Below are 57,671 nucleotides of genomic sequence, written 5' to 3'. Positions count from 1 at the left end.
AAATACAAAGTGCAGATACGTTATACAACATCGGAAAAGAACGTTTTGAAATTGCTGCCATTCGCCAATCTGACCTGATGACGCTACGTTTGGATAAAATCAATGCTGAAAATGCTCTACAAACTGCTGAAATTAGTGTAAAAAGAGCAATGTTTGCGTTGGTTTCTTACTTAAACTTGGAAAAAGATACTAAAATTCTATTGGATATACCCCAAAAGGTAAAAAACATCACCATAAACCCTGAAGAAGCACTCAGTTATGCCAAGAAAAACAATCCTAACTTCTTAAAACAAAAAATACAGATATTGGAACTGCAACAAACGGTGGATAAAACCAAACGAGAAGCGAGATTTAATATGGGTGTTTCGGCAAGTGTAGGTTTTAATCAAGTAGCTCCGAGCTTTGACAAGGTCTATAACTCCCCCTTACAGCAGGATGTGTTTGCCATCACGCTTTCTGTCCCGATTTTGGATTGGGGTGTGAATAAGGGCAAATACAATATAGCAAAAAGTAATCTTTCAGTGGCAGAACTCTCTACCAAACAAGAAGAAATCAAAATCGAAGAGGAAATACTGATGACTTTGGGAGATTTTCAAGTACAACAGCAAATCATCATCAGCGCACAAGAAGCCTTGGAGTTGGCATCGCAGGCATACCAACAAACCCAAGAACGATTTATCATTGGTAAGGCAGACATTAATAGTCTTACCCTTGCTAATGACCGACACCAACAAGCACAACGCAATTATATTTCAGCTCTTCGAAACTATTGGCTAAATTATTACAAAATACGAAAATATACCTTATTTGATTTTGAAGCGGGAGTACCTATAACAACCTCTTTTAACGAAATTCGTTAATTTTCCAAAATATTATGAACGCAAAAAGTATTTTATTCGGAATAGGACTACTGTTTTTGGGAGCTTGTGGAGACAATAAAACGGCACAAAAACAAGAAGAAAAGGAAAAAATACAACTTTTTCAAAAAGAAGAATTTGTTACAGAATTAGCTCGACTTGAAGCGGGTGAACTATTTTTCAAAAATAAAAATCCGTTTGGAGATGATATTTTATTGAAAGGAAAACAGATTGTGGGTGATACAGCTATCTTTTCAGTTAGGGAAAGTCAGCTGCTAATCAAAAATAATTATTTGATAATGAAGAGTCTAACAAATCCTGTTTTTTATATTTTCAATCTTCCTGATCTAAGACTTCAAAAGTCATTGGGTAAAAGAGGGCAAGCTCCTGATGACTTTTTGCTTCCCACAATAATTTCTTCCGTTAGTAATGATTGGCTCTGCTACTTGTTTGAAAATTCGCAGAATAAACTCTATGGTTTAGATGAAAAAGGTGATATCCAAATTATTAATAAGCCATTTGAAGAATTTAAAAAGCAAGAACTTGGTGCGACCTTACAACTTGCCAATGTAAGTGATGATGACTTTATGTACGTGACGGATAGTAAAACAGGTAAAAGTATTTTTCGCATTACACAGAAGGGAGATTCCACCAACAAAAAAGAAGTTTTTAACCTTGGATTAAATCCCACCCGAAAATCTCCTTTTGCTTACATTGGTGATTTTGCTGTAAATCCTCAAAAAAACCGAATGGCATATGCTTATAAATATTTCAAAATCATCAAATTTATGGATTTGGAAGCTCAAACCGTTCGTACAATTAATTTTGAACGAGATAGATTTAATGAAGAAAGTCCTTATAAAATAAACGGATTAGACCAAAATATAACTCACTATTGGGGAGCTTGTGCACAAGATAATTATGTTTATTTTCTCTATAGTGGACGTACTCCTGAGGATGTATGGAAAGAATCTCAGAAAGAAAATTATTATATTTTTGTTGAACAATACGATTGGAATGGCAATCCTATTTGCCGATACAAGTTAGACCAATGGGGATATTTCACTGTTGACGAGAAAAACAAAAAACTATATTTGGCTTCAACAAATCACGATGACCCTTTTTTTGAGTTTCAATTGCCTTAATATAATTAAAAAATGTCTTTTAATCGGCCTAAAATATCCTCATTCAGCATTATTTTAGTGTTTTTGTGCATTTCTTTAACGGGGATAGCACTTGTTCCTTTATTGCCTGTAAAGTTAGCACCCTCCCAAAATCTCCCTGCTCTGACAGTGTCTTTTTCGATGCCCGGAAGTGCATCGCGTGTGGTGGAAATGGAAGCTACTTCAAAGATAGAAGCGATGCTTGCTCGTATCAAAGGTATTAAAAAAATTACTTCGCGTTCGGGAAATGGTTGGGGAAGTGTTTCCTTGGAAATGGATAAACACACTTCCATTGATGTTGCTCGTTTTGAGGCATCCACCGTTATAAGGCAGTTATGGAGTGATTTACCAAGAGGTGTTTCTTACCCACAATTGCAAGTGCGTCGCCCTGATGAAAATGCCAATCGCCCTTTTCTGAATTATACGCTCAATGCATCAGCACCGCCTATTACTATTCAAAACTATTGTGAAAACAGCATCAAACCCCGACTTAGTGAGATTGAAGGTATCTATAAAGTGGATGTAAACGGAGCAACTCCTATGGAATGGCAACTTCAATACGACAACGACCAACTGAACCGAATGGGAGTAAGTGTGGACGAAATCCAACGAGCCATACAGTTGCATTATAATACACAATTTTTGGGTATTGGAGAAATTGAAGATAATGGAAATGTTCGAAAATTTGCACGAGTTGTCTTAGGAGATGCTTCTGAAAAAGAAACTTTTGACGCTTCCAAAATTTCTGTCACCAATAAAGACGGAAAGATACTCTATTTGAATCAATTAGTAAATGTCAGTAGGGTGGAACAAGCTCCCCGAAGCTATTACCGTATCAACGGACTCAATTCCATCTATATTTCCATTTCGGCAGAAGAAAACGCCAATCAATTGCAGTTGAGTAGCGAGATCAAAAAATTGATGGAAGATATTAGAAAAAATCTTCCGCAAGGGTATGAATTACATCAGAGTTACGACGCTACCGAATACATCAAAGATGAACTCAACAAAATTTACTTCCGAAGTGGGCTTACTATCCTGATTTTATTGGCTTTTGTATTGCTCATCTCACGAAATTTTAAATATCTGTTCCTTATCGTTAGCAGTTTGTTCATCAATCTGGCAATAGCTGTTGTGCTGTATTATTTTTTACGTTTGGAAGTACAACTCTATTCACTGGCAGGGATTACCATTTCCCTCAATTTGATGATAGACAATACTATCATAATGACCGATCATTTGCAAACCAAAAATAATCGAAAGGTCTTCTTACCGATTTTGGCAGCTACGCTAACTACCATCGGAGCTCTTTGTATGATTTTCTTTTTAGACGAGCGATTGCGACTCAATCTACAAGATTTTGCGATGGTGATCGCCATCAATTTAGCAGTTTCGTTGCTGGTAGCTCTATTTTTCGTGCCTGCAATGATGGAAAGAATCAAAATAACCAAGAAAACACGAAAATCACGACGGAAATTCCGTATATCGAAGTGTTTTATTGTAAAAACAAGCCTATTTTATCAAAAAATCATTTTGCTTTTAAAGAAAGGGAAATGGGCGGTGTACGTGTTTTTTATTCTTCTGTTTGGGCTACCTGTTTTTTTGCTTCCTGATAAAATTGATAAGGAAACCCAATGGGCAGAGCTATACAATAGCGTTTTCAATACGACAACCTACAAAGAAAAAATAAAACCCATAACCGATAAAGTTTTGGGAGGAACACTGCGTTTGTTTGTTCAGAATGTGTATGAGCGGGGATATTTTGACCGAAATCAGGAAATGGTCTTAACTATCACTTCCTCAATGCCCAACGGAACTACGCTCTCACAGATGAATACTTTGGTACAACGAATGGAAAGTTATCTTTCTACTTTTTCTGAGATAAAACAGTTTCAAACCTCTATAAATAGCCCTAACAGAGCTTCCATTTCTGTGTATTTTACCAAGGAAGCGGAACGCTCGGGATTTCCGTACAGACTGAAAAATAGTGTGATTACCAAAGCCTTGGAATTGGGTGGTGGTAGTTGGGGCGTTTTCGGACTGGAAGACAGAGGATTTAGCAATGACGTGAAAGAAACTGCTGGAAGTTTTTCGGTAAAATTGTTGGGATATAACTACGATGAGTTGAACACTTGGGCAGACTCTCTCAAAAACAATTTACTAAAACATCGCCGTATTCAGGAGGTGACCATTGGTTCGGATATATCTTATTACAAAGATGATTATCAGGAATTTATATTTAACTTAGATAAAAAACAACTTGCTATCCAGAATATGTCTCCTTCTCGATTGTTTAATTCGCTTTCGAGTATGTTTGGGAGAGATATTTGGGTAGGAAGATTATTTGTTGACGGACAAAATGAAGATATCGTACTTCACAGTAAGCAATCCAAAACATACGATATTTGGGCATTGCAACACGCTGGAAATCATTTTGACGAACAATTTCATAAACTGAATCAATTTGCTCAAATTACCAAAGGACAAGCTCCGAAAGAAATCGCCAAAGAAAATCAACAATACCGATTGATAGTGCAGTTTAATTACATAGGTTCTTCCCAACAGGGAAATAAGGTACTTGATAATGAAATAGAAAAGCTCAACAGTAGCTTGCCTTCGGGATATAAAGCCGAAAAACAAGGTTGGAATTGGAATTGGGGAAAAGATAAAAAACAATATTGGCTATTGGGTTTGCTTATTGCGATTATCTTTTTTACTACTTCCATTTTGTTTAATTCGCTCAAACAACCTTTTATTGTTATTTTGATTATCCCTATATCATTTATTGGGGTTTTTCTTACGTTTTATAGTTTCGACTTGAATTTTGACCAAGGCGGATTTGCTTCGTTCGTATTGCTTTCAGGGATTACGGTAAATGCTAATATTTACATTTTAAATGAGTATAACGGTCTTCGTAAAAAATACCCTAATCTTTCCTCAGTAAGAGCTTATTTGAAAGCGTGGAACAGTAAAATCATTCCGATATTACTTACCATAATTTCTACTATTTTAGGATTTATCCCTTTTGTAATCGGACTTAAAAGAGAGGCTTTTTGGTTTCCACTTGCTGCAGGAACCATGGGAGGATTGCTCTTTTCGCTGGTAGGAATTTTTATATTGTTACCGATGTTGGTTGTCAAAAGAAAATAATCTTTATGTTTAAAAATTGAAAAGTTCACACTTTAAGGACTATTTAGTATTTCAAAAAATAAAAGATGGTAGATAAAACAAAAGACCAACAAATAACGCTGTGGATTGAAATGTATTCAGAGTCATTGCTCAATAGGGCTTTATACTTGGTTTCGGATAAGGAAGATGCGGCCGATATCGTGCAAGAAGTTTTTCTTGTAGCTTACACTTCATTTGAATCTTTTCAAGAGAAAAGTAGTCCACTTACGTGGTTGTACAATATTCTTCGCAATAAAACAGCCGATTTTTATCGGAATAAGTATAAAAATCCTGTCAGTACGAGTCTTTCTGATTTTTTTGATGAAGATGGAATCTGGACAGATCAGAGCGTCTTAAACTTTTGGCAAGAAATATCAGAAAATTCCTCAGAAAAGGAAGATTTTTCACGAGCTTTGGACGAATGTATCGAAAAACTGCCTCAACGATGGAGGTTTCTCGTTAAACTTTATTATTTAGAAGAGAAAAAGACGGAAGTAGTCTGTCAGGAAATGGAAATTTCAACGACTAATATGTGGAAAATATTGCAAAGGAGTCGTTTGCAGCTCAGAAAATGTTTGGAAATTAATTGGTTTGGAGATGTTTAGCAGAATTATTCATTATTTTATATTGCCTTGTAGTGAAATTTCATTGCTTATTGAAAAGAAAACAGCAAGGAAAATTTCTTTCTTTGAAAAAATACGTCTTTTTTTACATCTGCGGTTGTGTCGTTTGTGTAAAATGTATCACAAAAAAGTAATGTTTTTGGATAAATCACTTCAAAATACAGAAATCACTGAAAAAAAAGTTGTTTTTAATCATTCTGAAATTCAGTTATTTAAGCGTAAAATGAAAGAAAATTTAAAAAAATAGTTCTTTTTTTGTCAGGTTTTTTAAAAGTTAACGACTATAAGGATGTACGATTAATCATACATTTTTAATAGATAACCTTTTAATAATTAAACCAGATGGAAAAACAAATTTCAAATTGTCCGTTGTCGGATGAAAAAATCTACAAAATAGGCTATTACGTATCTCTTTTCGGGACAGCTTTAATTTTATTTTGGATAGGAATTTTCAAATTCACAACTGCTGAAGCCAATGCGATAAAACCTTTGGTCGAAAATCATTTCTTAACATTTTGGGCATACGATTTGATGAGTGTACAAGCCGTTTCAAATCTTGTCGGTATCGTTGAAATTACATTGGCTTTATTGCTTTTACTCAGTCCGTTTTTTCCAAAATTGAGAAAATATGCTGCCTACGGAATGATAGTAACTTTTTTATTAACAATTAGTTATTTGTTTACTACTCCAAATATGTGGCGAAAAGTAGAATGGCTACCAATTACAGATTTTTTTATACTGAAAGACCTTGTATTGTTGGGTTTCAGCCTAATGTTGATAGGAAAACAAGAAAAAAAATAATTTTAAATTAGATGTCAAAATGAAAAATATAATTACTTTTATGGCGGTATTGCCTATCATGATTTTGCTTACAAGTCAATGCAAAATCTCAAAGGAATCAGTGAAAATTCAAGAGTCAGTTATGAAAAAGCAGAATATGGATATCAAAACAAAGAATAACAAAAAGGATATGAAAGAAATTTATTTTGCGGGAGGTTGTTTTTGGGGAACAGAACACTTCTTTAAGCAAATTCGTGGTGTTATTGCCACTCAAGTTGGGTATGCCAACGGAAATACCCAAAGGCCAAGTTATGAAGAAGTATATACCGATAAAACGGGATTTACGGAAGCTGTGAAAGTTGTTTATGACCCGAAAGAGGTTGATTTACAATTGCTTTTGGATTTATTCTACAAAACTATCGACCCAACCAGTTTAAACAAACAAGGAAACGATATAGGAACTCGTTATCGCACAGGGATTTACACTACGGATGATGTCGATAGAAAAATCATTGAAAAATCGCTTAACGAATTAGCTTCCAAGTACAATCAGCCGATTGTGGTAGAGAATTTACCATTGAAAAATTTCTATGATGCAGAAGATTTTCATCAGGATTATTTGGATAAAAATCCAGAAGGATATTGCCATATCAGTCCTAAATTGTTTCAGATGGCAAAAAAAGCCAATCCATTGCCTAAGAACAACAAAAAGGTGTACAAAAAGCCCAATGATGAGGTTTTAAAAAAGCAATTAACTGAAATTCAGTATAATGTAACCCAGAAAAACGCTACGGAACGTCCTTTTCACAATGAATATTGGAATGAATTTCGCGAAGGAATTTATGTGGATATTACCACAGGTGAGCCTCTTTTCATTTCAACAGATAAATTTGAATCGGGATGCGGTTGGCCAAGTTTTTCCAAACCGATTGATAAAAAACTCATTGCGGAGAAAATAGATAAATCGCACGGAATGACCCGTGTAGAAGTTCGAAGCAAAACAGGTGACGCTCATTTAGGACACGTATTTACAGATGGACCTTTGGACAAGGGAGGATTGCGTTACTGTATCAATAGTGCTTCTCTGCGTTTCATTCCAAAGGAAGAAATGAAAAAGGAAGGGTATGGTGATTATTTGAAACTGCTGAAGAAATAAATTCTTCTTATTAGATTTGGACTTCTAATAAAAATGTTCACAAAACAACAAGAGACCATATTCAAACGGTCTCTTGTTGTCTTATAATGTAACTTCGAAGAAGCAGGTATTTATTTCGAATTTTTGTACTGTGTCATTAGTTTTCTATGAAAATCTCTTTCTGCATTTTTCAATAATACTAATTTTCGTGCAGAGATAACTTTTAAAAGTTCTTTATCTTTATCCTTGCTTATTTTTGAAATTTTATCTCCTAATTCAGTGTCTTTTTTCAAAATTTCCAAAGCCTCTTTTTCGGTCAGATTCTCTTTCTTAGAAAAACCATGTCTACGACACGTTTTGGCTTCGGTATGTAAATCGTGTAAAATTTTATTATATTTTTCGTATATAGGCCAAAACTTTTTTGCCTCTTCAGCAGTTAAACTCACTTCTTCGGTGATATATCCTATTTTTAGAGTTTTTATACGCTCATAGTTATCCTCTTTTTGAGCAAAAATAGAAAAAGTAAATAAATTAAATAACAAGAAAGTATAAATCAATTTCATAATTACCTATTTTTTTTAATATTCATCTAATCTATAATCGTATTCTGACAAGTAACTGTCAATATTTCCAAAGGATTGTATGTCCCCAACCAAAAAATTATCTAAGTGAACATCTTCAGATTCTTCAACTATCAGGTAAGATTTATCTTCGATATATATATCGCTGAAATAACCCTGAATCTCTGCCGAAGTTAAATCCGAAAAATGAACGTTATTATTTTGATTGTGAGATGTATACATCCAAACAGAAGAGAGTATGAGAGCTGTAAAAACCGATGCTACGGCATATCTGACAAATGAGAACATCCGTGTTTTCGTTTTTTTCGTTGTAGCTTTCAAAATAGCTTGTTTTGACTTCTCAAAATACCTCTCTGGAACAATAAATGTTTCTTTATTAGGTGCATACTCTTCCAATTCAACCCTATTCATCAATTTCTTTTTGAACTGGTCAAAATAATTTTCGGGCAGTTGCATTCCCGATTGAATATGTAAATTATCTTCGTTCATTTCCTCTAAGACGATAAAAAAGTAAAAAAGTTTAATGACTTTCTAAATAATTTTTAATTTTCTGTACAGCATGATGATATGAAGATTTCAACGCTCCCACTGAAGTACCCAAAATTTCAGAAATTTCCTCATATTTCAATTCTTCAAAATATTTCATATTGAATACAATTTGCTGTTTTTCAGGTAACGAAGATATGGCTTGTTGGAATTTTCGCTCAATTTCGTCGCCTTCAAAATAAGTATCAGCTTCTAAGTGCGAACTTCGGTCGTATTGCAAATCTTCGATAGTACAATTTTTCTCATTAGCTTTCTTTTTCAAAAAATCAAGAGCTTGATTGGTCGCTATGCGGTAAATCCATGAAAATAAAGAGCTATCTCCTCTGAAATTTTCAATACTTCGGAAAATTTTGATAAATGTTTCTTGTAATACATCATCAGCATCATCGTGTGAAATTACAATACGACGGATATGCCAATAAAGTCGCTTTTGGTACAAATCGACCAAAATTTCAAAAGCCTTTCCTCTTTTTTTCTCATTTTGAAGTTGTGATATGAGCTCTTTTTCGTCCAAATTTTATGTTTCAAAAGATTGCATTTCTACCAGTTTTCGATATACGCCATCTTTGGCAAGTAACTCTCCATGAGTACCTTGTTCTACGATGCGCCCCTTTTGCATTACCACGATTAAATCCGCATTTTGGATGGTTGAAAGTCGATGAGCAATGACAATTGAAGTTCGATTTTTCATCATATTTTCCAAAGCACTTTGTACCAAACGCTCACTTTCCGTATCTAATGCTGAGGTGGCTTCATCTAAAATCATAATGGGTGGATTTTTTAAAACAGCACGGGCGATACTCAACCGTTGTTTTTGCCCACCACTGAGTTTACTGCCGGAATCACCTATGTTTGTGTCAAACCCCTCGGGTAGGTCTTTGATAAATTCGTAAGCATTTGCCACTTTGGATGCGTCCAAAATAGCCTCATCGTTAGCAGTCGGATTTCCTATCAGTAAATTGTTCTTTATGCTGTCATTAAATAAGATTGAATCTTGTGAGACCACGCCGATAAGTCTGCGTAAATGACTTATTTTTAGTTGTTTGATGTCTATTCCATCGATTTCGATAGTTCCTTCATTAACATCGTAAAAGCGAGTTATAAGATTGGCGATCGTACTTTTTCCACTTCCCGATTGCCCCACCAAAGCAATGGTTTTTCCTTTGGGAATTTCTAGTGAAAAATCAGTTAAAACGTTTTGTTCTCCGTATCGGAATGTGATGTTTTTCAGTGAAATAGCTGATGAAAAATCAAAAATTTCGGTTGCATTCTCTTTTTCCTTAATTGGATTGTCATATTCCAAAATCTCGAATACGCGTTCGGCTGCGGCATTTCCTCTACGGAAATCGTACGAGGCTTTGCTAATTGCTTTGGCAGGGGTTAAAATGTTGTAAGCCAATCCCATAAAAGCGATAAACGCAGCTCCATCTAAACTTTTTTCCACCAAAACCATTGTTCCACCAAACCATAAAAGCGTAGCAATCATCAATATTCCTAAAAATTCGCTCATGGGCGAGGCTAAGTTTTGTCGGTTACCTAAATTATTTGCCAATTTAAAAAAACGATGCGTTGACTCCTCAAATCTTTTTTGGAAAGTTTTTTCGGCATTGAATGCTTTTACAACTCGCAATCCGCCGACGGTTTCTTCAATGAGTGATAAAAATTTGCCTTGTTCTTGCTGTACTTTTGTGGATTGCTTTTTTAGTGATTTTCCTATTTTGGAAATAATCCACCCTGAAAGTGGAATAAATACAAAAGTGAAAATGGTTAATTTTATACTGATACCGAGCATCATTACAATTGAAAATATAATTGTAAGAGGCTCACGTACAATGAGTTCTAATATAGATAAAAAGGAATGCTGAACTTCTCCTACATCACCAGCCACACGAGCTATGATGTCTCCTTTTCGTTGTTCTGAAAAGTAGGAAAGCGGTAGATTGGTAATTTTTTTATAGAGTTTGTTACGTAAATCTTTCAAAACGCCATTTCGCAAATGGGTAATGAAAAATACTGCTATATAGTTAAATAAATTTTTCAGTAAGAACAACAAAATTACCAAACAGATGACAATAGTGAGTGCTGATACAGAATCCTCACCTACCATATTCGAAATTTTGTAGTTTAGCCATTTTTTTCCGTAGTCCACTAAATCGGAGACGTTTCCAGAGAAAGTGGGCACTTCGTAAACCCTGCTCTCTTTCTTTCCAAACAAAATGTCCAACATGGGAATCAATGATACAAACGACAAAGCACTGAATAATGCATATAATACATTAAAAAGCACATTTAAGAAAGCGTATTTCTTATATGGGTATATATATGGTATGAATTTTTTTAAATTAGGATTCATTTTTTTTGGATTCTGAATTTTATTTTACAGGAGTATGTTTTTTAAAAAACTTTCTCATATTATATTCATCAGCTACATTTGTCAATTTTTGGTGTAGTTACGATGATTAATAACGCAATTTGAATTTAGGAAAACATTATTTACTTTTATGTGAAAGACTCAAATTTCATAAAAAAAACTCAAAAAACGCACATAAAAACACGAATTTTGAGTTTTTTATCTATCTGAAAAACATACTTATTTGTTGTGTTTTTTCACAGTTTCGTCTCTTCGAACCTTCCCGTTATCTGTGTATTCAAATTTTGGAACAAAATAAATAGCTCGTGGCACTTCCAATTTTAACATATCTTTATCAACAAACAAATCATGCGATAAAGTTGGATAATCTTTTTCATTACCTTCTATGTATAAAACCGCTTTCTCCCCAAGTTTTTCGTCAGGTTCGCTGGTTAAAAAGTACTGGTTTTTGATATATTTTTTCATTTTACGCTCCACACTTTCAGGAAATACTTTGAATCCGCCCGAATTGATTACATTATCGTAACGTCCCACCCAAATAAACTCAGTTTGAGATATTAGTTCCACAATATCATTCGTAACCACCAAATGATCCGCGATTTGAGGTGCGTTGATTACCAAACATTTTCGGTCATCTTGTGAAAAGGTAACACCCGGTAGTGCTTTGTAACTTTCTTCGTGGGTAGCGGTGTGATTCACTCTACGCATTGCAATATGTGAGATAGTTTCCGTCATTCCATATGAAGAGTAAACATGTGTAGAAACATTTTGCAATTTGTTTTCCAAATCTTCATCGATGGAAGCTCCTCCCAAAATCAATTTTTTCACCCGATGTAAATCGTACAACGACTTTGAAGCTTGTAAAGGAATCATCGCTGAGAAATCATAGTCACGGTTAGTTAATGCTAAAGGCATTGACGAGGGCTGGATGATATCTAAATGCAATCCTAAAATGATAGAACGGATAATCATCATTTTTCCAGCAATGAAATCAGCTGGTAAGCAGAAAAGAGCCGTATTTTTAGGTGATAAATTTAGATATTTACCTGTAGCCAATGCTGAGTTGACCATAAACTGCTTTTTCAAATGTATTACCTTAGGAACACCTGTTGAACCAGAAGTAGTTGCTTCAATAAAGTCACGATTATCCAACCAATTTAACAAGAAATCTCCGACAGATTTCAGATGATTCTCTCCGTTTTTTACATAGTCGGTAGCCAAGATAAGCAACCGTTCTCTGTCCATTGGAAAATTGTCAATTTTGAAATCTCTATGTATGAATGTATAATCTATTTCGTTCATTATGTTTATTTTTTTATGCTATGTATTAATTAATTATCTAAAAATGTATGTAAATCTTGTAACACAAATATCTTGGAAATAAAGTGTTTATTTCCTTATGTTTTATGAAAAAATAGAGGTGCAAATATACGAAAAGGATAGGGAAGTTAAAAATAATCGTAAAAATATTTTTATCGGGTAGATTTAACCTTTAAGGCTATGTCTGTTTTTGAGCTTTTCTAGTTGATTTACAAATCAAAAACAGAACTTCGTTTGGTGTAGAATAGGTCTTTTATCCTTAATAAAGATGCTAATAACAGATAGATTCCGAACCAAGCTCCGAGTGTAGCAAACGTGCTGTATATGAAAAATATACGTACATCTTTAGCTCGTACACCTAGCTTTTCTGCTATTCGAGAGGAAACTGCAAATCCGTGTTTTTCCAAAAAAAAACGAAAATCGAACAATTTTTGTTTCATATCTGATTAATTACCTTGCAAATATAGTAAAAAATAGGTACATGATTCACTTTGTTTTTAAAATCTTTATTGATGTTGCACCTGTAATTTGTAATCTAAATGATATTATTCGATGAATAATTTTGAAAGTACTCATAAAAAAACCGCTTGATTCTCAATAATCAAGCGGAATATTACAAGTTTTTTTGTAAGAAAGAGTATCTTACTGTTTGGTAGTGAATAAGGTTGGTTTTATGTTCAATTGCACCCAGAACCAATTTTGCATATCGTGAGTTATGGGCGTTTTTATGGCATCAGAAGGCAAATGATGTGAGTATCCAATGTTTAAGCCAACATCTTTGCGGAATTGCTGTGTGAACATAAAGTCTAACTCGGTTCCGAGATAGCTTTTGTTATCAGCACGTTTTGCATTGCTCATAAAAATATGCGGCATGAATAGCAAATTTGATTTCTCATTGAATTTAACAATGGCTTTAGCATAGATATCGTTGAGTCCTGTGGTTCCCTGTAAATTTTGACCTAAGTAGTAAAAATCCATATGCCCGTTGAACTTGTGAGCCGTTCCGTACAGAGGATTGAAACTTTTGATTTTAGCAGAAGTGTCATCATAGTCTCTACCGCTAAGCATTTCCATTCCCAATCCTGCGGTAAACTCCTGTGTCTTATAAATTAACTCAGCCCGAAGTTGATATGCCGAAACGCTTGTTTTTTGAAATTTTCCAAATTGGTAATAAGCACTTGCTTCCAGCATTAGGCTTGATATCGGGAAAATACCGTAAAAACCAGTGGTTTGCATGTTCGACACACCATCTTGTTTTCCTGATGAGTCAAAGTCTTGAAATCCATTGTTGATAAACAAAAAGCTAAGTGAATTGTCCTGCCATTTTTTGTTGGCTCTTAAAAACTGCATCGTTTTGTATGTGTTTTTTGAAGTGTTTCCAATGGCATAAGCGTTTCCTACGTTAAGTTGTCCTTCTTGGTTGAATGCCAACCCAACGTTTAGAAAATTTTTATACGAAACGACTGCTGCATCATGAAAACGACCATATTGAGACCAATCCAATCCTCCTAAGATCCGCTCATCATCATACGAAATGACTTGTCGTCCTAATTTTACATTCCAATTTTCATCAATTTGCATTTTTGCCCAAGCTTCAAAAAAACCTAAATGATTTTTTAATTCTGCTTGAGGTTGTTGTGCATCGCCCCAAGTAAAAATTTGCTGTGCTGTCAAGCGAAGTTCTAACCACTCGTTTTGATAGGAAGTTCCCAATCGAGCTCGTTGGTTTACAAAAAAAGCAGGTTTCTCTTCTTTTTGAAAAAGCCTTCCCTGACCGTGCCGATATTCAGATCGAGTTCTGAAATTAGCGTCAACAGAGAAATCTTGTGCGACCAAAGTACTAAATCCCACAAGGAATAATAACGTTGTTAAGAAATGTTTTTTCATTTGCAATGGTATTAGTTTGTTTAAATAACTTTCATATCTCTATAAGAGATTTTTTAATCTCTTATACAAGATAGCACAAATATACACACTATTTTTTATAAAATGAAAAAATAAATCTTAAAAATTACGTTTATCACAATAAATTGTTTGTTTTTTGCGTATAAATATGATATTTATCATTTCTGAGGATATAAAATAATTTTTTGATAGATTATTCCTGTCTTTCCACTTTTTTGTAGAAGTATTCAATTCCCGCTGTATTTTTCACCGTAAATGATTTTTCCGATAGCGACTCCAAGGTTTCTACCCATTTATTGTCTTTGGAGGTATAATTCATCTCCCAAGTATTACCTTTTTTGACGATTGAGAAAAATTCGGCATCCTCACTCGTTTGGTACTTACCAAAAAGTTGTGGATAAACCTTTTTACGAAATCCGCTGTTATCCTTCAAGTCGATATAATCGTAGGTTGTATTTATTTCGTATATTTTTACAGATTTGTCAGCTAAGATAACCTTTTCAATTTCCCAATACCCATTGAGTAGCACCAATTCCTTCTCAGTGATTTTATTTTTGCAAGATGTTGATAGTAAGATTAATAATACAATTATAGTATACTGAATTGTTTTCATAAGTATGTCAAATTATTACAACTTTATCTTTATTTAAAAAACGTTTACGTACGAATATCGGAGGTCAAATTTACAAAAAATATGCGAGAAAGTTTTGTTATTTCCTTTTTTCGTTGTTACTTTGCATTTCAAAGGACTTTAAAAATGGAAGATAAAAGCTATTTAGAAGATTTACAGCATATTAAACAAATGATGCGAAAATCTACTCAATTTCTGTCATTGAGTGGACTTTCTGGAGTGTTAGCTGGAGTGTATGCACTCATTGGAGCCTATGTTGTTCATCTTTTGCTTGAAAAACATTATGCTTATAATCAATTTGTTATCTTAGAAAGTAAAACGTTTAAGGCTATTTTAGGAGTTGCAGCAACTGTATTGATACTCTCATTAGTAACGGCTTATATATTATCACAACGCAAAGCAAGACGTAGGGGAGAAACTTTAATCAACGCCACTTCGAAACGTGCTTTTTGGAATTTTGCCATTCCAATGCTTACAGGGGGGATACTGATTTTCTTGCTGCTAAAGAATGAATATTATGGATTATTAGCACCTATGACTTTGATCTTCTATGGTTTAGCTTGTGTGAATGTCAGTAGATATACCTTTGGGGATGTTCGTTATTTGGGAATAACTGAAGTTATTTTGGGCTTGTTGGCTGTACAATTTTCAGGCTATGGATTGCTCTTTTGGGAGATTGGTTTTGGAGTATGTCATATTTTTTACGGTTTGTTAATGTATTTTAAATATGATAGGGGTAGGGTGGAGTAGTTTTCTCTTTCTTAAAACCTGTACCAAAATCACCATTTTATACTGATGAACATCTGTTTTAAAGGAAATAAAAATTAAAAATTGAAGGAACTTTTACAACATATAAATAAAGCATTCGATAATCGCACACGATTGGGGATTATGTCAATACTTATGGTCAATGAAAGTGCTGATTTCAATACCTTAAAGGAATTACTTGACGTCACAGATGGAAATTTAGCAAGTCATACAAAATCCCTTGAAAACGAGGAGTATATCGTTGTAGAGAAACGTTTTATCGGTCGTAAAACCAATACTACCTACAAAGCAACAGAAAAAGGACGAAAGGCTTTCCAAAGCCATATACTAGCCTTGGAAAAAATTATAAAAGGGACTGAAAATTAGTGAGTTCTATTTTTTTAATTTTAAACTTTGAAATTCAAAGAACTTTTAAATTTATTATTAATATAAAAATAAACGTTATGGAATCAAATCAAAAATCATTTATCGCAACATTGTTGCAATCAAGTACCGCTCGAATGGTCATGGTCGGAATTTTAATTTTGGTATTGCTAATTCCGTTAGAATTAGTAAAAAGTTTAGTTAGAGAACGCAAATACCGACAGGAGGAAGTCATAGGTGAAATCAATTCAAAATGGGGGGAGAAAGTGTTTTTCTATGGGCCTATTTTAAAGGTTCCTTACACTTCCTACGAGAAAAATACCGTTTATGACAAAAAATTAGGGACAACTGTTATAGAGCGAAAAGCCCAACAAAATGTAGCGTACTTTTTTCCTGAGACATTAAAAAATATTTCGAACGTGATGACCGAAACTAAAAAGCGTAATAATTATGAGTCGGTGGTGTTCACAGCTGAAATGGAATTCGAAGGGAAGTATGTAAAACCAGATTTCTCGTCAAAAAATATCCCTGAAGAAGATATTCACTGGGATAAAGCTACTATTTTGATTCGAACAACCAATTTATCAAGCATAAAAAATGGTGTTTCCATCAATTTATCAGGGAAATCGTATCCTTTCGAGCCTATTTATGAAGAAAGTTCTTCGAATTATGCTGAATATGATGAGTATAACGGTCATACAGGAACCTATTTCGTAGTATCTTCATTAGAAACATCTTTTTTTAACCTAAAAGAGCATTTTGATAATGGTAATTTTAATTTTTCGATAAAATATGATGGAAGTTCAAGCATTAGTATCGTCCCGATTGGAAAAATTACAGAAAGTACAGTTAAATCGAATTGGAAAGATCCGAGTTTTAAAGGCAATTTCTTGCCGTATCAAAAAGAAATTACAAATAGCGGATTTTCAGCTGATTGGAAAGTGTTACATATCAATCGTCCTTTTGCTCAACAATCTTTTGGTGTGTTACCAAGTATTGAAAAATACACTTTCGATGTAGATTTTGTAATCCCTGTGGATGAATATCAGCAAAATGAAAGGGCTAGTAAGTATGGATTTTTGGTTATAGGACTTACATTTTTAATTTTCTTTTTGATACAAACCATTAGTAAAGTAAAAATTCATATTTTTCAATATACGATGATAGGCTTAGCTTTAATCATGTTTTATACACTTTTGATTTCGATTACAGAGCATAGTAGCTTTTCAAAAGCGTATCTTATTGCATCATTAATGGTTATTTTACTCATTAGCTTATACTCGGTATCCATATTGAAAAACAGAAAGTTTCCATTTTTTATAGGATGCTCACTATCAGCTGTATATGGATTTATTTATGTGATTATTCAATTGGAGAACTACGCACTTTTAGTGGGAAGCATTGGCTTGTTTGCAATTCTCGCTATCGTGATGTACGTTTCGAGGAAAATAGAATGGTAAGAGAGTTATAATGCAATGAAGAAAGTCGGGGTGACTGGACTCGAACCAGCGACCACACGCACCCCATACGTGTACGCTACCAACTGCGCCACACCCCGATTTTTCGGTTGCAAATATACTATTTTTTATTTAAATTCCTAATCTTTCCTATAACCTGTTTACTTTATCAATACCTTTGATATGTTTCAAATCTAACATCAATTGCTTTAGAGTAGCGTTATTGTTCACTGTAATTGATAGCTTTCCGTTGAACATATTTCCCTCTGTGTCTATGTTTATGTTTGTCATTTTTACAAATTTATTACTTCCAATGGTTTGTGAAATATCAGCTACCAACCCATCACGATCTAAACCGCTAATTCGGATAGCGACTTTAAATTCTTGTTCGGCTGATTTTACCCATTTGGCAACCATGATACGGTAAGCATAGTTTGACTGCATTGAAATAGCATTCGGACAGTTTTTTTTATGTACCTTAACTCCCTCATTGATAGTAATAAACCCAAAAATAGGATCCCCAGAAATAGGGTTACAACATTTAGCAAACGTATAGTCCAAAGATTCCTCTTCTTTGCCAAAAACAATGCTATCGTAGTGTTCATTTGAACTTTCCACCTCTTCCACCACATTCTTTTTACTGGTGATTTTGCTTTTGAAAAAGTTGAAGAATGATGAACGTTTTGAAGCAAAATCTCTAAGCATCTGGTTTGTGATTTCTCCCGTACCAACTTGGTAAAAAATATCCAAACTTGTTTTGGTTTTGAAATGGCTAACTAAGTCGTTTACAACATCTTCTGTAAGGATTACTTTCAATTGTTTCAATTTGCGTTGCAACAGTTCCCGTCCTTCGGCAGCTACCGTTTTAACCTCTTCTTTGAGAGCTGATTTGATTTTGCTTCGAGCCTTAGCTGTAGTTGCATAGTTCAGCCAGTTTTTGTTTGGTTTGGCATTTTCAGCGGTGATGATTTCTACTTGATCGCCGCTTTTCAGAACATGGCTTAGGGGAACGAGTTTGTTGTTTACCTTTGCCCCACGAGTTTTCATTCCTACCCCCGTATGGATGTAAAATGCAAAGTCAATCGGTGTGGCTCCTTTAGGTAAGGATTTGATTTCTCCATTAGGGGTAAAGACAAAAATTTCTTTGGCATAGAGGTTTAGTTTGAAATCCTCAACGAAATCCACAGCATTACCATCACTATTTTCCAATACTTCTTGCAAACGATTAAGCCATACTTCAATCCCTGCTTCTTCCTGGTTTCCGTGCTTATATTTGAAGTGAGCAGCATATCCCTTTTCGGCAATTTCGTGCATACGCTCACTGCGTATTTGAACCTCCACCCAGCGTCCTTTAGGCCCCATTACGGTAATATGCAATGCTTCATAACCTGTTGATTTTGGTGCTGATATCCAATCGCGAAGCCTTGTTGGATTGGGGCGAAAATGATCCGTAACAATAGAGTAAATTTTCCATGCTAAAAACTTCTCTTCCTCAGGAGTGCTTTTATAAATGATACGTATGGCAAATTTATCATATATTTCTTCAAAGGTAACGCCTTGATTTTCCATCTTTTTGTAAATTGAGTAGATAGATTTCGGACGACCTTTGATACGGTATTCTATTTTTTGACTGTTTAAAGATGATTCAATGATTTTGGTAAATGATTCTATATAGCTTTTTTGCTCTTCTTTCGATTCTTCCATCTTACCGAGTATGCTGTAATAATACTCAGGGTCTGTGTACTTTAGCCCTAAATCCTCCAATTCGGTTTTAATGTTGTATAACCCGATACGATGTGCTAATGGAGCATAGATGTACAAGGTTTCAGAAGCTATTTTGGCTTGTTTGTGTTCCGCCATTGAGTCCATCGTTTGCATATTATGCAGACGATCAGCGATTTTGATGATAATTACACGCACATCATCGTTCATCGTTAAAAGCAGTTTTCTGAAATTTTCAGCCTGTAATGATATATCTTTTTCTTTACTTAGGTTGGAAATTTTAGTAAGTCCTTCAACGATATGTGCCACTGTTTTGCCAAAAAGACGTTCCATATCTTCCACAGTGTGGTCGGTATCTTCAACTACATCATGTAACAAAGCTGCAGCAATGGAAACGGCATCCAAACCAATTTGCGAAGCTACAATTTTAGCTACTGCAATCGGATGTAGAATGTAAGGCTCACCACTTTTGCGACGTTGTTCTTTATGAGCATCTACCGCCGTGTCGAAAGCTAGTCGAATTAGTTTTTTGTCATCTTCCGTAAGTGTCTGATAACTAATACTTAATAGCTCTTTGTACTCCCGAGCTATTATTTTATTTTCTTCCTCCAAGTCAAAATTCCATCCCATAGCCTCAAAATGTTTTGTTTGTGAATTATCTTAAAAAATCTAAAAAATATTTCTTTTTTTTCAGTGAAATTTAAGTAATTCAGAAAGAGGTATATTACTTATTTTTAGGAAAAATACGAGTTTTTGTGTCTTTCTGAATCTGTATGTGTCTGAAAAATAAATATTTAATTTTTAATACCTTGTTGAATTTTGTTCAGAATGATATTCTTATATTGGTATAAAATACACACCTTCAAAGCACAAATATAAAAAATAATTAATAAAATCCTACAATAATTATAAATTTATTTAAAGAATATCTATAAAAAGCAATAGCAAGTTAATTTTATTTAAGTATTATTTTTTTTTACTTTTACGTATAACACAGTTTGTTACGTATATGCTGATTTTCAGTAGTTTTAAAAGTTTATATCTACAAGTAAACTAATTACCTTTGAGTGTAATCTGTCATATATTTCGCAGACAAATATCTATTTTTTTTACTCAGAAACTGACGTTTAGTCTATCGTGATGTATGCCAAATTTGCATATTTCAAATTAAAGTAGTTATTTTGTTCCTTATTCATATTAAATTATATGTCGTCGATTGAAAATTATAGAAAAGTATTTTTAACTCATTTGCAAGAAAATATCACCAAGCAAGAACCTGAAAATTTGTATGCCCCGATGCACTATATCTTAGGTTTAGGAGGGAAACGTATACGTCCTATTTTAACATTGTTAGGGGCAGATATTTTTCAAACAGATTATAAAAAGGCACTCCATGCGGCTTTAGCAGTAGAAGTTTTTCATAATTTTTCATTAGTTCACGATGATGTTATGGATAAGGCGCCTTTAAGGCGAGGACAGCAAACGGTTCATCATAAATGGGACTTAAATACAGCTATTCTTTCAGGAGATGCTATGCTTATCATAGCTTATCAGTTTTTTGAAAATTATGAACCTATTGTTTTTCAGCAACTTGCTAAGTTGTTTAGCAAGACAGCTTTGCAGGTTTGTGAAGGGCAACAATGGGATATGGATTTTGAAACACGTAACGATGTTAGTGTGGAAGAATATTTATTGATGATAAAATATAAAACCGCTGTTTTGGTGGGAGCTGCTTTACAGATGGGAGCTATAGTTGCCAAAACAACAGACGAAAATAAGCAATTGATTTATGATTTTGGGGTTCAATTAGGGATGGCATTTCAACTGCAAGATGATTACTTAGATTCTTTTGGAGACGCTTCTTTTGGAAAGAAAATTGGTGGGGATATTTTAGAAAATAAGAAGACAATGCTCTATTTGAAAGCTTTGGAACTTGCTGATAATGAGCAAAGAAATTTATTGTATAATCTTTATAATACTACGGAAGAAACCCCTCAAAAGGTTGAAAAAGTAAAGAAAATATTTACGGATACAAAAACCACTGATTTCGTAAAAACTCAAATTGAATATTATACCCAACAAGCCATTCAAACTCTCGAAAAATTAGATATTCAACAAGATAAGCGAAATGAAATCAAGCAATTTGCGTTTGATTTGATGCATCGAAAAATTTAATTTAAATTACACAGATTCAGTAGGGATATCAAAACATTGTGCCCTACTGAATGATATTTACTTCACTTTCCAAATGAATCTGAAACTTGTTGTATACGGTTTGTTGTATGAATTTTGATAACTCAACAAGTTCTTGTCCTGTAGCATTACCATAGTTCACCAAAACTAAGGCCTGTTTTTGGTGTACACCTGCGTCACCTCTTCGGTAGCCTTTTAGTCCGCAAGTTTCTATGAGCCAACCCGCAGGGATTTTTGTAGACTCTTCATTGACAACATAATGAGGCATCTGAGGGTATATTTTCTGTAATTTTTCGAAATGAATTTTGGATACAATCGGATTTTTAAAAAAACTACCACTATTGCCAATTTCTTTCGGATTAGGAAGTTTACTTTCTCTGATGGAGATGACTGCTTTTGAGATGTCTATCGGTTGTGGATTTTTAATATTTTTTTGTTCCAAAATTTCACGAATGGCTCCGTATTCTGTATGTAAAATGTGATTCTTTTTGGTCAATTTAAAAGTTACCGAAGTTATGATATAATTTCCTTTTTCTTCACACTTGAAAATAGATTCCCGATATGAAAATTTACATTCATCTTTTGAAAACTGTTTTTGAGTTATGGAGTGGATATTTATGGCTTGGCAATATGCCATAACATCTTTAATTTCAACACCATACGCTCCTATATTTTGAATTGGAGTAGCTCCTACATTTCCAGGTATGAGAGATAGATTTTCAAGACCTCCGTATCCTTTTTCCAAGCAAAATTGTACAAACTCGTGCCAATTTTCACCTGCTGCTGCGGTTATCCACACATGGTCATCTGTTTCCCTTTCAATAGAAATACCTTTGAGTTGTATCCAAAAAACTGGATTTTCAATGTTTTTTGTGAGTAACATGTTACTTCCTCCTCCAAAAATGAAAGGATTTTTGTAATTGCTCAGTGCTTTTATAAGTCCTTTTTCTGAATGTATGGTCACAAAGGTAGTGGCTTGAGCATCAATCCCAAAGGTGTTAAACGGTTTTAAAGATACGTAGTGTTCTATAATCATATGAATTGTATTTATGCCTTATTTTCTTCCTCCTCTTCTGGTAAAATATCAATTTTTGGCTCTATAAGAGTTTCTTTATTTGCGATGGTTCTTTCTAACGAAAGTAATAAACTCGGTAGTAATAACAAATTGGTTAGCATGGCGAACAAAAGAGTTAGTGAAATCAATCCACCGAGAGCTTTTGTTCCGCCAAAACTTGATAGCATAAACACCGAAAACCCGAAAAACAATACCACTGAGGTGTAGAACATACTTACTCCTGTTTCTCGTAAAGTCGCATAAACGGATTTACTGATTTTCCAGTTTCTTGCAACCAATTCTTGACGATATTTTGCCAAAAAATGAATGGTATCATCAACTGAAATACCGAAAACAATACTAAAAACCAATATGGTCGAGGGTTTTAGAGGTATGCCAAAATAACCCATCATTCCTGCTGTAACCAATAGTGGTAATAGGTTGGGAACCAATGAAGTGAGTATCATTTTAAATGAACGGAACATGTAGGACATGATCAGTGCAATAAGTAAAATTGCTAATCCTAACGAATAAATAAGATTTTTTGCTAAATAGGTAGTTCCTTTAGTAAACAGAAAAGCTTTTCCAGTGACTTTCACTTCATATTTTTCTTCTGGAAATAATTTTTTTGCTTTTGCGTAGATATTTTCTTCTATTTGTTGCATTTTGTCCGTACCAATATCTTTCATGAAGGTTGTGATTCGAGCCGTTTGCCCCAAGGAATCAACATAGGAACTTAGCATTTGTCCGTTACCTTTTGAATTTCTGACGTAGGACATTATGAAATTTTGTTCCTGAGAGGTTGGTAAATCGTAGTACTCTGGATTTCCGTTGTAGTAGGTTTGTTTAGCATATTTCACTAAATCAACTATTGAAATAGGTTTAGAAATTTCTGGAATATCCTCAATATATTTACATAACTCGTCAATTTTTTTTAAGTTAGGCAATCGCATTACTCCATTTTTCTGTTTGGTATCTACCGTAATTTCCAAAGGCATGATGCCTCCAAATTCTTTTTCAAAAAACAAAATATCATCGAAAAAAGGAGCTGATTTTGGCATATCTTCAATCAAACTTCCTGATATTTTCATTTGATTAATCCCTATAATACTTAGTGTTAGCAGCATTACAGCAATAGAGAATACTGCAATTCGGTGGTGCTTAACGGTTCGTTCCAACAGTTGTATAAACTTCTGAATCCAAGTGCGGTGCAAGTGTTTCAAATGTTTTTCTTTTGGAATTTTCATAAAGCTGTATATGATAGGTATAATGCACAACGAAATGAAAAAGATAGACATGATGCTGATGGCAGCAATGGTTCCGAACTCCTGTAAAAGACTACTTTCCGTAAAAATAAAAGTAGCAAAACCGATGGAAGTTGTTAGGTTAGTAAGCAAGGTCGCATTTCCTACATTTCTGATGACACGTTGGAGAGATTTGGCTTGGTTTCCATGTTTGTTAAATTCCTGTTGATATTTGTTAATCAAGAATATACAGTTTGGAATTCCAATAACGATTACCAAAGGAGGAATAAGTCCAGTCAAAATCGTAATTTCATAATTGAATAAACCAAGCAACCCGAATGACCACATAACCCCAATAGAAACTACACTCATCGAAATAAACATAGCACGATAAGAGCGGAAAAAAAGGAATAAAATAAATGATGTAATAAGCAACGCCATTCCGATAAATAACCCAATTTCATCGATAATGTTTTGAGCACTAAGTGTTCGTATGTAGGGCATACCTGAAGTACGTACTTTGATTTGCGTTTGCTGTTCAAATTTTTCTATAATAGGGATTAAGGTGTTTATAATGAAGTCTTTACGTTCTTTCGTGTTTATGATTTTTTTGTTCATATACAACGCCGTTTGTAAAGTTTCTGTTTCTGGATTGTAGACGATTCCTTTATAGAAAGGCAGTTTTTCGGAAAGTAATTGTTTTATGCTATCTACTTGATTTTGAGAGGTTATTATGCCGTCTATAAGTGGTTTCGTAGTAAAACTTTCGGTAGCTACGTCTTTTGTTAAAACTGGTAAATTCCCTATGGAAAGCACAGCTTCAACTTCCTTAAATTGTTTAAATTCATTGGCTAAACCTTTCCATTGATTTAATATTTCGGGAGTGTAACTATTTTTATTTTCAATAGCTAATAGAATAAGATTTCCTTCTTCACCAAATTTTGATAGAAATTCATGATATTCTAGGTTAATCGGATGTCCGTCAGGAAGCATATTCGCTTCCGTAAATGTAAAGCGAATGTTTTTCCATTGCAAGGCTAAAAAAAGGGTTATTAGTGCAATAGCAACGAGTATCGCAATCCGATTTCTCAGAATCAGACGTGCAACAGTAGTCCAAAATTCAGCTTTAAACCATTTTATCATGTTCTATTTTATTAATTTCGTTTATCTTTAACTTAATTGCATCATTAATGTCTATTTGGTAAATGATTTTTTTCCAATTTTATTGTTTTGATGCGTTTTTATTCTACAATTGAGCTCATGATGTTTGTTTTTTGAGTCTCGTAAATACGTAATATGATGAAGTTTCTTATTAATTACGACTTTTTCAAATTTACCGCCCACCTTTCAAGTCCGTAGAGTATAAAAAATCCTGCCAACGCCAATGCAACAGCTGTTAGAAATTGTGAATCACCTGAAATACTCTCATAAGTGGAAGGCAAAATACTCTTTTCCCATACAGGCACTTCGTTGCCATGCGAATCAATGCGAGTTTGAAGAATCTCCTTCCAAGGCCAAATTTTATTCAGTGAGCCAATGATAACCCCTGTGAGCCCCGCAATTGTGGTATTTCGGTAATTCGCAAAAAGCCATTTCAATACTTTTGAAAAACTCAGTATTCCAATGATTGCTCCTATGCCAAAAACTCCTATAATCTTAAAATTCCAGTCATTTAAGGCTCCCAAAACGATATGATACGACCCTAAGAGTACTAAAATAAATGCTCCCGAAATACCTGGTAAAATCATCGCACAGATTGCCAATGCTCCCGAAAAAAATACGTAAATCAGTCCATCGTTGCTTCCTAAAGGTGGAACAATGGTAATTAAATAAGCCAAAATTCCGAAAAAGAGCATTGATAAAACCGTTCCAAGATTCCATTTTTTAATGTCCTTTGCCAAAAATAGTATACTTGCCAACATTAATCCGAAGAAAAATGACCATACAGCAATCGGTTGGTTTTCTAATAACCATTTTACGCCTTTTGCTAAGGATAAAATACTTATACCTATCCCCACAAGTAGTGAAAAGAAAAAATTACCGTTGATGTGTTTCCAAAAATTGACAATCCCATGGTTTTTCAATACTTTGAAAGCTCCTAAATTTATATTGTTGATAGAACTAATCAGCTCTTCGTAAATACCTGATATAAAAGCGATTGTTCCACCTGAAACACCAGGAACTACATCCGCAGCTCCCATAGCCATTCCTTTTAGGGAAATTAGCATATAATCTAAAAAAGTTCTTCGCATTTGTTTAAACAATTAGCCTACAAAGGTACGTAAATATTTAAAAAAAGTAAACAGTAGGAACGGAAAAACTTTTTAATGAACTATATCATAGAAGCTAAATGAAAATTCTAAAAATGAAATTAGAGTAGGAATCCAATTTTTAAACAAGAAAAAACATAAAAAATTTGTTTTTTTTTGCAGAAAGTATTACGTTTGCAACCGAATTAATTAATAAATGTATCATAACAGTATAATTATTAGCCTTATTATTATCATCAATAACACCTATTGATGCGAGGCTTCGTATATATAAAACACAGAAAACCTGCATCAGAGATTAGATGCAGGTTTTTTTATTTTTAAAATTTGATTTAGAAATCATCATTAAAATATGGAATTAAATAAATACAGCAAACAAGTTACACAAGACGATACGCAACCCGCAGCACAGGCAATGCTACACGCTTTGGGACTGACCGATGACGACCTAAAAAAACCTTTAGTAGGCATCGCAAGTACGGGTTACGAGGGAAATCCTTGTAATATGCATCTAAATAATTTAGCTTTAAAAATTAAGGAGGGCGTACAGCAATCGGGTTCTGTTGGGTTGATTTTCAACACCATAGGAGTTTCAGACGGAATCTCAATGGGTACTTACGGAATGCGTTACTCTTTGGTTTCGAGAGATATTATCGCTGATTCTATCGAAACGGTAATTCAAGCAATGTGTTACGATGCACTCGTTACAGTGGTAGGGTGCGACAAAAATATGCCGGGAGCTTTAATGGCAATGCTCAGACTGAATCGACCCTCAATTTTGGTGTATGGCGGAACAATTGCCGCAGGTTGCCATAACGGAAAAAAACTCGATGTAGTTTCCGCTTTCGAGGCGTGGGGACAAAAAGTAGCAGGAACTATTGATGAAAAAGAATATAAGGAAGTAATACACAAAGCCTGTCCGGGCGAAGGAGCTTGTGGCGGAATGTACACTGCCAACACAATGGCTTCGGCTATTGAAGCATTGGGAATGAGTTTGCCTTACAACTCTTCAACTCCTGCCTCAGGTGATGCCAAAAGACAAGAATGCCTCAAAGTGGGTAAAGCGTTGCGTTATCTGCAAGAAAACGACATCAAACCTCGCGATATCGTCACGCGAAAATCCATCGAAAATGCTTTCCGATTGGTGGTTGCCTTGGGAGGCTCTACCAATGCCGTATTGCACTTTTTAGCCATTGCAAAAGCAGCTCAAATCCCGATGACTATTGATGATTTTGCCAAGCTGAGCGATTCCACACCTTTTATCGCAGATCTCAAACCAAGCGGAAAGTACGTTATGGAAGATTTACACCACATTGGCGGAATCCCTGCTGTGATGAAATATTTACTCGAAAAAGGATTACTTCACGGTGATTGCCTTACAGTTACAGGTAAAACAATAGCTGAAAATCTTGCAGATGTACCATCACTTTCTGAAAACCAAAATATTATATATCCGTTAGAAAAGCCAATCAAAGAAACGGGACATATTCGTATTCTCTATGGAAATTTAGCCACCGAAGGAGCTGTAGCAAAAATTACGGGTAAAGAAGGACTTTCGTTCACCGGAAAAGCTAAAGTTTATGAAGGTGAATTTCTTGCCAATGAAGGAATTGCCAAAGGCGAAGTAACCGAAGGAACGGTGGTGGTAATTCGTTACGAAGGACCGAAAGGAGGACCGGGAATGCCCGAAATGTTAAAACCGACTTCTGCCATTATGGGAGCAGGTTTAGGTAAAAAAGTAGCACTCATCACCGATGGTCGATTTTCAGGGGGTTCACACGGATTTGTAGTGGGACACATTTCGCCCGAAGCACAAAACGGTGGCAACATTGCATTGGTACAAGATGGTGATTTGATTACCATTGATGCTGTAAAAAACACTATTGATGTACATCTCACCGAAGAAGAATTAGCTCAAAGACGAGCCAATTTCAGCCTCAAACCACTAAAAGATACTGCCAAACGAGGGGTGCTTTACAAATACGCTCGTACGGTAAGTTCCGCCTCGCAAGGTTGTGTTACCGATGAATTTTAAATCATATCTGTAAAACAATGACTTATATTACTGAGATAAAAAATATTCTATCACAAGCGAGGCAACGTGCCTATACGGCTATCAATTCGGTAATGGTTGAAGCCTATTGGCTAATTGGCAGACGAATTGTAGAAGAAGAACAAAATGGCGAAAACCGAGCTGAATACGGAAAAGAAGTATTACAGACTTTATCCATAGCGTTGACCAATGAGTTTGGGAAAGGATACAGTTACAGAACTTTGAGAGAAATACGCCAATTTTATTTGACTTTTCCTGAAATTGAAAAATGGCGAACACTGTTCGCCAAATTGAGTTGGTCTCATTTTCAACGAGTTTTAAAAGTTTCTAATGAAAAAGCACGAATGTACTATCTGACCGAAGCTGCCGAAAATATGTGGACTGTGCGAACCCTTGACAGAAACATTTCTACCTTATACTATGATAGATTATTAGCAAGTGATAATAAATTGGAAGTACAAGAAGAAATGCAAAACAACACAAAACTTCTTCAATTTGAGGAATTTATAAAGAGTCCAACGGTGTTGGAATTTTTAAAACTTCCTATAGGAAAAAGTTACACTGAAATGGAGTTAGAAAAAGCCTTGATTGATGATTTACAAGAATTTATGTTAGAACTCGGTAAAGGTTTTGCTTTCGTAGCTCGTCAGCAACATATAAAAACCGAAACTTCTGATTTTTATATCGATTTGGTATTTTATAATTATATTCTGAAGTGTTTTGTTATTGTAGAATTGAAAACCAATAAATTAACGCATCAGGATATTGGTCAATTGGATATGTACGTCAGAATGTATGACGATTTGAAAAGACAAGAAAACGATAACCCCACCATAGGGCTTTTGCTTTGTACGGAAACCGATGGTGTGGTGGCAAGATACTCTATTTTGAATCAAAATTCGCAATTATTTGCCACAAAATATGTACATTACTTGCCTACAGAAGAGGAATTAGTCAGAGAAATAACACAGCAAAAATGGTTTTTTGAGCAGAAAAACGCAAAATAGTATCAAAATCAAAACATAAAATATGATGACAGGAGCAGAAGTTTTAATCAAATGTTTGTTAGCCGAAGGGGTCGATTTAGCTTTCGGTTATCCCGGCGGGGCGATAATGCCCGTTTATGACGAACTTTACAAATATCAAAATCAGTTGAAACACATCCTCACTCGCCACGAGCAAGGAGCTATCCACGCCGCACAAGGCTACGCAAGAGCTACAGGAAAAGTAGGTGTAGTTTTTGCCACATCAGGACCCGGAGCAACCAACATCATCACAGGAATTGCCGATGCTCAAATCGATTCCACGCCGTTGGTGTGCATCACAGGTCAGGTAGCAAAACATCTCTTAGGAACAGATGCCTTTCAGGAAACAGACATCATCGGAATTTCTACCCCCGTAACCAAATGGAATTTCCAAATCACGGAAGTAGAAGAAATACCCGAAGCAATTGCCAAAGCCTTTTACATTGCCCGTTCAGGAAGACCCGGACCTGTACTTATCGACATCGTAAAAAGTGCTCAGTTCGACCAAGTTGCTCAGTTCGACTATAAGAAATGTACTCGAATGCGAAGCTATAATCCTGTACCTGAAATAGATGATTCAAAATTAGCTGAAGCCGCACAAATCATCAATCAAGCACAAAAACCCTATGTCGTTTTCGGACAAGGAATCATTTTAGGTCAAGCTGAAAACGAGCTAAAATCCTTTTTAGAAAAGACCGATATCCCCGCAGCAGCGACCATTTTAGGACTTTCGGCATTGCCCACCGAACACCCCAATTATGTAGGAATGGTAGGTATGCACGGCAACTATGCTCCTAATGTAATGACCAATACGTGTGACGTACTCATCGCTTTGGGAATGCGTTTTGATGACCGTGTAACGGGCGATTTAAGCAGATACGCCAAACAAGCAAAGGTGTTGCATTTTGATATTGACCCTGCGGAAATCAACAAAAACGTAAAGGCAGATGTCGCCGTATTGGGCAATGTAAAAGAGGCTTTACAGAAAATACTTCCGTTAGTAGAACAGAAAAAACATACAACGTGGCGAGAGGAGTTCAAAAAATACGACAAAGAAGAATATGATTCCGTTATTAAAAACGAATTATATCCTGAAAAAGAAGGGCTAACAATGGGGGAAGTTTTAGAATTGATAAATAAATGTTCTAATCACGAAGCAGTTATCGTCTCCGATGTGGGGCAACATCAGATGATGGCTTGTCGTTATGCGAAATTTAAAAATTCACGCAGTAAAATCACTTCGGGAGGATTAGGCACAATGGGATTTGCCCTACCGGCAGCCATCGGAGCAAAAATAGGAGTTCCTGAAAAACAAGTAGTTGCAGTAATTGGCGATGGTGGGTTTCAGATGACCATTCAAGAGTTAGGAACGATTTTTCAGTCGCAAATTCCTGTGAAAATTGTAGTTTTAAACAACGAATTTTTAGGAATGGTTCGTCAGTGGCAAGAACTATTTTTTGACCGTCGATATGCTTCTACCGAAATGATAAATCCTGATTTTATTAAAATTGCAGAAGGGTATCACATTCAATCGCGATTGGTTACCAAACGTAGCGATTTGGAAGAAGCTGTTAAAGAAATGCTCAATTCCGACAAGGCTTATTTCTTGGAAGTTCGTGTAGAGAAAGAAAACAACGTTTTCCCGATGGTACCCACAGGAGCTTCAGTTTCGGAAGTGAGACTGAAATAAAAAAGCAACAAAAGAAGTTCAATGAATAATAAAACCTTGAACCTGAAACTTTAAAACCTCAAACATAAAATTGTAAATATGGAACAAAAAACATACACCATCACCATATATTCGGAAAATCAGCTTGGGCTACTCAACAGAGTGACGGGGATTTTCCTCAGAAGACATATTGATATGGAAAGCATCAATGTGTCAGCATCGGAAATTGACAATGTATTTCGGATGATTATTGTAACTCATACCACTCAAAAATGGGTAGAACATTTGGTTCAACAGATTGAAAAACAGATAGAAATCATCAAAGTATTTTATCATACCGATGAAGAAATCATTTCCCTTGAAAATTCGCTTTTCAAGATGCCAACGGCTTCCCTTTTTGATGAAGAAACTCCCATTCAAACTATAATTCAGCGATATAATGCTAATATTGTTGCTGTTTATAAACATTTTTATGTAATTTCAAAAACAGGCTCACGAGAGTCCATCGCAGCACTTTATCAGGAGCTGAAACCTTACGGAATTATGCAATTTTCGGGCTCGGCACGAATTGCTATTTCAAAATCGGAAATGAAAGTATCTCCCTTGCTCAACAAATATGAGGTAGATAACCAAAAATAGTAGAGTATGATGTAAGAAAACAGTTTTTTCAAGTTGAGTAAAATCAAATCTTTAATCCTAAGAACTTTGATTTTATTCGGTTTGACACCAAAAGTTATCATTATATTTTTAAGAACACAATCCATATAAATCTTTAAATTAAATCGGAAGAACAATGAAAAATTATTTTAATACCCTAAATTTCAGAGAAAAATTAGCACAATTAGGCGTTTGCGAATTATTACAGAAAAGCGATTTCAGTCAAGGAGTTGAAGCCTTAAAAGGAAAAAAAATTGTTATCGTGGGAGCAGGAGCCCAAGGGCTTAATCAAGGGTTGAATATGCGTGATTCGGGTTTGAATGTTTCCTACGCTTTGCGTGAATGTGCCATCGCCGAAAAACGCCCTTCGTACACCAATACCATCGCCAACGGCTTTCAAGTAGGCACTTTTGAAGAGCTTATTCCTACGGCAGATTTGGTGTGTAATTTAACTCCCGACAAGCAACATACTTCTGTGATTAACAAGATTATGCCTTTGATGAAACAAGGAGCGACTTTATCCTACTCACACGGATTCAACATCGTGGAGGAGGGTATCGAAATCCGTAAAGATATTACCGTGATTATGGTAGCTCCAAAATCGCCAGGTTCGGAAGTGCGTGAGGAATACAAACGTGGATTTGGTGTACCGACTTTGATTGCCGTTCACCCCGAAAACGATCCTGAGAATAAAGGTTTTGAATGGGCAAAAGCCTACGCAGCAGCTTTGGGAAGCGACACTGCCGGAGTACTACGTTCGTCATTTGTAGCAGAAGTAAAATCGGATTTGATGGGCGAACAAACCATTCTGTGCGGACTTTTACAAACAGGTTCGATATTGGCTTTCAATAAGATGAAACGCGAAGGAGTTGCCCCTGAATACGCTGCCAAACTCATTCAATACGGTTGGGAATCCATTACCGAAGCCTTAAAACACGGCGGAATTACTAATATGATGAATCGCCTATCGAATCCTGCCAAAATAAGAGCATTTGCCATTTCCGAAGATTTGAAAAAGATGATGCGTCCGCTCTTTGAAAAGCATATGGACGATATTTTAAGCGGACATTTTTCAAAAACGATGATGGAAGATTGGGCAAACAACGATAAAAACTTGCTTACGTGGCGTTCCGCTACGGCTGAAACCGATTTTGAGAAAACTCCTATCACTACGGAAACTATTGAAGAACAAACCTATTTTGACTACGGAACATTGCTCGTAGCGATGGTAAAATCGGGGGTGGAGTTGGCTTTTGAGGTAATGACCGAATCAGGCATAAAAGCCGAATCAGCATATTATGAATCACTACACGAATTGCCTCTGATTGCCAACACTATAGCTCGTAAAAAATTATACGAAATGAATAAAACCATTTCCGACACTGCCGAATACGGCTGCTATTTGTTTGACCACGAATGCCGACCGCTCATTGCTGCCTATATCGACGGACTAGAAAACAATGTAATCGGGCGTCATTTCACTGCCTCAAACCAAATCGACAATATTGATTTAATTCAAGTGAACAAATCCATAGCCTCACACCCCATTGAAGTAATTGGAGCACATTTAAGGGCTTATATGACTGATATGAAGCGGATAAAATAGTTTAAGTTTAATCATTTATTTTCATATTTATACTTTTGTCTTGAAACATAACAATAAAAAAAATAGTACGTTGCACCAAAAATTCAGAACTATAAATACGTCAATCATAAGAACAATTATACCGAGAAAAAGATAAATGTTTCATAAAAGAAAAACAAAATAACCTAGGAAAATTAAGGAAATATATGGAGGTAACAACATACATACCACAAGTTCAAGAAATACAAAAAGCAATGCTACGGATAAAATCTGTGATAAATACCACACCGCTTTCAAAAAGTGTGCGATTAAGCAATTTATTCGAAGCGGAAATTTATTTTAAAAGAGAAGATTTACAACAAGTACGTTCTTATAAAATACGAGGAGCGTACAACAAAATCAGCTCCCTTTCCGAGCAAGACAAACAACAAGGAATCGTCTGTGCGAGTGCCGGAAATCACGCACAAGGTGTGGCACTTTCTTGCCAAATATTAAATATCAAAGGTGATATTTATATGCCTGTAACTACTCCACAACAAAAAATCGAACAAGTACAAATGTTTGGCGGAGAGAATGTTACCATAGTTTTGGAAGGTGACACTTTTGATGATTCCAACAATGCCGCAATAAAATTTGCAACAGAAAACGCAAAAACGTTCGTCCCTCCTTTTGACGATGAAAAAGTCATTGAAGGACAAGCCACTATTGGGCTGGAAATTCTCGACCAAGCCAACGAACCTATTGATTATGTGTTTGTTCCCATAGGTGGTGGCGGACTTTCAGCAGGGCTTTCTTCCGTATTTAAAACGCTTTCTCCACAAACGAAAATCATTGGAGTTGAACCCTTAGGTGCCCCCTCAATGAAAGAAGCGTTGAAAACAGGAAAACCTGTGGAACTCATTGAAATCGACAAGTTTGTAGATGGTGCTTCGGTAAAGAAAGTGGGCAGTTTAAATTTTGAAATCTGTAACCGGTTTTTAGATGATGTTGTGCTTGTCCCTGAAGGGAAAGTATGTCAAACCATCTTGGATTTGTACAACCGCGATGCTATTGTAGTTGAACCTGCTGGGGCGTTATCAATTTCGGCTCTGGATTTCTATAAAGAAAAAATTAAGGGTAAAAAAGTGGTTTGTGTTATCAGCGGAAGCAATAATGACATCACTCGAACGGCAGAAATTAAGGAACGTGCCTTGCTTTATGCCAATTTAAAGCATTATTTTATCGTTCGATTTCCGCAACGCGCCGGTGCATTGAAAGAATTTGTGGTTGAAATCCTCGGAAAAACAGATGATATTACCTATTTTGAGTACTCCAAAAAGCACAATCGCGAAAACGGACCTGCCGTAGTAGGTATCGAACTTAAAAATGAAGCTGACCTCCAACCACTTATCGACCGGATGAAACAACGCAACTTCTATGGGGATTACCTGAACAACAAACCCGATTTATTTCAGTTTTTAGTGTGATATAGTTAATAAGTATATTTAGCGTTGTTAAACTTAAAATCCCCGAATTTTGATTTTTGAAGCAAAATTCGGGGATTTTATAAATAACCTTTTGAAGTTAATAACAAAAGGATTTTTGATTTCAAATTTTATAGTTCTTTAAATACTGCATGCATTAAACGTCTCTTGTCGTTGATAACTTCCTCCAAGGAAATCATGCTCTCAGTACGAGCTACTCCTTCAATTTCATCAATCATATAGATAACCTCTTTGGTGTGTTTTGGATCTCTGGTGCGAATCTTACAAAAAAGGTTGTATTTTCCGGTGGTTACGTGAGCTACGGTTACATAAGGTATTTTTTCCAATCGTTCCAAGACGAATTGTGTTTGATGATTTTTTTCCAGATAAATACCGATGTAGGAGACAAACGTATACCCAAGTCTATCATAATCAACAGTTAAAGTAGAGCCTTTAATGAGTCCTGTTTCCTCCATTTTACGTACACGTACGTGAACTGTTCCTGCGGAGATATCTAACTTTTTAGCGATATCAGTGAAAGGAGTTCGCGTATTTTCAATTAACATATCTAAAATTTGGTGGTCTATTTCATCTAACTTAAATCTGCCCATTTGTATTATAAATTAATTTCATCCGCAAAATAAATATTTTTTTTCATATTCTCAAAATATATAGCAATTTTTTTTCATATAAAATTTATTTATGCAATTTTAAAACCAAAATCACGTAAATTCAATTCTTTTTCTATATCTTTTTTAGAAACGGGTTTTGTGAAGAAATCGGATAATTTTCGTTCTTGATGTCCGTAATGATTTGATAAATCTTCAATCATAGCAATGTAAGGTTCGAAATGAATTTCGTTGTTTTTCAGAGTTTCCTTAAATAAAATTCCAATATGGTTATTATCTCCGTAAAAATCATCACGTATTAAAATATCAAAGAAAAGTTTATCATTTTCAGGAATTGTGAAATATGGTTTATAATATTTTCCGGTAACTTCATTTTGGTTGATATATGCCAAGGCTTCGAGTATGGATAGTGAGATGTATTTTCGAGTTTCTTCTCGTGCATAATCATTTTGGTAATGTCCTGATTCAAAGAGTATTGTAGGGGTTCCTAAGGAAGTATACATATCTCCTGTGCAATTGAGATTAAAGCTATCGTCAAAGCGTCCTACTTGGTTTGGAATTTTTGTTTGTAACATAGCATTCATTACCCCGATAACCTCCATTGCTTTTTTGCGAGTATGGTTTATTTCACGAGCTCCGTTGTAAGAAGGTGCTAAGAATGAGACTGTTGCGGGATTTTGAGTTTTCCCTGCACTGAAAATAGTACGTTGATCGTGTAAATTGAAACAAAAATCGGGCTGTACCAATTTATATGCTTTTCTAAGGCACTGGCTTTCGGGTTGAGACAAATCGTAAGCATCCCGATTCAAATCAATTTCATTGGCATTCATCCGATTGTAAACTTCAGCTCCATCGGGATTTAATATCGGGATAAAAAACATGCTGATATTTTCTAATTCTGAAGGGTTTTGTGTCATATAGTTCAACACATCAAACAAAGCTTTAGTCGTAGTGGATTCATTGCCATGCATTTGCGACCATATCAAAATTTTCGTTCTTCCGTTTCCTTTTTGATATAATGAAATAGAATTTCCTTGCACTGATTTTCCTAACAATATTTTGTTTTCAAAGGTATGTTTTTCTAATAAAGGCTCAATCATTAATGAAGTGATGTAACGTCCAAAAAGTTTCGGTTCTTTGTAGTTTGTATATTCCATTTGTAGATTGTTTACAAAAGTTAATTCTCCTATTTTCTCAATTGTATTTAGTTTGTAGCCAAGCCATACTCCTATTATAAAGGTTTGGATACCACCAAAAATGAATGTTCCTATTATTAAGAGTAAAATAGCAGTTAATACATCGTTAGTGTCCAATGTTCTATCGAAAACTGAGATTATTACTAAGCATAACCACCCCGCAAGTAGCATTGTTAGCAATAGCAAAAACTGAAAAACGATTCCGAAAAGGATACGTATGGAATCGTATCTCTCCCATGGAAACTTTTCTCCTAATTGATATCCAACCCAATACGTAGTTACAATCGCTATGAATATAGGAAGGATCAATTGATTGTCTAATGATCGTATTCCAAAAGCAAACAAGGTCAAAAAAGCGAAATAAAATTCCAGAAATATGGCTATGAAAATATATTTAGTAGCAGGTTTTAATGACATGAGTTTAATCTTTTACTTTGGAAACAAACTTTTTCGTCCAATAGTTTTCGTGATAATATCTTTTTCAATATTCCATCCTCGAGCAGGACTATATTCTCTTCCGTATAGAATGATTTGTATGTGCAATTTATTCCATTTTTCTTCAGGGAATAAGCGTTTTGCATCTTTTTCCGTCTGTGTGACATTTTTTCCGTTCGAAAGTCCCCATCGATACATAAGTCTATGAATGTGTGTATCCACAGGGAATGCAGGGACTCCGAAGGCTTGAGACATGACCACACTGGCGGTTTTATGCCCCACTGCGGGTAAGGCTTCCAGATCTTCAAAATTCTGAGGGACTTCACCATTATGTTTATCAATCAGAATATGTGAAAGTTCATAAATTCCTTTTGATTTTGCAGGAGATAATCCCACAGGTTTGATAATTTCACGTATTTCTTCTACCGAAAGTTTTATCATATCATACGGATTATCAGCTTTTTGGAAGAGTAGGGGAGTGATTGTATTCACACGAGCATCTGTGCTTTGAGCCGAAAGCAACACAGCAATTAGTAGCGTATAAGGATCTTTATGGTCAAGAGGAATCGAAACCTTCGGATATATTTCCTCCAATGTGTCGATAACAAAAGCCACTTTTTCAGTTTTTTTCATTTTGAATATTATTTTTGCAAATATACAGAACTAATTGAAAATTTTAGCTTTATGGGTGAAAAGTATAACAACTTTGTTGAACTATTTATGGTAATTTTAAACTTTTTAAACTCAAAAATTCAATAAATTTTGTATCTTTGGCGGTAAACAAGATTTTGAATATATGAAAAATAGCTATTTATTGTTTTTGGTATTGTTGTGTTTTTATTCGTGTGATAACAAACCTATTTCTCAAGAGCAAAATATTAATTACCAACATCTTACTGATTTTGTAAATCCATTCATTGGGACAGATGGCCCAGGAAATACTTATCCTGGAGCTACTGTACCTTTTGGAATGGTGCAACTTAGTCCCGATATAGGAATTCCAGGTTGGGATAGAATTGCAGGGTATTTCTATCAAGATAGTATTATTACAGGATTTTCTCATACGCATCTTTCTGGAACAGGAGCGGGTGACTTGTATGATATCTTAGTGATGCCTACGAATAGTCGCTTCGACGAGCGTATTGCTGAAAATTCCTACAAACCTTTTTCTAAATTTAGCCATCAACAAGAATATGCCACAGCAGGATATTACACAGTTGATTTACAAAGTTTTGGAATCAAAGCAGAACTTACTTCTACAGAAAGAGTAGGCATCCACCGGTATACTTTTCCAAAAGATAAAAATACTAAAATTACCATAGATTTAGGTTTTGCAATGAATTGGGATGCCCCTACCGATACACATATTAATGTAGTAAATGATTCAATAATAGAGGGTTATAGAAAATCTACTGGTTGGGCAAAAGACCAACGTATTTATTTCGTAATGCAGTTTTCTAAGCCTTTTTCAAAGTATATCCTTTTTAATGATGAAAAAGAGGTTGAAAATCCAACAAAAGGGAAAAATACGCGTATAGAGTTGCATTATTCAACTGAAAAAGATGAACAAATTGTGATTAAAACAGCTCTTTCTACAGCCGATATTACAGGAGCCTATGCCTCGATGAATACCGAGGCATTCCATTTCGATTTTGATCAATACCGTTCTGAAGCTCAACAGAAGTGGGAAAAACAGTTGAGAAAAATACAAATAGAAACTGATGATATTAATAAGAAAACAATTTTTTACACGATGATGTATCAGTCCATGCTAGCTCCTACGCTAATTAGTGACCCCAACGGAAACTATAAAGGGGCAGATGGTAATGTACAGAAAGCGAATAATTATAAACGATACGATACTTTTTCACTTTGGGATACATTTCGTGCGACACATCCTCTCTTTACAATGATTCATACTGAAAGAATGAATGATTTCATACAATCATTACTGGCTCATTATCAGGAAACAGGTAGACTACCCGTATGGTCGATGCAAGGAAATGAAACTAATATGATGATAGGATATCACGCCGTACCAGTGCTCGTTGATGCTTACTTCAAAGGATTTCCAATGGATAAAGAATTGCTTTATAAAGCTTGTTATGAAAGTGCGATGGTTGATGAGCGTCAGATTGATTTATACAAAAAATATGGTTACGTTCCTATCGATGGTCATCATGAAAATTGGTCAGTTTCAAAAACAGTGGAGTATGCTTACGATGATTGGTGTATTGCTATGTTAGCAAAAGATTTAGGTAAAGATTATGAATTATTTGCTAAAAGAGCAAAAAGTTGGAAAAATCACTACGATCCAAAATCAACTTTTCTTCGACCTAAAGACCAAAAAGGAAAATTTGTAAGCGATTTTATACCCAAAGAATACACACCATATTTTTGTGAAAGTAATGCTTGGCATTATTTCTGGTTTGTGCCTCAAAATATTCCGGAGCTAATCAAAAGTGTAGGTAGCGAAGAGCGTTTTGAACAGAAGTTGGATTCGATGTTTTCGTATTACCCACTCCCTGAGGACAAATTACCAATTTTTAGTACCGGAATGATAGGACAATACGCTCACGGCAACGAGCCGAGCCACCATGTAGGGTATTTGTATAATTATGTTAAAAAACCATCCAAAACACAGGAAATTATCCGTCAAATACTCAAAACACAATACAAAAACGAACCTGCGGGGCATTGTGGTAATGAAGATTGTGGACAGATGTCTGCTTGGTTTGTATTCAGTTCCTTAGGGTTTTATCCCGTGAATCCTGCTCAAGGAGTATATCTTTTTGGTACCCCTTATTTTCAAGAATCAAAAATACAAGTAGCTGAAAATAAATATTTTGAGATAAAAGCAACTAATTTTTCAGAAGAAAATAAATATATCAAAGCCATTTATTTGAATGGAAAACCTTATAAAAAACTGTACATCAGTCATAAAGATATTATGGCAGGTGGTGAACTTATGTTTGAAATGAGTAATATACCCAATGATGTTGGACTTGGTAGTTATGAATTGCCTGAGGTTAATAAAGTGTATTAATTTTCAAAACGTTACCTAAACGTATGATAAGAAAAACGAAATTTTGTAAATTTTGTTTGGAGTCCATACTCTACAATGTTTAGGTTGTACGAAGAAGGAGGCAATAAACTTTACAGCAACAGGAAGAGTTTGAATATATTCTTTTTATATAACACAATTAAATCCTAAAAATTAGGAGAGAATATTTTATCTTTTTTTCTTTCTCTGTATGAAAAATTACTTTTTTCTGCTTAAAATATCCAAAAAAAAATCCAACAGTTTGGATAAAACTGTTGGATTTTTTTTCGTTCTTAATTTAATTTTAGAAAAACTGAAGATTTTACAAATGATCTTTATTTAATCTTCTTCCAATGAATCTTCAGGGATTTCCAATCCGTCAGTGTTCAAATCATCATCACTTGAAGCATCAAAATCATCATCTTCATCAAAGTTTTCCATTGAATCAGCTAAACGTGTGCTTACTTTTACCAAATAGATGGTGTCTTCAGTACGCACTTCTAATGCTTCTACAGTTTCGTTCTTTGCATTCTTAAAACGAATCACATCATCATCCCCATATCCGTCAGGATATTTTTCTACTAACATTGATAGAATTTCACTTGTAAGTTTCTTATAATCAACTATTACTCGTTTCATATTGATATTTTTCTTTTCCGAGGGCTAATGTACTTTAAATTTTAGAATTACAAAACAGAAAATCATTTTTTTTCTTGACAATTTAAATATTTTAACCTTATTTTGGAAGTGTAGTAATCTGTTTATTTTTTAGAAAACAATCGGACTACTTCTCCAATCCAAAGTACCAAACTTGTTGATAGTATGATTATTATCCAGTCTACTAATTTTAAAGGTGTCACGTTAAACATAACACCCCCAAAAGTCGTTATTAATACTTGTCCCAAAATGATGATTACAGCAATAAATAAAAAACCTTTATTATTAGCTAAGTTATTAAACGCGCTTTTGCCTGTATGATGTGCTTTGGCGTTGAACATGTTCCAGAATTGCAACATCACAAAAATGGAAAAGAACAACGATAATTCATATGCTGAAAGTCCACTTTCCACTTGGTTAAAATTAAAGAAATTTACAAAGTAATCTTTTACAGAAAATTCCGTAAGAGTGTAAATATCAGTATGTTTAAAGTATTGAACAAAGCCAAAAAGTAATAAAACAAACAGAATTCCCACTCCGAATATGATTTTAGCCATCGCAGGAGTGATTATGTTTGATTTACGCTCTCTCGGCTTTTCTTTCATGACGCTACTGCTTGGAGGTAAAGAAGCTAAAGCCAAGGCAGCAAAGGTATCCATAATCAAATTAACCCAAAGCATCTGTGTCACTGTCAAAGGAGATTCTGTTCCTAAAAATGCTCCAATTAATACAATTAAACAAGCTACTACATTGATTGTCAATTGGAAAAGAATAAATCGTTGAATATTCAGATAGAGAGAACGTCCCCACATAACGGCTTTTCCAATACTAGTAAATGAGTTGTCTAGAATAGTAATATCGCTGGCTTCCTTAGCAACTGAAGTTCCATCACCCATTGAAAGACCTACTTGAGCAGCCTTAAGTGCAGGGGCATCGTTTGTACCATCTCCAGTAACGGCAACCACTTCGTTTCTTTGTTGTAATAGGTTTACCAATCGAGCTTTATCAAGGGGTCTGGCTCGTGAAATCACACGTATATGGGGTAATTTTTTACTTAATTCATCGTCAGAAAGGGTAGCAAAATCAGTTCCTGAAATATGGTTTTGCTCATTGCAAGTTTCGTCCCATAAACCTATTTGACGAGCAATTTCCTTGGCAGTTCCTGGTGTGTCACCTGTAACGATTTTCACCTGAATTCCAGCTCCCATACATTCTTCAATGGCAGCAGGAACATCTTCACGAACAGGATCACTAATAGCAGTTATGCCAATGAAATTCAATCCCTTAACTGTTAATTTTCCATTTTCCGAAATGATTGAATTTTCGTTGTCAATTACTTTATAGGCAAAACCTATTGTTCGCATTGCCTGTGATTGATACTGCTCTAATTTGCTCTCAAAATCGGCACGATGAATCTCTGAAAGAAATTGATTATTAGAGTCATAACAGAAATCCATTACTATTTCAGGAGCTCCTTTGACGTACAAAATTATTTTATTTAGAACTGGTGATTTTACCAAAGTTGCCATATATTTCCTTTCCGTAGAGAATGTCAATTGATTGACAATCGGAGTATTCTCACGAATGGGAAGGTAGTTTGTACCTTGTCCATCCAACCATAGTAATAAAGCTCCTTCGGTTGGATTTCCTAACACTTGTGGTTTTTCCTTGTCTGAAAAGTCTAAATAAGCTGTGGAATTGACCGCCATTGACTCGGATATAAGTTGCTTTCCTTCTAGTTCAGATGAAAATTTATTAAAGAAAATATCGTAAATCTTCATCTGATTTTGAGTCAGCGTTCCCGTTTTGTCGGTACAAATCACAGTGGTTGCTCCCATTGTTTCACAAGCGTGCATCTTTCTAACCAAGTTATTGGTTTTCATCATACTACGCATACTGTATGCCAAACTAAGGGTAACACTCATAGGCAGCCCTTCGGGAACGGCTACCACTATGATGGTAATAGCAATCATTAGGGTATTTAAAGCATATCCCCAGAAATGAATCCATTCGATTTGTGAATTAGCAGAATTCGAGAAAAATACTACAAATCTGCCAATAATCACAAGTAAAGCAATGCCATAACTCAATTTAGTAATAATCCCTGCTAATTTGTTAAGCTGTTCATTAAGAGGCGTTTTTATTGAGTTATCAATTTGTACACCTTCAAATACTTTTCCATATTCGGTGCGGTCTCCTACTTGTGAAACTTTAAAAATTCCATGTCCGTCAACTACCGATGTACCTCGGCAAACGTAGTTAGATGGGTAGGTAGCCTCCGACTCAAATTCCTCAGGATTTGTTGTTTTATAAACCATCGGTTCTCCTGTCAATGATGATTCATTGATTTGTAATGAAATAGCTTCTAATAGTTCGCCATCTGCAGGCACCTCTTCACCTGTTTCTAAAATGATAATATCTCCAACAACGATGTCATTCTTCAGCACTTGCGTAACTTTTTCATTACGAATAACTTTGTATAAAATCTCATCATTTACTTGGTTTAATATTTTAAATTGTCTATTAGCCTTTACCTCAAAATAGAAAGCTACACCTGTGGCCAAAAATACGGCAAAAAGTATCCCAATAGGTTCTAAAAAAACGTGTCCTCCTTTGTCATGGGCTATAAACTCATAACAAGATACCCCGAAAGAAGCTACCAAAGCGACTAATAAAATCATAATGATTGGGTCGGAAAACTTTTCTAAGAATTGTTTCCATAAAGGTTCTGTTTCTACTGATGTGAGAGTGTTGTTTCCAAATTTCTGACGACTCTCAAGTACCTGAGCATCGGAAAGCCCTTGATAGTGATTTTTTTGTGTCATTTCTGTATTAAATTGAGTGCAAAGATAGATTTTATATGTTAAAAAAATAGTTAATTGTCTGGTGAAATTAAGAAATAAAAAAGAGGTACCCTTTTTGGGGTAACCTCTTAGCAAAAAGGTATGGAATTTTTTATAATTTATTTTTTCCTATTTTATGTCCCGCCATACCGTAATACAATATGAACAAGAAACAAGGTAAGCAAATCCAATAAGCATTTTGCATTCCGTAGCTATCTTTTAACCATCCGAAAACGTATGGAATTACAGCTCCCCCTGCAATTGCCATAGTTAAAAGAGAAGCTCCTGTTTTGGTAAAATTTCCTAATCCATCCATTGCCAAAGGCCAAATAGCAGGCCACATAAGTGAGCATCCAATTGCTATTAAAATAATTAATGAAACGGTAAGGTTCAGTTGTAATCCAAAAAAACTAAAGAAAATATCAGTTGGAGTTATACATACTAAAATGGAACCAATGATAGCTATTAAAGAACAAATTTTTAAAGCCGTAGATTGTGAAATATATTTAGGAATTAAAATTACTCCCGAAATGTACCCAATAACCATTCCTATAGGAGAAATCCATGCATATATTTCAGCATTTTCAATACTTAATGATTTTGCGAAATCAATCAGGGAAGATAATGCTACTGTTTCAACTCCTACATAAAAAAACAAGGCTAAAACTCCCAATAATAGGTAAGGAAAATCGAAGACAGAATTTTTACCGTTATCGCGAATTTGCGTAGTATCAACGGTTTCTTCTTCTCCTTGTGCTTTTACTTCAGGAAGAGGAGCAAAGAAACTTAATATCCCTAAAAATAAAAATACAGCTATCAAAATATAAAAAGGAGTATTCAGGTCTGCGATAGCTATTTTATCAACTTCTTTTCCTATAATCCAAACTAAGAATAAAGCAGGAATAGGCCACGCTAATTTATTACAAATCCCCATTATACTGATACGTTTTGCTGCACTTTCAATAGGGCCTAAAATGGTAGTGTATGGATTTACAGAGGCTTGTAAAAAGGCATTTGCTGTACCGCTTACGAAAGAGGCTATTAAAAAGAGCATAAAACTTTCAATTTTAGCCGATGGAATAAAAAGTACGAAAGCTAAAGCAAAAAGGAAGAAAGAAAAAGCCATCGTTTTTTTATAACCGATTTTTTTTATCAGTATTGAAGCTGGATACCCAAAAATCAAAAACGGAATAAAGGTAGCCGCAACAATTAAGTATCCCTGTCCTTCAGGAGTGATTTTTTTCAAAACAGGAATTAGGATTCCATTAATCCCCAAAGCGAATCCAATGGAGAAAAACATAAGCCCGATGAACGCTAACGGGACTAAGAAACTTTTTGTAGAACTGTTTGTCTGCATACTATTTTAAATTGGTTAATATTAAATGATATTTTATAAATTCAGACGCCTAAATTACAAAAAAACTTACAAACCAAAAACTTATTTCTTGATAAAAATATACTCCTAATAAAAAGCAATTTTAAATATATTGATTTATAATGAATTAATGTTTTTATTTCAATTTCTGATGCAAAATCCTATCCATAAAGTCTTGCATAAAAGCTCTTAAATCGGTAATACCTTTGTGAGTAGTTTCCTCTGGAAGAATTTCTTTTAGATTTTCCTTTAAATTTTGGTCATTTTTTGCGTAAATTCCTACTATTTCACCTTTTATATCAGCTACATATATATAATCTCCTTGTATTAGTTGATAAAAATTTCGATTGGTAACATAGGCTCTGTGAGGTTCTTCTTTAGCAAATAGACTACGACCCCAAGAGCGGAAAGGTTTTTGATAACCGGCCAAATCTACGAGGGTAGGAAATATATCAATTTGCTGAGCTAATTCGTCCGAAGTTCCCGTTTGTATTAATTCCTTACTGGGACTATAAAAAATTATTGGTACATTGAAATACGAAATTTTTTGTTTGTAATAATCATAATAAGCTGTAGAAGGGTGATCTGCAACAAATACAAATATTGTATTTTCAAACCAATCTGATTTTTTTGCGGATTCGAAAAACTTCCGTATGGAATAATCGGAATAAGCCACTGCATTTTGCATCGGCACATCTCCTTTGTTGAAAACACCTTTGTATTTTTCTGGAATTGTATAAGGTTCGTGTGATGAGAGCGTAAATACTGTTGCCAAAAAAGGAGTTTTCATTTTATCAATTTCTTTTTTAGTATATTGTAAAAAAGGCTCATCGTGTATCCCCCAACTACCATTGTGCTGACTTTCATCGTTAAATTCAGTCTTTCCAAAATAATTCTCAAATCCTATTTGTTTCGTAAATCCGCTAAATCCCATAGAGCCGTTGGTAGCTCCGTGAAAGAAAGCCGTTTTATAGCTCATTTCCCTGTAGATATTTGCAATGGATGCTATTTCTTGTTGGGAATATGGTGAATACGCAAGTGGTGTCTCAAATGTTGGGATTCCTGCTGTAATTGCCGAAATTCCTTCCATAGAGCGACTTGCGTTTGCATATACATTAGTAAAATAAAGTCCGTTTTGAGCTAACGAGTCCAAGAAAGGCGTATAGGATTTAAACTCAGGAATTGCTTTATCTTTATTGAATGTTTCAAAATATTCATTTCCCATTCCTTCTAAAATAAACAGGACGATATTCGGCTTTTTAGTTACTTTTCGATTATATTTTTTTATAGGACGAATATTTTCAGCAATATAATCCTCTGTAGCAAAATTATAAGTTCGAAAGCTATCGCTTTTTCCTAAAGTTCGGATAATACCAAAAGGAGTGTTGAGAATCAGATTGACTTGTGAGAGGTCGTTGGCAAATTTATTAGCATCGGTAATGGTAAGCGGAATAGTACCTTTTTTGAAAGGCATCCCTCGTATTCCTAACAAAAACAAGGGAGTGATAGCAAACATAAAAACTGTAGAACCAATAAAATAGCTCCATTTGTTTGAGTATGTTTGAGGCTTTATTTTATTTTTTTTGTAAAGATATATCCAAGTGAATACGCAAACTAAAAAAATAACAAAAACTGACCAATGCCTTACCAAGAATCCAAACAGAAGAGACCATTTATTATCTTCGCTAGCCGCCAACGACCATGCACTGAGTGTAAGTCGTGAGCGATTGTATTGGAAAAATACAATATCTATGAAATTTAATAAGAAAGGAGGAATATTTGTCAAAAAATAGACCCAAAAAACAATTTTCTGATATTTTTTTGAAGTATTGACCCATAAAGGAAACAAACTCAATACTAAAAAGAGTAAGTTTATATAAATAATGGCAGCAGAATCGAATAGTAGCCCATAGAATGCTAATCGAAAAAATTCTGATACATTATCAACAGAAATGAGGTCTTTATTGAATAAATAAAAGCACACTCGAGCAATAAAATAAAATAAATACACCAAAAAAAGGCGATAAAACAAGATTTTATATTCTCTTAAACGGATGTTTTTCATGACAATATCTCTTTATGGGTGTCAATATCACTGAAAACAGTTAGCTCTCAAGCGATTTATGTTTTAAATTACCTATTTTAAGAAGAAAACTCACAGAGTAGGGCTGCCATATTTTCGACTTCATTTGAATTGTAACCCTCTGTTGATAAGATAAAAATCCAAAAGTACCATTGCAGCCATAGCCTCTACGATAGGTACGGCACGAGGTACAACACAAGGATCATGCCTACCTTTACCCTGTACTGGAATCAAATTTCCACGAATATCTAAAGCTTCTTGCTCTTGCATTAATGTTGCAACCGGTTTGAAAGCAACTTTAAAATAGATATCCATTCCATTGCTGATGCCTCCTTGAATGCCACCTGAACGATTGGTTTGAGTACTCCCATCTGGATTGAAAAGGTCATTGTGCTGACTGCCACGTAATTTTGTTCCCTCGAAACCACTTCCATATTCAAATCCTTTTACCGCGTTAATGGAAAGCATCGCCTTGGCTAATTGTGCGTCCAATCGGTCGAACACAGGCTCACCAAGTCCTATAGGTACATTTTGAATAACGCACATAACCGTTCCTCCAACGGTATCCCCTTCTTTACGGATTTGTTTGATGTAATCTTCCATCTGTTGAGCCAATTCTGGATCGGGACAACGAACAGCATTGGTTTCCGTTAGTGATAAGTCCAAATTAGTGTAAGGTGTTTGCAAAGCTAATTCACCTACCGATGAAACAAAAGCTGTAAAACGAATTTGATGAAGTACCTGTTTAGCGATAGCTCCTGCCACTACACGACAGGCAGTTTCACGAGCAGAACTTCGGCCACCTCCTCGATAATCACGATGTCCATACTTCTGTTGGTATACATAATCAGCATGACTCGGACGGAAAATATCTTTAATATGGTTGTAATCTTGTGATTTTTGATTCGTATTCTCAATAATAAAGCCTATAGAAGTTCCAGTGGTCTTTCCTTCAAAAATTCCTGAAAGAAAACGCACTTCATCAGGTTCTTTACGTTGAGTAACAATGGAAGATTGCCCTGGCTTTCGTCGGTCTAATTCTTGTTGAATCAATTGAAAATCAATAGTTATTCCTGCAGGACACCCATCAATTACACCTCCTAATGCCGTTCCATGTGATTCGCCAAAAGTAGTCAGTCGGAATAATTCTCCAAATGTGTTTGCGGCCATTTTTTATTTAATTTACAGAATATTCAATCATCTCTTTAATACGGTAAAAATCTTAGTAGATTATCTACACGATTTTTTCGCTCTGAGCATTTCCCGTTTTCCAGGTGGACCTGCCAATTTTTCAACCTGAAAACCACATTGTCTCATGGCTCTTTGAACACTTCCCTTAGCAGAGTAAGTCACTAGAACACCTTCGTTTTTCAAAGCCTTATGCATTTTTTCAAAGATAATTTCTTCCCATAATTCAGGTTGCACTCTTGCTCCAAAAGCATCGAAATATATTAAATCAAAACGATTTATATCATCAATTGTCTCAAATTGTTGTCTGCGTTTTTTAAGAGTAAAAGTCTCTGTTATAGGAATATTTGTTTGCCAATCCGATTGATGAATATGCTCAAAAATAGGATCCAGTTTTTCATTTCCAATAATTTGAGTATAGTTCATTTGTTGTGCTTCTTCCCACGAAAGCGGATAGGCTTCTATACCTTCATAATGTACTTGCAACCTCAGATTCTGATGCTCTATGTATGTTACCAAAGCATTCAATCCTGTGCCAAATCCTATTTCAAGAATCGAAATTTGTCTATTTTCAAATAATTGCAATCCATTTTTTATAAAAACATGCATTGCTTCTTGTAAAGCTCCGTGTTTAGAATGGAAATTTTCGTTCCATTCAGGGATGTGTATGGTTGTGGAACCATCTGAAGTGGTAATAACTTGTCGATTCATCGGTTACAGCACTAATTTTTCCCAATCGTTATAATGCTTTTTATCGATAATTGTTCCTTTTTTTATAGTTATCAGCCCAGGATTGGAACGAATCATCGTTTTTAAGGTTGTTTCATCGTTGTAGTAGAACTCAAAATTCAATTCATATTCCTTTATGAGTTGCTCCGATTGGTTCAAATCATATGCTAAACCGATAACAGTATATCCCGATTTTAAAGCCTTGTCAGTGATAGTTTTGATGTTCTTAAAAGCATTTCTATCTGTTTTTTCAATTTTATAACAAATCACCAAAAGCAACTTTTCTTTGCTCATCATCTCATCAAGATAATTTTCCCCTTCTTTTTCTATATAAAAATCGTGAATTGGAGGTTCATATCCTTTATCAACTAATTTAGTTTCAAAGGATATAAATTCACCATCTACTGTAGGATAACTACCTTGCGTAGTCACTATTTTTTCTTCTCCATTCACATTGAATTTCCAAAGATAATCATAAACCGCTTTTGGAGCATTTTCAGGAATCCTCATAGCCTCAGGAATGTTCACACCAATTTTATAAGGTCTAAAATCCTTTATTGGTAAGTGATTATAAACTTGATATACAAATACAATACAACCAATCAACGAAACAAAAGTAACCACGAATGGCAGTTTTCTACCAATTGGTTGAATCATTTTTTGTTTCCAAAATAGGATTAAAGTTACGACAAGCAATAGAATATCTTTCCCAAATGATTGCCAAGGAGTAAATTTAATAGCATCACCAAAACACCCACAATCAGTAACTTTGTCGTAATAAGCTGAATAAAAAGTTAAAAAACCAAAGAAAATGAGCATCAATAGCGTAGCCCAAAGAGTGAATTTTTTTAAATATCCCATCAGAATCATCACCCCCAAAAGTACTTCAGCAATGCATACAAAAATAGCAATTGCCAAAGCAAAAGGCATAAAAAAAGGTAAATTGAGTACTGACTCACTAAAATATTCTTCCAGTTTAAAAGAAAATCCGATGGGATCATTAAGTTTTATTAATCCGCTAACAATAAACGTGATACCTAAAAAAAGTCGTAAAATATGGATTATAATTTTCATTACAAATATTATTTTTTTAATTCTTTGAGATGGATTAAGGCGAACACAGCATAGTTTATCATATCTTGGTAATTGGCTTCAATTCCTTCGCTGACAAGGGTTTTACCTTGGTTGTTTTCAATTTGTTTTACACGCAGAAGTTTTTGTAAAATCAAATCAGTAAGCGAACTAACACGCATATCACGCCATGCTTCGCCATAGTCATGGTTTTTTTTCTCCATCAACGAGCGAGTTTCTTCTACTTTGTTCTCATAGAGCTGTATAGCTTCCTGCGTTGATAAATCAGGTTGTTGTACCACCCCTTTTTCGATTTGAATAAGTGCCATTACGGAATAATTAATGATTCCAATAAACTCCGAAATTTCCCCTTCATCAATTTTCCGTACCGAATTTTCCTGTAAACTCCGAATACGTTGAGCCTTAATAAAAATTTGGTCAGTAAGTGAAGGTAATCTCAGAATACGCCACGCACTTCCGTAGTCAGTCATTTTATTGATAAAAAGTGACTTACATTCTGAAATCACCTGATTGTATTGTTCTATTGTGTTATTCATCGTTCATAAATAATTCACAAAGGTAATATTTTTATGAGAATAATCCATTTTTATATATTAAAATATTTGATTTTTGCTTTGATATGTATGGTATAAATCTATATCATTAATATTCTATTTATTGAAGGATACGTATATACAAAAAAGTCGCCACTTCCCAGCGACGACTTTTCCTCATTAAAACAAAAAATTATGAAAAAAACTAAATTACTTTCCTTTTTCCATTTTGTCTTTCAGCTCTTGAAGAGCCTCTAAGTCACCCAAAGTTGATTTTTCAACATTTGTTGTTGTATTAACAGCAGCTTCCTTAGCTATTTTCTCTTCTTCTTCTCTGAAAATTGCTGTATGTGAAGCAACTACTCTTTTGAATTCTTTGTTAAATTCAATGATCTTGAAATCAGCAACATCTCCTTTTCCTAATTTCTTGCCGTCTTCTTTTTCTAAGTGACGTGTAGGAATGAAAGCTACGATGTCCTCGTTAAAATCAACAGTAGCACCTTTGTCTACTATTTTAGAAACGGTTCCATTGTGGACAGTTCCAACAGCGAACTCTACTTCATATTTATCCCAAGGATTTTCTGTAGTTTGTTTGTGTCCTAATGAAAGTTTACGACCTTCAACGTCTAATTCAAGAACAACAACATCTAGTTTATCTCCAACGTTTACAAACTCAGAAGGGTGTTTTATTTTCTTAGTCCAAGATAGATCAGAAATATAAATCAATCCATCAATTCCTTCTTCTAACTCAACAAACACACCGAAGTTTGTAAAGTTACGTACAGTTCCAACATGTTTAGAACCTACAGGATATTTTGAAGCGATATTTGTCCAAGGATCAGATGTTAACTGTTTGATACCTAATGACATTTTACGCTCTTCTTTGTCCAATGTGATAACCACAGCTTCAACTTCATCACCTAAGTTAACAAAGTCCTGAGCTGAACGGAGGTGCGTACTCCAAGACATTTCAGAAACATGGATAAGACCTTCAACTCCTTCAGCAACTTCAATGAAAGCACCATAGTCAGCAATTACTACTACTTTACCTTTCACCTTATCACCAACTTTCAAGTCATCGGTCAATGCGTCCCAAGGATGTTTACTTAATTGTTTCAAACCTAATTGGATACGTGATTTATTGTCATCAAAATCAAGGATAACCACGTTCAATTTTTGGTCTAATTCAACTACTTCACTTGGGTGGTTGATTCTTGACCAAGATAGATCAGTAATGTGAATCAATCCATCAACACCACCTAAGTCAACGAACACACCGTAAGAAGTTACATTTTTAACAACACCTTCTAAAACTTGACCTTTTTCAAGTTGTCCGATGATTTCTTTTTTCTGTTCTTCAATATCAGCTTCGATAAGAGCTTTGTGAGAAACAACTACGTTTTTGAATTCATGATTTACTTTTACCACCTTGAATTCCATAGTTTTATTCACAAATTGCTCATAATCACGAATCGGTTTAACATCAATTTGAGAACCTGGTAAGAATGCTTCGATTCCGAAAACATCTACAATCATACCACCTTTTGTTCTACTCTTAACAAAACCATTTACAATTTCGCCATTTTCGTGAGCTAAGTTTACGCGATCCCATGCTTTTATAGTACGAGCTTTACGATGTGAAAGCACTAATTGCCCTGTTCTGTCCTCACGGATATCAATCAAAACCTCAACTTTATCTCCTACTTTTAAGTTAGGATTGTAACGAAATTCGTTCAAAGAGATAACCCCTTCTGATTTAGCATTGATGTCGATGATTGCTTCTCTGTCAGTGATGCGAACTACTGTTCCTTCAACAACTTCATTGTCTTGAGTGTCAACAAAGTTGTTTTTCACTAAATCTTCAAAATTTTTTAATTTGTCTTCTTGAACTCCATCAATACCTTCTTGGTATTTAGCCCAATCGAAGTTTTGCAAAAACTCCTCTTTTGTTTGTTGTTGTTCAGCCATTTGCTGATAATTAAATTTGTATTCTTATGAAAATCAAGAGATTAGCAAATTTTCACTTGAATGATTAAACATTATTTTTCTCTCTTATTCTCTTGTAAATGCTATCTAAGAGCGTGCAATATTAAATATTATTTTTCTAATAACCAAAGAAATAGTATGTTTTTTGTAAAATATTTTTTTGATATTCAGTGTAATACCACATTTTCTGAGTTTTATTTGTATTATTACAAAATCAACATAGCGTCTCCGTAGGAATAAAATTTATATTTTTCTTGTACGGCTTCCTTGTATGCTTTCATAATCAAATCATGTCCTGCAAATGCTGAAATCATCATTAATAAGGTTGATTTTGGTGTATGAAAGTTTGTTATCATGGCATCAGCAATACTAAAGTCGTGTGGTGGAAAAATAAATTTATTTGTCCATCCTACATAAGGATTTACTGTATTTTCTGATGAAACAGAACTTTCTAAAGCTCTCATTACCGTTGTTCCTACCGCACAAACTTTATTTTTACCTCGTTTGGCTTTATTGATAATCTCAGTCTGGTCTTCTAAAATGAACATCTCTTCGCTGTCCATTTTGTGTTTTGACAAGTCCTCAACTTCTACGGGACTGAAAGTGCCTAAACCTACATGTAAAGTTACTTCTGCAAAATTTATTCCTTTGATTTCTAATCGTTTCATCAAATGTTTGGAGAAGTGTAATCCGGCCGTTGGAGCTGCAACAGCTCCTTCGTGTTTCGCGTAAATAGTTTGGTAACGCTCTTCATCTTCAGGTTCAACGGCTCTTGAAATATATTTTGGAAGTGGTGTTTGACCTAATTCTGTGAGTTTATTTCTGAATTCTTCGTAAGAACCATCATATAAAAAGCGGAGTGTACGTCCTCGGGAAGTAGTGTTATCAATTACTTCAGCAACCAAACTGTCGTCTTTTCCGAAGTATAATTTATTTCCAATACGTATTTTTCGAGCAGGATCTACAAGCACATCCCATAAACGCTGGTCTGCATTCAATTCACGAAGTAAAAACACTTCAATTTTTGCTTTTGTTTTCTCTTTATTACCATAGAGCCGAGCAGGAAAAACTTTGGTGTTGTTCAGTACAAAAACGTCACCATCGTCAAAATAATCGATGACATCTTTAAAAAGTTTATGCTCAATCAATCCTGTTTTTCGATGTACAACCATCAAACGTGCTTCATCGCGATTTTCACTCGGATATTCAGCCAATAATTCTTTAGGTAATTCAAAATTAAAATTTGATAATTTCATTGTGTGATGTATAAAACCGTATATTTTTCCATAAAAAGTCTGCAAATATACGTTTTCAAAATAGGCTTTGTCAAGTAATTATAAGATTATTTCTCAAGTGTAATGTTAAGCGATTGAAATTTAATATTTTATCTTATTATTTTCTCTCTATTATTTAAAACTTGATATCAAACCCGTATTTTTGCGGAATGCACGTTTTAGGTTCCTATCTGACCTGATAATCTCAATGTTTTCGTCAGATAAAGGAACAAAAACCAATATGAGTGTTCCAAATGAAGCTATCATGATTACTGTTATCCATTTCTACAATTAGGTATCACCTTGATCTTTGTAGGATGCAAAAGTAACCACAGAACTGTAAGAGAATTTCGAGTCGATTCATACGGCAGTCAGAAATTTCTGAATGTATCCAGCTCCTAATCTGTACTCTTCAAAAGTTAGCTTTTTGTTTCCGTACGAACAAAATAGTGTTTTTTTGAAATATTTTGAGTTGTTGTGATTTAGAATCTTAAAGCAGGGATTCTAAGGAATAGTAAATTCATTTTAAATGTTTTTCCGATTTAATTCGAATCAATCTTTTTAGTCTTGTCTCAATGTATAAATTCAGTCAAGCAAAACATCTTTCGCCTATAAAATACAGCATTTTCGGATTTTAATTAGAGCTGAAGAGACCTCCATTGTTCTGAAAGACAATTATTTTTATCTTAAATCCGTAAGTAACATCGTTAAATAATTCGGATTGACTCCATTTCAATAATAAATACATATTTATTTTTTCAGTTCATTATTTATTTTCATATTTGTACTTTTGTGTTGAAACATAGTCGAAGGCTTAGTATGTGAAACCAAAATTGCCTCCACAAGGTCGGCGAATTTCATTTCAAGGATGTGGATACTTCACTAAAAATTAACTCTCGTATACTCCGCAGAGCGGAATTTGTCTCCAATGCCGATAGAAATCACCGAAAAACATTGAAAATCAAAATCTAATAGATAAAAAAGATATGTAGTTAAATACTGAAATTGGTTTCTTTTTTCTCAATAATTAAGAAAGTTATTTCCTTTTGACAGAATACTAACTACCATGATTTTCGTAGTCTTTGCCGTTGCTCAAATGGGTGAAAAGACAATTCAGTAGTATGCCAGAGAACAAAAAATTGCACTTCGAGTTTGAGTCTGCACGACAATCTTTTTTATGAATAACTTGTAACTTTTAGATATTCTTCTTACCTTTGAGCGATTTATTTATCAAAAAATATATGGAAACTGTAAAAAATTATATTGAAGAAAACAAAGAACGATTTATTGATGAACTGATTCAACTTCTTAAAATTCCGTCGATTAGTGCCGACTCAGCATATTCGCAAGATGTAATAAACACCGCTGAAGCTGTGAAAAATGCTTTAGAAAAAGCAGGATGTGATACAGTCGAGATATGTGACACCCCAGGTTATCCAATTGTGTATGGTGAGAAAATTATAGACCCTGCATTGCCTACTGTTTTGGTGTATGGTCACTATGACGTACAACCTGCTGATCCTATTGATTTGTGGCATTCTGATCCTTTTGAGCCAGTGATTAAAACCACTGAAAAACATCCACAAGGTGCTATTTTTGCTCGTGGAGCTTGTGATGACAAGGGGCAGATGTATATGCACGTTAAAGCCTTGGAATATATGGTGAAAACGGGCAATTTACCTTGCAATGTGAAATTTATGATTGAAGGAGAAGAAGAGGTAGGTTCTGAAAGTTTGGGTTGGTTCGTAAAACGCAATCACGAAAAACTCAAAAACGACATTATTTTGATTTCCGATACAGGGATGATTGCTAATGATACACCTTCAATCACGACAGGGCTTCGTGGTATCAGCTATGTTGAGGTAGAAGTTACTGGACCTAATCGCGATTTGCATTCAGGGCTCTATGGCGGGGCTGTAGCAAATCCGATAAATATTTTGACAAAAATGATTGCTTCTTTACATGATGAGAATAAGCGAGTTACCATACCAGGATTCTATGATAAAGTAGAAGAACTCTCACAAGAGGAACGCAATCAAATGGCAAAAGCACCTTTTTCATTGGAGAATTATAAAAAAGCCTTGGACATTGAAGATGTTTATGGAGAGGAAGGCTATTCAACTAACGAACGCAATTCCATTCGTCCTACTTTGGATGTAAATGGTATTTGGGGAGGATATATTGGTGAGGGAGCTAAGACCGTTATTCCGAGTAAGGCATATGCTAAAATATCAATGCGATTAGTACCTAATCAAAATTGGGAAGAGATTACACAACTGTTCAAAGAGCATTTTGAGAGTATTGCTCCTGCAGGAGTCAAAGTGACTGTAAAGCCACATCATGGAGGGCAAGGATATGTAACGCCTACAAATTCAGTAGGGTATCAGGCGGCAGCAAAGGCCTATAAGCAATCTTTTGGTAAAGACCCAATTCCTGTGCGTTCAGGAGGAAGTATTCCGATTGTAGCTCTTTTTGAAAAAGAATTAGGTAGTAAATCTATTTTGATGGGGTTTGGTTTGGATAGTGATGCGATTCACTCGCCTAATGAACATTTTGGAGTTTTCAACTTCTTAAAAGGAATTGAAACTATACCATGGTTTTACCATTTTTTTGCGAAACCTAACGAATAGGTGTGATTTTAAAATGTTATAATTCAAAACTTTATAAGATTGTATAAAAACATCTTTGTAGGAATTGCGTGTCTATTTATTGATTTCGATTGTGGTCTATTTTTGATATGCGATTTCTACAAGGGTGTTTCCGTTGGGTGACTTTACAATATTGATACATTCAGTAAATAAGCAATAAAAGGATTTTAAGCCTTGAAGCAGCATTGAATCCGTAATTCAATAAATCATAAAACTTAAAAATATGGCAGAGTTTATACGTATTTATAATGACAATCCGAATGAGAAAGAGATAGCTAAGGTGGTGGAGATTCTCCGCGAAGGTGGATTAGTTATTTATCCAACAGACACGGTCTATGGATTGGGATGTGACATTACTAACACCAAGGCTTTGGAAAAAATAGCTCGTTTCAAAGGAATAAAGTTGGAGAAAGCAAATTTTTCATTCGTTTGTGCCGATTTAAGCAATCTTTCTGATTATGTTAAGCAGATTGATAGTTCTACGTTTAAAATATTAAAGAAAGCTTTGCCTGGGCCTTATACATTTATTCTTCCCGGCAGTAATAATCTTCCGAAAGATTTTAAGAAGAAAAAGACGGTAGGAATCCGTATTCCCGATAATAATATAGTCCGTATCATCGTTGAAAGGCTTGGAAACCCGATTGTGTCCACTTCTATCTATGATGAGGATGATTTGATTGAGTATACTACCGACCCTGAACTTATTTTTGAAAAATGGCAAAACAGGGTCGATGCCGTTATCGACGGAGGATACGGTGATAACGTGGCTTCAACCGTTATAGACTTATCAGGTGATGAACCCGTTGTAGTTCGTGAGGGCAAGGGAAGTGTAGACATTTTTTAATATCTACACTTCAATACTAACTGATTTATTACCTGTATTTTTACCTTCTTCAAAGTAAAAATCAATACGTCCCAACTGAATTCCAAAGCAACCCACTTGGTTTACTAAGGTGGTGTTCCCCTTTTTGTTTGTTACTAAAGTAGGCTCAGTTAAGAACGTATGTGTATGTCCGCCTATGATGAGGTCTATATGTGACGTTTCTTCTGCAATTTTAAGGTCGTAGATTTGATTTTTTCTATCTACGTAATCATATCCTAAATGGGAAAGACAAATTACTAAGTCACATTTTTCTTCTTCTTTGAGTTTACGCTCCATGTCCAATGCGATTTCCAAAGGATCTAAATAAACAGTTTCTTTGTAATTCTGTTTGCTGACCAAATTTTCTAATTTTACCCCCAGTCCGAAAACTCCAATGCGAATACCATCAACCACATACACTTTGTAAGGATTTGTGTGTCCGTCCATTAGAGTATTTGAAAAATCGTAGTTTGAGATTAAGAAATCAAATTTAGC

At 34.9% G+C, this 57,671-nt stretch carries 45 protein-coding genes and 1 tRNA gene (2 of these 46 cut by a window edge); 19 read left to right on the top strand and 27 right to left on the bottom strand.

Going from position 1 to position 57,671, the window contains the following annotated elements:
* The 6 genes from CGC52_RS01450 to msrB all read left to right on the top strand — a co-directional run.
* A protein-coding gene (locus CGC52_RS01450) for a TolC family protein (protein ID WP_095893227.1) crosses the window boundary here: on the top strand, positions 1–860 show its 3' portion. The gene continues 613 nt to the left of window position 1, outside the view; only the last 860 of its 1,473 coding nucleotides appear in the window; its start codon lies off the left edge, out of view; it ends in the stop codon at positions 858–860.
* Between the two features lie 14 nt (positions 861–874).
* Positions 875–2,002 (top strand): BF3164 family lipoprotein, encoded by a 1,128-nt coding sequence (locus tag CGC52_RS01445; protein WP_095893226.1) that lies wholly within the window; start codon positions 875–877, stop codon positions 2,000–2,002.
* Between the two features lie 12 nt (positions 2,003–2,014).
* On the top strand, positions 2,015–5,170 hold the full coding sequence (locus CGC52_RS01440) for an efflux RND transporter permease subunit (RefSeq protein ID WP_095893225.1): 3,156 nt from the start codon (positions 2,015–2,017) through the stop codon (positions 5,168–5,170).
* 65 nt (positions 5,171–5,235) lie between these two features.
* Positions 5,236–5,793 (top strand): RNA polymerase sigma factor, encoded by a 558-nt coding sequence (locus tag CGC52_RS01435; RefSeq protein WP_095893224.1) that lies wholly within the window; start codon positions 5,236–5,238, stop codon positions 5,791–5,793.
* Positions 5,794–6,153: 360 nt separating this feature from the next.
* Positions 6,154–6,612 (top strand): DUF417 family protein, encoded by a 459-nt coding sequence (locus CGC52_RS01425; protein WP_095893223.1) that lies wholly within the window; start codon positions 6,154–6,156, stop codon positions 6,610–6,612.
* Between the two features lie 19 nt (positions 6,613–6,631).
* Positions 6,632–7,747 carry a peptide-methionine (R)-S-oxide reductase MsrB gene (gene msrB, locus CGC52_RS01420; RefSeq protein WP_095893222.1) on the top strand — a complete coding sequence of 372 codons (1,116 nt, stop codon included), beginning with the start codon at positions 6,632–6,634 and terminating at the stop codon, positions 7,745–7,747.
* Between the two features lie 110 nt (positions 7,748–7,857).
* Here the strand turns inward: msrB and CGC52_RS01415 are convergent, their stop codons facing one another.
* The 8 genes from CGC52_RS01415 to CGC52_RS01380 form a co-directional block, all read right to left on the bottom strand.
* Positions 7,858–8,289, bottom strand: a complete 432-nt coding sequence (locus tag CGC52_RS01415; RefSeq protein ID WP_095893221.1) for a hypothetical protein — start codon at positions 8,287–8,289, stop codon at positions 7,858–7,860.
* A gap of 15 nt (positions 8,290–8,304) precedes the next feature.
* Positions 8,305–8,796, bottom strand: coding sequence for a hypothetical protein (locus CGC52_RS01410; RefSeq protein WP_042006237.1), 492 nt, complete (start codon positions 8,794–8,796; stop codon positions 8,305–8,307).
* A gap of 31 nt (positions 8,797–8,827) precedes the next feature.
* A complete protein-coding gene (locus tag CGC52_RS01405; protein ID WP_042006236.1) occupies positions 8,828–9,367 on the bottom strand; it encodes an RNA polymerase sigma factor in 540 nt (179 codons plus the stop codon).
* A 3-nt stretch (positions 9,368–9,370) separates the two neighbouring features.
* Complete coding sequence (locus tag CGC52_RS01400; protein WP_042006235.1) at positions 9,371–11,206, bottom strand: ABC transporter ATP-binding protein; 1,836 nt, start codon at positions 11,204–11,206, stop codon at positions 9,371–9,373.
* A gap of 237 nt (positions 11,207–11,443) precedes the next feature.
* Positions 11,444–12,526, bottom strand: a complete 1,083-nt coding sequence (locus CGC52_RS01395; RefSeq protein ID WP_042006233.1) for an AMP-binding protein — start codon at positions 12,524–12,526, stop codon at positions 11,444–11,446.
* 227 nt (positions 12,527–12,753) lie between these two features.
* Positions 12,754–12,984, bottom strand: a complete 231-nt coding sequence (locus CGC52_RS01390; RefSeq protein WP_042006231.1) for a hypothetical protein — start codon at positions 12,982–12,984, stop codon at positions 12,754–12,756.
* A 202-nt stretch (positions 12,985–13,186) separates the two neighbouring features.
* Positions 13,187–14,431: an alginate export family protein gene (locus tag CGC52_RS01385; protein ID WP_095893220.1), complete on the bottom strand. Its 1,245-nt coding sequence runs from the start codon at positions 14,429–14,431 to the stop codon at positions 13,187–13,189.
* Between the two features lie 211 nt (positions 14,432–14,642).
* Positions 14,643–15,062, bottom strand: coding sequence for a hypothetical protein (locus CGC52_RS01380; RefSeq protein WP_232751828.1), 420 nt, complete (start codon positions 15,060–15,062; stop codon positions 14,643–14,645).
* 144 nt (positions 15,063–15,206) lie between these two features.
* Between CGC52_RS01380 and CGC52_RS01375 the strand changes: the two genes are divergently transcribed.
* From CGC52_RS01375 to creD, 3 genes are all read left to right on the top strand, one after another.
* On the top strand, positions 15,207–15,830 hold the full coding sequence (locus CGC52_RS01375; RefSeq protein ID WP_095893219.1) for a hypothetical protein: 624 nt from the start codon (positions 15,207–15,209) through the stop codon (positions 15,828–15,830).
* An 81-nt stretch (positions 15,831–15,911) separates the two neighbouring features.
* Positions 15,912–16,214 (top strand): transcriptional regulator, encoded by a 303-nt coding sequence (locus CGC52_RS01370; RefSeq protein WP_042006222.1) that lies wholly within the window; start codon positions 15,912–15,914, stop codon positions 16,212–16,214.
* A gap of 77 nt (positions 16,215–16,291) precedes the next feature.
* The gene (gene creD / locus CGC52_RS01365; RefSeq protein WP_042006220.1) at positions 16,292–17,671 is read left to right on the top strand and encodes a cell envelope integrity protein CreD; all 1,380 of its coding nucleotides are present in this window, start codon (positions 16,292–16,294) and stop codon (positions 17,669–17,671) included.
* Positions 17,672–17,696: 25 nt separating this feature from the next.
* Here the strand turns inward: creD and CGC52_RS01360 are convergent.
* Positions 17,697–17,769 (bottom strand) — tRNA-Pro (locus CGC52_RS01360).
* Between the two features lie 49 nt (positions 17,770–17,818).
* Entirely contained in the window at positions 17,819–20,020 is a 2,202-nt protein-coding gene (locus tag CGC52_RS01355; protein WP_095893218.1) for a bifunctional (p)ppGpp synthetase/guanosine-3',5'-bis(diphosphate) 3'-pyrophosphohydrolase, read from the bottom strand.
* Positions 20,021–20,596: 576 nt separating this feature from the next.
* Between CGC52_RS01355 and CGC52_RS01350 the strand changes: the two genes are divergently transcribed.
* Positions 20,597–21,565 (top strand): polyprenyl synthetase family protein, encoded by a 969-nt coding sequence (locus tag CGC52_RS01350; RefSeq protein ID WP_095893217.1) that lies wholly within the window; start codon positions 20,597–20,599, stop codon positions 21,563–21,565.
* Positions 21,566–21,608: 43 nt separating this feature from the next.
* On the opposite strand, the gene murB is transcribed toward CGC52_RS01350, so the two are convergent.
* The 3 genes from murB to CGC52_RS01335 form a co-directional block, all read right to left on the bottom strand.
* Entirely contained in the window at positions 21,609–22,619 is a 1,011-nt protein-coding gene (murB, locus tag CGC52_RS01345) for a UDP-N-acetylmuramate dehydrogenase (RefSeq protein WP_095893216.1), read from the bottom strand.
* 11 nt (positions 22,620–22,630) lie between these two features.
* Positions 22,631–25,024 (bottom strand): RND family transporter, encoded by a 2,394-nt coding sequence (locus CGC52_RS01340; protein WP_095893215.1) that lies wholly within the window; start codon positions 25,022–25,024, stop codon positions 22,631–22,633.
* A 173-nt stretch (positions 25,025–25,197) separates the two neighbouring features.
* Positions 25,198–26,133: a DUF368 domain-containing protein gene (locus tag CGC52_RS01335; RefSeq protein ID WP_042006210.1), complete on the bottom strand. Its 936-nt coding sequence runs from the start codon at positions 26,131–26,133 to the stop codon at positions 25,198–25,200.
* 370 nt (positions 26,134–26,503) lie between these two features.
* Between CGC52_RS01335 and ilvD the strand changes: the two genes are divergently transcribed.
* The 6 genes from ilvD (at position 26,504) to ilvA (ending at position 34,606) form a co-directional block, all read left to right on the top strand.
* Complete coding sequence (gene ilvD, locus CGC52_RS01330) at positions 26,504–28,186, top strand: dihydroxy-acid dehydratase (RefSeq protein ID WP_095893214.1); 1,683 nt, start codon at positions 26,504–26,506, stop codon at positions 28,184–28,186.
* 17 nt (positions 28,187–28,203) lie between these two features.
* On the top strand, positions 28,204–29,211 hold the full coding sequence (locus CGC52_RS01325; protein ID WP_095893213.1) for a YhcG family protein: 1,008 nt from the start codon (positions 28,204–28,206) through the stop codon (positions 29,209–29,211).
* A gap of 25 nt (positions 29,212–29,236) precedes the next feature.
* Positions 29,237–30,919, top strand: a complete 1,683-nt coding sequence (gene ilvB, locus CGC52_RS01320) for a biosynthetic-type acetolactate synthase large subunit (protein WP_095893212.1) — start codon at positions 29,237–29,239, stop codon at positions 30,917–30,919.
* 78 nt (positions 30,920–30,997) lie between these two features.
* Positions 30,998–31,537 carry an acetolactate synthase small subunit gene (gene ilvN / locus CGC52_RS01315; RefSeq protein WP_042001501.1) on the top strand — a complete coding sequence of 180 codons (540 nt, stop codon included), beginning with the start codon at positions 30,998–31,000 and terminating at the stop codon, positions 31,535–31,537.
* A 154-nt stretch (positions 31,538–31,691) separates the two neighbouring features.
* On the top strand, positions 31,692–33,161 hold the full coding sequence (gene ilvC / locus CGC52_RS01310) for a ketol-acid reductoisomerase (protein WP_095893211.1): 1,470 nt from the start codon (positions 31,692–31,694) through the stop codon (positions 33,159–33,161).
* A 185-nt stretch (positions 33,162–33,346) separates the two neighbouring features.
* Positions 33,347–34,606: a threonine ammonia-lyase IlvA gene (gene ilvA / locus CGC52_RS01305; RefSeq protein ID WP_095893210.1), complete on the top strand. Its 1,260-nt coding sequence runs from the start codon at positions 33,347–33,349 to the stop codon at positions 34,604–34,606.
* A gap of 128 nt (positions 34,607–34,734) precedes the next feature.
* Here the strand turns inward: ilvA and CGC52_RS01300 are convergent, their stop codons facing one another.
* The 3 genes from CGC52_RS01300 to nth all read right to left on the bottom strand — a co-directional run bounded on the left by CGC52_RS01300 (position 34,735) and on the right by nth (position 37,496).
* Positions 34,735–35,214, bottom strand: coding sequence for an Lrp/AsnC family transcriptional regulator (locus CGC52_RS01300; protein WP_042008552.1), 480 nt, complete (start codon positions 35,212–35,214; stop codon positions 34,735–34,737).
* Between the two features lie 89 nt (positions 35,215–35,303).
* Positions 35,304–36,389: a DUF2817 domain-containing protein gene (locus tag CGC52_RS01295; RefSeq protein ID WP_232751860.1), complete on the bottom strand. Its 1,086-nt coding sequence runs from the start codon at positions 36,387–36,389 to the stop codon at positions 35,304–35,306.
* Between the two features lie 468 nt (positions 36,390–36,857).
* Positions 36,858–37,496, bottom strand: a complete 639-nt coding sequence (gene nth, locus CGC52_RS01290; protein ID WP_042343882.1) for an endonuclease III — start codon at positions 37,494–37,496, stop codon at positions 36,858–36,860.
* Positions 37,497–37,659: 163 nt separating this feature from the next.
* Here nth and CGC52_RS01285 point away from each other — a divergent pair, with 163 nt between their 5' ends.
* Positions 37,660–39,909 carry a GH92 family glycosyl hydrolase gene (locus CGC52_RS01285; RefSeq protein WP_095893209.1) on the top strand — a complete coding sequence of 750 codons (2,250 nt, stop codon included), beginning with the start codon at positions 37,660–37,662 and terminating at the stop codon, positions 39,907–39,909.
* Between the two features lie 336 nt (positions 39,910–40,245).
* Here the strand turns inward: CGC52_RS01285 and CGC52_RS01280 are convergent, their stop codons facing one another.
* The 10 genes from CGC52_RS01280 to queA all read right to left on the bottom strand — a co-directional run bounded on the left by CGC52_RS01280 (position 40,246) and on the right by queA (position 53,648).
* On the bottom strand, positions 40,246–40,545 hold the full coding sequence (locus CGC52_RS01280; RefSeq protein ID WP_042008555.1) for a hypothetical protein: 300 nt from the start codon (positions 40,543–40,545) through the stop codon (positions 40,246–40,248).
* Between the two features lie 122 nt (positions 40,546–40,667).
* On the bottom strand, positions 40,668–43,388 hold the full coding sequence (locus CGC52_RS01275) for a calcium-translocating P-type ATPase, PMCA-type (RefSeq protein ID WP_095893208.1): 2,721 nt from the start codon (positions 43,386–43,388) through the stop codon (positions 40,668–40,670).
* 130 nt (positions 43,389–43,518) lie between these two features.
* Complete coding sequence (locus CGC52_RS01270) at positions 43,519–44,763, bottom strand: MFS transporter (protein WP_197063219.1); 1,245 nt, start codon at positions 44,761–44,763, stop codon at positions 43,519–43,521.
* Between the two features lie 154 nt (positions 44,764–44,917).
* Positions 44,918–46,846, bottom strand: coding sequence for an LTA synthase family protein (locus tag CGC52_RS01265; protein WP_095893207.1), 1,929 nt, complete (start codon positions 46,844–46,846; stop codon positions 44,918–44,920).
* Between the two features lie 120 nt (positions 46,847–46,966).
* Positions 46,967–48,034 (bottom strand): chorismate synthase, encoded by a 1,068-nt coding sequence (aroC, locus tag CGC52_RS01260; RefSeq protein WP_042008558.1) that lies wholly within the window; start codon positions 48,032–48,034, stop codon positions 46,967–46,969.
* Positions 48,035–48,094: 60 nt separating this feature from the next.
* Complete coding sequence (gene mnmD / locus CGC52_RS01255; RefSeq protein WP_095893206.1) at positions 48,095–48,763, bottom strand: tRNA (5-methylaminomethyl-2-thiouridine)(34)-methyltransferase MnmD; 669 nt, start codon at positions 48,761–48,763, stop codon at positions 48,095–48,097.
* 3 nt (positions 48,764–48,766) lie between these two features.
* Positions 48,767–49,855, bottom strand: a complete 1,089-nt coding sequence (locus tag CGC52_RS01250; protein ID WP_095893205.1) for a BT_3928 family protein — start codon at positions 49,853–49,855, stop codon at positions 48,767–48,769.
* Between the two features lie 8 nt (positions 49,856–49,863).
* Positions 49,864–50,409: a DUF1599 domain-containing protein gene (locus CGC52_RS01245; RefSeq protein ID WP_042008562.1), complete on the bottom strand. Its 546-nt coding sequence runs from the start codon at positions 50,407–50,409 to the stop codon at positions 49,864–49,866.
* Positions 50,410–50,616: 207 nt separating this feature from the next.
* Positions 50,617–52,374 (bottom strand): 30S ribosomal protein S1, encoded by a 1,758-nt coding sequence (gene rpsA, locus CGC52_RS01240; protein WP_042008563.1) that lies wholly within the window; start codon positions 52,372–52,374, stop codon positions 50,617–50,619.
* 224 nt (positions 52,375–52,598) lie between these two features.
* A complete protein-coding gene (queA, locus tag CGC52_RS01235) occupies positions 52,599–53,648 on the bottom strand; it encodes a tRNA preQ1(34) S-adenosylmethionine ribosyltransferase-isomerase QueA (protein ID WP_042008564.1) in 1,050 nt (349 codons plus the stop codon).
* 1,259 nt (positions 53,649–54,907) lie between these two features.
* Here queA and CGC52_RS01230 point away from each other — a divergent pair.
* Positions 54,908–56,296, top strand: a complete 1,389-nt coding sequence (locus CGC52_RS01230) for a dipeptidase (RefSeq protein ID WP_095893204.1) — start codon at positions 54,908–54,910, stop codon at positions 56,294–56,296.
* A 241-nt stretch (positions 56,297–56,537) separates the two neighbouring features.
* A complete protein-coding gene (locus tag CGC52_RS01225; protein ID WP_042008567.1) occupies positions 56,538–57,158 on the top strand; it encodes an L-threonylcarbamoyladenylate synthase in 621 nt (206 codons plus the stop codon).
* A gap of 3 nt (positions 57,159–57,161) precedes the next feature.
* Here CGC52_RS01225 and CGC52_RS01220 read toward each other — a convergent pair whose 3' ends face one another.
* Positions 57,162–57,671, bottom strand: the 3' portion of a protein-coding gene (locus CGC52_RS01220; RefSeq protein WP_095893203.1) for a bifunctional UDP-sugar hydrolase/5'-nucleotidase. Its footprint extends 402 nt past the window's final position; 510 of the gene's 912 nt are visible here — the last part of the coding sequence; its start codon lies beyond the right edge, outside the window — the gene reads right to left on this strand; its stop codon occupies positions 57,162–57,164.

The sequence above is a fragment of the Capnocytophaga sp. H2931 genome, from assembly GCF_002302535.1.
GTDB lineage: Bacteria > Bacteroidota > Bacteroidia > Flavobacteriales > Flavobacteriaceae > Capnocytophaga > Capnocytophaga canis.
Note: the sequence above shows the minus strand (reverse complement) of the source record. Positions and strands in the feature narration are given on the sequence as shown.

Coding starts and splice junctions, on each gene's coding strand:
- CGC52_RS01225 (WP_042008567.1), top strand. CDS start 56,538: ATGGCAGAGTTTATACGTATTTATAATGACAATCCGAATGAGAAAGAG.
- ilvB (WP_095893212.1), top strand. CDS start 29,237: ATGACAGGAGCAGAAGTTTTAATCAAATGTTTGTTAGCCGAAGGGGTC.
- CGC52_RS01410 (WP_042006237.1), bottom strand. CDS start 8,796: ATGAACGAAGATAATTTACATATTCAATCGGGAATGCAACTGCCCGAA.
- ilvN (WP_042001501.1), top strand. CDS start 30,998: ATGGAACAAAAAACATACACCATCACCATATATTCGGAAAATCAGCTT.
- CGC52_RS01335 (WP_042006210.1), bottom strand. CDS start 26,133: ATGCGAAGAACTTTTTTAGATTATATGCTAATTTCCCTAAAAGGAATG.
- mnmD (WP_095893206.1), bottom strand. CDS start 48,763: ATGAATCGACAAGTTATTACCACTTCAGATGGTTCCACAACCATACAC.
- nth (WP_042343882.1), bottom strand. CDS start 37,496: ATGAAAAAAACTGAAAAAGTGGCTTTTGTTATCGACACATTGGAGGAA.
- CGC52_RS01390 (WP_042006231.1), bottom strand. CDS start 12,984: ATGAAACAAAAATTGTTCGATTTTCGTTTTTTTTTGGAAAAACACGGA.
- CGC52_RS01280 (WP_042008555.1), bottom strand. CDS start 40,545: ATGAAACGAGTAATAGTTGATTATAAGAAACTTACAAGTGAAATTCTA.
- ilvC (WP_095893211.1), top strand. CDS start 31,692: ATGAAAAATTATTTTAATACCCTAAATTTCAGAGAAAAATTAGCACAA.
- CGC52_RS01425 (WP_095893223.1), top strand. CDS start 6,154: ATGGAAAAACAAATTTCAAATTGTCCGTTGTCGGATGAAAAAATCTAC.
- CGC52_RS01275 (WP_095893208.1), bottom strand. CDS start 43,388: ATGACACAAAAAAATCACTATCAAGGGCTTTCCGATGCTCAGGTACTT.
- aroC (WP_042008558.1), bottom strand. CDS start 48,034: ATGGCCGCAAACACATTTGGAGAATTATTCCGACTGACTACTTTTGGC.
- CGC52_RS01445 (WP_095893226.1), top strand. CDS start 875: ATGAACGCAAAAAGTATTTTATTCGGAATAGGACTACTGTTTTTGGGA.
- CGC52_RS01435 (WP_095893224.1), top strand. CDS start 5,236: ATGGTAGATAAAACAAAAGACCAACAAATAACGCTGTGGATTGAAATG.
- CGC52_RS01250 (WP_095893205.1), bottom strand. CDS start 49,855: ATGAAAATTATAATCCATATTTTACGACTTTTTTTAGGTATCACGTTT.
- CGC52_RS01380 (WP_232751828.1), bottom strand. CDS start 15,062: ATGAAAACAATTCAGTATACTATAATTGTATTATTAATCTTACTATCA.
- CGC52_RS01350 (WP_095893217.1), top strand. CDS start 20,597: ATGTCGTCGATTGAAAATTATAGAAAAGTATTTTTAACTCATTTGCAA.
- CGC52_RS01230 (WP_095893204.1), top strand. CDS start 54,908: ATGGAAACTGTAAAAAATTATATTGAAGAAAACAAAGAACGATTTATT.
- CGC52_RS01385 (WP_095893220.1), bottom strand. CDS start 14,431: ATGAAAAAACATTTCTTAACAACGTTATTATTCCTTGTGGGATTTAGT.
- CGC52_RS01265 (WP_095893207.1), bottom strand. CDS start 46,846: ATGAAAAACATCCGTTTAAGAGAATATAAAATCTTGTTTTATCGCCTT.
- CGC52_RS01245 (WP_042008562.1), bottom strand. CDS start 50,409: ATGAATAACACAATAGAACAATACAATCAGGTGATTTCAGAATGTAAG.
- rpsA (WP_042008563.1), bottom strand. CDS start 52,374: ATGGCTGAACAACAACAAACAAAAGAGGAGTTTTTGCAAAACTTCGAT.
- murB (WP_095893216.1), bottom strand. CDS start 22,619: ATGATTATAGAACACTACGTATCTTTAAAACCGTTTAACACCTTTGGG.
- CGC52_RS01270 (WP_197063219.1), bottom strand. CDS start 44,763: ATGCAGACAAACAGTTCTACAAAAAGTTTCTTAGTCCCGTTAGCGTTC.
- CGC52_RS01325 (WP_095893213.1), top strand. CDS start 28,204: ATGACTTATATTACTGAGATAAAAAATATTCTATCACAAGCGAGGCAA.
- CGC52_RS01295 (WP_232751860.1), bottom strand. CDS start 36,389: ATGGAATATACAAACTACAAAGAACCGAAACTTTTTGGACGTTACATC.
- CGC52_RS01355 (WP_095893218.1), bottom strand. CDS start 20,020: ATGGGATGGAATTTTGACTTGGAGGAAGAAAATAAAATAATAGCTCGG.
- CGC52_RS01440 (WP_095893225.1), top strand. CDS start 2,015: ATGTCTTTTAATCGGCCTAAAATATCCTCATTCAGCATTATTTTAGTG.
- CGC52_RS01415 (WP_095893221.1), bottom strand. CDS start 8,289: ATGAAATTGATTTATACTTTCTTGTTATTTAATTTATTTACTTTTTCT.
- CGC52_RS01300 (WP_042008552.1), bottom strand. CDS start 35,214: ATGGGCAGATTTAAGTTAGATGAAATAGACCACCAAATTTTAGATATG.
- CGC52_RS01340 (WP_095893215.1), bottom strand. CDS start 25,024: ATGATAAAATGGTTTAAAGCTGAATTTTGGACTACTGTTGCACGTCTG.
- queA (WP_042008564.1), bottom strand. CDS start 53,648: ATGAAATTATCAAATTTTAATTTTGAATTACCTAAAGAATTATTGGCT.
- ilvA (WP_095893210.1), top strand. CDS start 33,347: ATGGAGGTAACAACATACATACCACAAGTTCAAGAAATACAAAAAGCA.
- creD (WP_042006220.1), top strand. CDS start 16,292: ATGGAATCAAATCAAAAATCATTTATCGCAACATTGTTGCAATCAAGT.
- msrB (WP_095893222.1), top strand. CDS start 6,632: ATGAAAAATATAATTACTTTTATGGCGGTATTGCCTATCATGATTTTG.
- CGC52_RS01395 (WP_042006233.1), bottom strand. CDS start 12,526: ATGAACGAAATAGATTATACATTCATACATAGAGATTTCAAAATTGAC.
- CGC52_RS01400 (WP_042006235.1), bottom strand. CDS start 11,206: ATGAATCCTAATTTAAAAAAATTCATACCATATATATACCCATATAAG.
- ilvD (WP_095893214.1), top strand. CDS start 26,504: ATGGAATTAAATAAATACAGCAAACAAGTTACACAAGACGATACGCAA.
- CGC52_RS01285 (WP_095893209.1), top strand. CDS start 37,660: ATGAAAAATAGCTATTTATTGTTTTTGGTATTGTTGTGTTTTTATTCG.
- CGC52_RS01375 (WP_095893219.1), top strand. CDS start 15,207: ATGGAAGATAAAAGCTATTTAGAAGATTTACAGCATATTAAACAAATG.